Origin of the sequence: Nostoc sp. ChiVER01, assembly GCF_034531155.1 — a bacterium.
GTDB lineage: Bacteria > Cyanobacteriota > Cyanobacteriia > Cyanobacteriales > Nostocaceae > Nostoc.
The window spans coordinates 144327-201997 of record NZ_JAVRBS010000010.1 but is presented as its reverse complement, the minus strand read 5'-3'; the positions used below and the strand labels follow the sequence as shown (position 1 = coordinate 201997).

Annotated in this window: 51 protein-coding genes; 30 read left to right on the top strand and 21 right to left on the bottom strand. The window is 41.2% G+C overall.

Annotated elements, in window-relative coordinates; genetic code table 11:
- Window positions 1-149 precede the first annotated feature (149 nt).
- From RMY00_RS15805 to RMY00_RS36175, 3 genes are all read left to right on the top strand, one after another.
- On the top strand, window positions 150-911 hold the full coding sequence (locus RMY00_RS15805; protein WP_322648435.1) for a Uma2 family endonuclease: 762 nt from the start codon (window positions 150-152) through the stop codon (window positions 909-911).
- A gap of 190 nt (window positions 912-1101) precedes the next feature.
- The gene (locus tag RMY00_RS15800; RefSeq protein ID WP_322648434.1) at window positions 1102-1956 is read left to right on the top strand and encodes a bifunctional class I SAM-dependent methyltransferase/HIT family protein; all 855 of its coding nucleotides are present in this window, start codon (window positions 1102-1104) and stop codon (window positions 1954-1956) included.
- A gap of 174 nt (window positions 1957-2130) precedes the next feature.
- The gene (locus RMY00_RS36175; RefSeq protein WP_416212069.1) at window positions 2131-2259 is read left to right on the top strand and encodes a hypothetical protein; all 129 of its coding nucleotides are present in this window, start codon (window positions 2131-2133) and stop codon (window positions 2257-2259) included.
- 12 nt (window positions 2260-2271) lie between these two features.
- Here RMY00_RS36175 and RMY00_RS15790 read toward each other — a convergent pair whose 3' ends face one another.
- Window positions 2272-2991, bottom strand: a complete 720-nt coding sequence (locus RMY00_RS15790) for a Uma2 family endonuclease (protein WP_322648432.1) — start codon at window positions 2989-2991, stop codon at window positions 2272-2274.
- A 684-nt stretch (window positions 2992-3675) separates the two neighbouring features.
- Between RMY00_RS15790 and serA the strand changes: the two genes are divergently transcribed.
- Together serA and prmA are read left to right on the top strand one after the other, a co-directional pair.
- Entirely contained in the window at window positions 3676-5256 is a 1581-nt protein-coding gene (gene serA / locus RMY00_RS15785) for a phosphoglycerate dehydrogenase (protein WP_322648431.1), read from the top strand.
- A 71-nt stretch (window positions 5257-5327) separates the two neighbouring features.
- On the top strand, window positions 5328-6248 hold the full coding sequence (gene prmA / locus RMY00_RS15780) for a 50S ribosomal protein L11 methyltransferase (RefSeq protein ID WP_322648430.1): 921 nt from the start codon (window positions 5328-5330) through the stop codon (window positions 6246-6248).
- A 567-nt stretch (window positions 6249-6815) separates the two neighbouring features.
- Here the strand turns inward: prmA and RMY00_RS15775 are convergent.
- Both RMY00_RS15775 and RMY00_RS15770 read right to left on the bottom strand, forming a co-directional pair.
- Window positions 6816-10271, bottom strand: coding sequence for a tetratricopeptide repeat protein (locus tag RMY00_RS15775; protein ID WP_322648429.1), 3456 nt, complete (start codon window positions 10269-10271; stop codon window positions 6816-6818).
- 81 nt (window positions 10272-10352) lie between these two features.
- Window positions 10353-10679 (bottom strand): hypothetical protein, encoded by a 327-nt coding sequence (locus RMY00_RS15770; RefSeq protein ID WP_322648428.1) that lies wholly within the window; start codon window positions 10677-10679, stop codon window positions 10353-10355.
- Between the two features lie 327 nt (window positions 10680-11006).
- On the opposite strand from RMY00_RS15770, the gene RMY00_RS15765 reads away from it, so the two are divergent.
- On the top strand, window positions 11007-11729 hold the full coding sequence (locus tag RMY00_RS15765; protein ID WP_322648427.1) for a class I SAM-dependent methyltransferase: 723 nt from the start codon (window positions 11007-11009) through the stop codon (window positions 11727-11729).
- Between the two features lie 8 nt (window positions 11730-11737).
- Here the strand turns inward: RMY00_RS15765 and RMY00_RS15760 are convergent, their stop codons facing one another.
- The 3 genes from RMY00_RS15760 to RMY00_RS15750 all read right to left on the bottom strand — a co-directional run bounded on the left by RMY00_RS15760 (window position 11738) and on the right by RMY00_RS15750 (window position 13974).
- On the bottom strand, window positions 11738-12166 hold the full coding sequence (locus RMY00_RS15760; protein WP_322648426.1) for a DUF202 domain-containing protein: 429 nt from the start codon (window positions 12164-12166) through the stop codon (window positions 11738-11740).
- Between the two features lie 352 nt (window positions 12167-12518).
- On the bottom strand, window positions 12519-13184 hold the full coding sequence (locus RMY00_RS15755; RefSeq protein ID WP_322648425.1) for a hypothetical protein: 666 nt from the start codon (window positions 13182-13184) through the stop codon (window positions 12519-12521).
- 79 nt (window positions 13185-13263) lie between these two features.
- Window positions 13264-13974, bottom strand: coding sequence for a cadmium resistance transporter (locus RMY00_RS15750; protein WP_322648424.1), 711 nt, complete (start codon window positions 13972-13974; stop codon window positions 13264-13266).
- Between the two features lie 295 nt (window positions 13975-14269).
- Between RMY00_RS15750 and RMY00_RS15745 the strand changes: the two genes are divergently transcribed.
- Entirely contained in the window at window positions 14270-15262 is a 993-nt protein-coding gene (locus tag RMY00_RS15745) for a LysR substrate-binding domain-containing protein (protein WP_322648423.1), read from the top strand.
- Window positions 15263-15379: 117 nt separating this feature from the next.
- Here RMY00_RS15745 and RMY00_RS15740 read toward each other — a convergent pair whose 3' ends face one another.
- Together RMY00_RS15740 and RMY00_RS15735 are read right to left on the bottom strand one after the other, a co-directional pair.
- Window positions 15380-15748, bottom strand: coding sequence for a pentapeptide repeat-containing protein (locus RMY00_RS15740; RefSeq protein WP_322648422.1), 369 nt, complete (start codon window positions 15746-15748; stop codon window positions 15380-15382).
- A gap of 472 nt (window positions 15749-16220) precedes the next feature.
- Window positions 16221-16598, bottom strand: coding sequence for a hypothetical protein (locus RMY00_RS15735; RefSeq protein WP_322648421.1), 378 nt, complete (start codon window positions 16596-16598; stop codon window positions 16221-16223).
- A gap of 123 nt (window positions 16599-16721) precedes the next feature.
- Between RMY00_RS15735 and RMY00_RS15730 the strand changes: the two genes are divergently transcribed.
- Entirely contained in the window at window positions 16722-16907 is a 186-nt protein-coding gene (locus RMY00_RS15730; protein WP_292775647.1) for a hypothetical protein, read from the top strand.
- Window positions 16908-17311: 404 nt separating this feature from the next.
- Window positions 17312-18265, top strand: a complete 954-nt coding sequence (locus tag RMY00_RS15725; protein ID WP_322648420.1) for a hypothetical protein — start codon at window positions 17312-17314, stop codon at window positions 18263-18265.
- 140 nt (window positions 18266-18405) lie between these two features.
- Here the strand turns inward: RMY00_RS15725 and RMY00_RS15720 are convergent, their stop codons facing one another.
- Window positions 18406-18720 carry a hypothetical protein gene (locus RMY00_RS15720; RefSeq protein WP_322648419.1) on the bottom strand — a complete coding sequence of 105 codons (315 nt, stop codon included), beginning with the start codon at window positions 18718-18720 and terminating at the stop codon, window positions 18406-18408.
- Between the two features lie 359 nt (window positions 18721-19079).
- Between RMY00_RS15720 and RMY00_RS15715 the strand changes: the two genes are divergently transcribed.
- Both RMY00_RS15715 and RMY00_RS15710 read left to right on the top strand, forming a co-directional pair.
- Entirely contained in the window at window positions 19080-20405 is a 1326-nt protein-coding gene (locus RMY00_RS15715; RefSeq protein WP_322648418.1) for a nitrate/sulfonate/bicarbonate ABC transporter ATP-binding protein, read from the top strand.
- A gap of 67 nt (window positions 20406-20472) precedes the next feature.
- A complete protein-coding gene (locus tag RMY00_RS15710; protein WP_322648417.1) occupies window positions 20473-22212 on the top strand; it encodes an ABC transporter permease in 1740 nt (579 codons plus the stop codon).
- A 106-nt stretch (window positions 22213-22318) separates the two neighbouring features.
- On the opposite strand, the gene RMY00_RS15705 is transcribed toward RMY00_RS15710, so the two are convergent.
- Entirely contained in the window at window positions 22319-22849 is a 531-nt protein-coding gene (locus RMY00_RS15705; RefSeq protein WP_322648416.1) for a hypothetical protein, read from the bottom strand.
- Between the two features lie 217 nt (window positions 22850-23066).
- Between RMY00_RS15705 and RMY00_RS15700 the strand changes: the two genes are divergently transcribed.
- Together RMY00_RS15700 and RMY00_RS15695 are read left to right on the top strand one after the other, a co-directional pair.
- A complete protein-coding gene (locus tag RMY00_RS15700; RefSeq protein WP_322648415.1) occupies window positions 23067-23423 on the top strand; it encodes a hypothetical protein in 357 nt (118 codons plus the stop codon).
- Between the two features lie 9 nt (window positions 23424-23432).
- Window positions 23433-24080, top strand: coding sequence for a protein rep (locus RMY00_RS15695; protein ID WP_322648414.1), 648 nt, complete (start codon window positions 23433-23435; stop codon window positions 24078-24080).
- Between the two features lie 222 nt (window positions 24081-24302).
- Here the strand turns inward: RMY00_RS15695 and RMY00_RS15690 are convergent, their stop codons facing one another.
- From RMY00_RS15690 to pdxA, 3 genes are read right to left on the bottom strand one after another with little or no spacing between them, the layout of a single operon-like run.
- Entirely contained in the window at window positions 24303-24536 is a 234-nt protein-coding gene (locus RMY00_RS15690) for a hypothetical protein (protein WP_322648413.1), read from the bottom strand.
- 32 nt (window positions 24537-24568) lie between these two features.
- Window positions 24569-24775, bottom strand: a complete 207-nt coding sequence (locus RMY00_RS15685; RefSeq protein ID WP_322648412.1) for a hypothetical protein — start codon at window positions 24773-24775, stop codon at window positions 24569-24571.
- 39 nt (window positions 24776-24814) lie between these two features.
- Window positions 24815-25906 carry a 4-hydroxythreonine-4-phosphate dehydrogenase PdxA gene (gene pdxA, locus RMY00_RS15680; RefSeq protein ID WP_322648411.1) on the bottom strand — a complete coding sequence of 364 codons (1092 nt, stop codon included), beginning with the start codon at window positions 25904-25906 and terminating at the stop codon, window positions 24815-24817.
- A gap of 204 nt (window positions 25907-26110) precedes the next feature.
- Between pdxA and RMY00_RS15675 the strand changes: the two genes are divergently transcribed.
- The 6 genes from RMY00_RS15675 (at window position 26111) to RMY00_RS15650 (ending at window position 30951) form a co-directional block, all read left to right on the top strand.
- The gene (locus tag RMY00_RS15675) at window positions 26111-26215 is read left to right on the top strand and encodes a PetM family cytochrome b6-f complex subunit 7 (protein ID WP_118167852.1); all 105 of its coding nucleotides are present in this window, start codon (window positions 26111-26113) and stop codon (window positions 26213-26215) included.
- Window positions 26216-26460: 245 nt separating this feature from the next.
- The gene (locus RMY00_RS15670) at window positions 26461-27459 is read left to right on the top strand and encodes an SDR family oxidoreductase (protein ID WP_322648410.1); all 999 of its coding nucleotides are present in this window, start codon (window positions 26461-26463) and stop codon (window positions 27457-27459) included.
- Between the two features lie 129 nt (window positions 27460-27588).
- On the top strand, window positions 27589-28506 hold the full coding sequence (locus RMY00_RS15665) for an NAD(+) kinase (RefSeq protein WP_322648409.1): 918 nt from the start codon (window positions 27589-27591) through the stop codon (window positions 28504-28506).
- 297 nt (window positions 28507-28803) lie between these two features.
- Complete coding sequence (gene nblR / locus RMY00_RS15660) at window positions 28804-29490, top strand: response regulator transcription factor NblR (RefSeq protein WP_100900721.1); 687 nt, start codon at window positions 28804-28806, stop codon at window positions 29488-29490.
- Window positions 29491-29710: 220 nt separating this feature from the next.
- Window positions 29711-30217: a DUF192 domain-containing protein gene (locus RMY00_RS15655; protein WP_322648408.1), complete on the top strand. Its 507-nt coding sequence runs from the start codon at window positions 29711-29713 to the stop codon at window positions 30215-30217.
- A 506-nt stretch (window positions 30218-30723) separates the two neighbouring features.
- Complete coding sequence (locus RMY00_RS15650; protein WP_100900719.1) at window positions 30724-30951, top strand: DUF2949 domain-containing protein; 228 nt, start codon at window positions 30724-30726, stop codon at window positions 30949-30951.
- A 346-nt stretch (window positions 30952-31297) separates the two neighbouring features.
- Here the strand turns inward: RMY00_RS15650 and RMY00_RS15645 are convergent, their stop codons facing one another.
- The 5 genes from RMY00_RS15645 to RMY00_RS15625 all read right to left on the bottom strand — a co-directional run bounded on the left by RMY00_RS15645 (window position 31298) and on the right by RMY00_RS15625 (window position 40085).
- Window positions 31298-32449 carry an alanine--glyoxylate aminotransferase family protein gene (locus tag RMY00_RS15645; RefSeq protein ID WP_322648407.1) on the bottom strand — a complete coding sequence of 384 codons (1152 nt, stop codon included), beginning with the start codon at window positions 32447-32449 and terminating at the stop codon, window positions 31298-31300.
- 1849 nt (window positions 32450-34298) lie between these two features.
- Window positions 34299-36944, bottom strand: coding sequence for a leucine--tRNA ligase (gene leuS, locus RMY00_RS15640; RefSeq protein ID WP_322648406.1), 2646 nt, complete (start codon window positions 36942-36944; stop codon window positions 34299-34301).
- A 307-nt stretch (window positions 36945-37251) separates the two neighbouring features.
- Window positions 37252-37968: a pirin family protein gene (locus RMY00_RS15635; protein WP_322648405.1), complete on the bottom strand. Its 717-nt coding sequence runs from the start codon at window positions 37966-37968 to the stop codon at window positions 37252-37254.
- A gap of 378 nt (window positions 37969-38346) precedes the next feature.
- The gene (gene dps, locus RMY00_RS15630) at window positions 38347-38919 is read right to left on the bottom strand and encodes a DNA starvation/stationary phase protection protein Dps (protein WP_322648404.1); all 573 of its coding nucleotides are present in this window, start codon (window positions 38917-38919) and stop codon (window positions 38347-38349) included.
- A 116-nt stretch (window positions 38920-39035) separates the two neighbouring features.
- Window positions 39036-40085, bottom strand: coding sequence for an aldo/keto reductase (locus RMY00_RS15625; protein ID WP_322648403.1), 1050 nt, complete (start codon window positions 40083-40085; stop codon window positions 39036-39038).
- Between the two features lie 189 nt (window positions 40086-40274).
- Here RMY00_RS15625 and RMY00_RS15620 point away from each other — a divergent pair, with 189 nt between their 5' ends.
- The 5 genes from RMY00_RS15620 to RMY00_RS15600 all read left to right on the top strand — a co-directional run bounded on the left by RMY00_RS15620 (window position 40275) and on the right by RMY00_RS15600 (window position 48533).
- On the top strand, window positions 40275-40880 hold the full coding sequence (locus tag RMY00_RS15620) for a Uma2 family endonuclease (protein ID WP_322648402.1): 606 nt from the start codon (window positions 40275-40277) through the stop codon (window positions 40878-40880).
- A 136-nt stretch (window positions 40881-41016) separates the two neighbouring features.
- Complete coding sequence (locus RMY00_RS15615; protein WP_322648401.1) at window positions 41017-41418, top strand: thiol-disulfide oxidoreductase DCC family protein; 402 nt, start codon at window positions 41017-41019, stop codon at window positions 41416-41418.
- Between the two features lie 347 nt (window positions 41419-41765).
- Window positions 41766-43613 (top strand): malto-oligosyltrehalose trehalohydrolase, encoded by a 1848-nt coding sequence (treZ, locus tag RMY00_RS15610; RefSeq protein ID WP_322648462.1) that lies wholly within the window; start codon window positions 41766-41768, stop codon window positions 43611-43613.
- Between the two features lie 483 nt (window positions 43614-44096).
- Window positions 44097-46895: a malto-oligosyltrehalose synthase gene (gene treY, locus RMY00_RS15605; protein WP_322648400.1), complete on the top strand. Its 2799-nt coding sequence runs from the start codon at window positions 44097-44099 to the stop codon at window positions 46893-46895.
- A 120-nt stretch (window positions 46896-47015) separates the two neighbouring features.
- Window positions 47016-48533: a trehalase family glycosidase gene (locus RMY00_RS15600; RefSeq protein ID WP_322648399.1), complete on the top strand. Its 1518-nt coding sequence runs from the start codon at window positions 47016-47018 to the stop codon at window positions 48531-48533.
- A 452-nt stretch (window positions 48534-48985) separates the two neighbouring features.
- On the opposite strand, the gene RMY00_RS15595 is transcribed toward RMY00_RS15600, so the two are convergent.
- Window positions 48986-49138 (bottom strand): hypothetical protein, encoded by a 153-nt coding sequence (locus RMY00_RS15595; protein ID WP_322648398.1) that lies wholly within the window; start codon window positions 49136-49138, stop codon window positions 48986-48988.
- 436 nt (window positions 49139-49574) lie between these two features.
- Between RMY00_RS15595 and RMY00_RS15590 the strand changes: the two genes are divergently transcribed.
- The 6 genes from RMY00_RS15590 to RMY00_RS15565 all read left to right on the top strand — a co-directional run bounded on the left by RMY00_RS15590 (window position 49575) and on the right by RMY00_RS15565 (window position 54951).
- Entirely contained in the window at window positions 49575-50990 is a 1416-nt protein-coding gene (locus RMY00_RS15590) for a nicotinate phosphoribosyltransferase (RefSeq protein ID WP_322648397.1), read from the top strand.
- Between the two features lie 4 nt (window positions 50991-50994).
- Window positions 50995-51594: a nicotinate-nucleotide adenylyltransferase gene (locus tag RMY00_RS15585; RefSeq protein ID WP_322648461.1), complete on the top strand. Its 600-nt coding sequence runs from the start codon at window positions 50995-50997 to the stop codon at window positions 51592-51594.
- Window positions 51555-52301 carry an NUDIX hydrolase gene (locus RMY00_RS15580; protein ID WP_012411955.1) on the top strand — a complete coding sequence of 249 codons (747 nt, stop codon included), beginning with the start codon at window positions 51555-51557 and terminating at the stop codon, window positions 52299-52301. The genes RMY00_RS15585 and RMY00_RS15580 overlap by 40 nt, the downstream gene beginning before the upstream one ends.
- Before the next feature lie 98 nt (window positions 52302-52399).
- Window positions 52400-54118 (top strand): NAD+ synthase, encoded by a 1719-nt coding sequence (locus RMY00_RS15575; RefSeq protein ID WP_322648460.1) that lies wholly within the window; start codon window positions 52400-52402, stop codon window positions 54116-54118.
- Between the two features lie 208 nt (window positions 54119-54326).
- Entirely contained in the window at window positions 54327-54542 is a 216-nt protein-coding gene (locus RMY00_RS15570) for a hypothetical protein (RefSeq protein ID WP_322648396.1), read from the top strand.
- Complete coding sequence (locus RMY00_RS15565) at window positions 54535-54951, top strand: retroviral-like aspartic protease (RefSeq protein ID WP_322648395.1); 417 nt, start codon at window positions 54535-54537, stop codon at window positions 54949-54951. The genes RMY00_RS15570 and RMY00_RS15565 overlap by 8 nt, the downstream gene beginning before the upstream one ends.
- Before the next feature lie 92 nt (window positions 54952-55043).
- Here RMY00_RS15565 and RMY00_RS15560 read toward each other — a convergent pair whose 3' ends face one another.
- Window positions 55044-55271 carry a hypothetical protein gene (locus RMY00_RS15560; protein ID WP_322648394.1) on the bottom strand — a complete coding sequence of 76 codons (228 nt, stop codon included), beginning with the start codon at window positions 55269-55271 and terminating at the stop codon, window positions 55044-55046.
- Window positions 55272-55389: 118 nt separating this feature from the next.
- Window positions 55390-57671 (bottom strand): COR domain-containing protein (locus RMY00_RS15555; protein WP_322648393.1); only part of this gene is annotated, 2282 nt, incomplete at its 5' end.

Sequence of the window (57671 nt, the reverse complement as noted above, 5' to 3'; positions counted from 1 at the left end):
GATGAATTTTTATGTTTTTTTAAGGTCAACGATCACTGAAAACTATAGCTAACACAAACATTCTCTTTACCTCTAAGCTTAAAAGCGATGCTAGCTGAAGATTTGTTAAAAATAACTAATAACTGTGCATGGATATTAGGAATAATTTTATGGTTCTACAAGTTAACCCCATCCAAAAAGAACCAATTGTTACTTGGGAAGCACTTCCAGCCGACTTCATTTTACCAGACGATCCAGTGGAAAATATTCAACAACCCGCGATCGCTGCTGCGCTTACCGATGCTTTAGGAAGCACAGGACGCATCCAACCCCAGATGCTGATTGGCTCTAATTTTGGACTTGTAGCCACAGTTAACAAAAAAATCGTTGTCAAAGCACCAGACTGGTTTTACGTTCCTCAAGTGCAGTCTGTGGGAACAAATGTAGTTCGTCGTAGCTATACCCCGAATTTAGAAGGTGCTGCTGTAGCTGTGGTGATGGAATTTCTCTCAGATACAGAAGGTGGAGAACTATCAGTCCGTTCAACTCCACCCTACGGTAAACTCTATTATTACGAAAAGATTCTCCAAGTTCCAACCTACGTAACCTACGACCCTTACGAACCAAGCATAGAACTACGCTGCTTGCAAAATGGACAATATACCTTGCAGCAAGCAGACGCTAATGGACGTTTTTGGATTCCTGAGTTAGAGTTATTCCTCGGAATTTGGCAAGGTGAAAGATTATGCCAAACCATGAACTGGCTGCGCTGGTGGGATAGAGAAGGAAATTTGCTGTTGTGGAGTAGCGAACAAGCTCAACAAGAACGCCAACGTGCCCAACAGGAAAGCCAACGTGCTGAACAAGAACGGCAGCGTGCTGATATATTAGCAGCTAAGTTACGTGAGCTAGGTATTGACCCTGATGCGTAGGCGTAGCCGACACTTCGTCAAGCTACTTCAGCTCCTTTCGACTTTGCTCTTACTTCGACGCCTCCCTTCAGCTACGCTCAGGACAGGCTCAAGGCAAGTCGCTCAGTACAAGTCAGTGACTATCGTAGACATAGCATAACCTGAAGAAATGCTGGGAATAATAATTTTGGGACATTAACACCAAAATTCTATGAAACAGCAAAAAAATCAGTTCAGTCATCTTACTGCGATCGAAAGAAATTATCTATCATTTCCAGCACAGCTTTTATTAAATCAAAACCTTTTACAAGGCAAAATACTAGATTTTGGTTGTGGCTTTGGTAATGATGTTAAAGTATTACGCCAAAAAGGTTTTGATATTACAGGTTATGACCCTTATTATTTTCCAGAATATCCTGATAATAAATTTGATACAATAATTTGCTTTTATGTTTTAAATGTTTTATTTTCTGAAGAACAAACTAATGTCCTTATGGAAATATCCCACTTATTAAAACCAGGAGGTAAAGCTTATTACGCTGTAAGAAGGGATATCAAAAAAGAAGGTTTTAGAGAGCATTATGTTCATAAAAAAGCAACATATCAATGTATTGTCAAACTTCCTTTTATTTCAATTTGTTTAGATGAATATCGAGAATTATATGAGTATGTTCACTATAATTATCAGCGAAATTCATCTAATTATTGTATATTCTGTAATCCCAATAGAACTTTAAAACTATTAACGGAATCAGCGACTGCTTATGCTATATTTGATGGCTATCCTATAAATAAAGGTCATGTTTTAGTTATTCCTAAACGTCATGTAAGCAATTATTTTGAACTACCATTTAAAGAGCAATCTGCTTGCTGGTTTATGGTAAATCAAGTACAAAAAATTCTCACAGCAGAATTTGAGCCTGATGGTTTTAATGTAGGAATGAATATCAATCGAGCCGCAGGTCAAAATATTATGCACGCTAGCATTCATATCATCCCTCGTTACAAAGGTGATACTGTCTCTACTAAAAGTGGAATCAGGAACGTTATTCCTAAAAAACAATAGTTTTTCTGTAATAATTCAGGTTCATAATTCTGTTGTAACTTGACCGTTTTAAAGTAATTATGAAAATTGCTGGAACCTCATGACTTACTCAAACTTATCTTATAATGATTCTTCACCATGTTTTTTCAGTACAATCTCTACATTGTTATCCTGAGTGCCTAGCCTTTCATTTTGATGATGCTAGCGATCGCTGGATACGCTACAGTTGCAGCAATGGAATCAACAGCAATTATCCTCCGAAAAAAAATATTTTGGTCAAAGCTAGAGTATATCTGCTCAGGTAGTGTCTTATACATTTCCTGATATTTACTTCAGTTAAGCCAGATTATCTGGATCTATTCCCAGCGCTCTTAATTGTTCTGTCAATTGTTGCACTCTTTGTTCTGCAACTTTAGCGCGTTGTGCTTCTTGTTGAGCGCGTTGTACTTCTTGTTTTATTTGTTCTGCGGGTGTGAGATACCGTTGTCCTTGCTCATCATACCAATACAACCATTCTCGCGTTACACCGCAATAATTTCCCCTTTCGCAACCAATTCCTAAGCCAATTTCTGGCAGCCAAACGGGGTTTCCCTCTTGCAATTCATACCTACCATTAACTAACTTATGTACTTCTAAATGCGGTTTGCGGCGACGACGAGACGAATAAATCACGTAATAAAGTACACCTAAAGCCTCATATTCAACCAATTTAGTAGTGTATTCCTTGCGATAATTTTGGGAAACTACTTCTAGGACGAAAATCGGTACAACATTTTCATCCCACAGCACATAACTCGGACGCAGTTCTTCATCATAAAATCGCTCTACCCCTAAGCTCAAAAACCCATCTGGAACAATGGCCGGTTTATCGGGGTGATAATAAATACCCATATCTATGCCAAAGAGCCAATCCATACGCTCTGACCAAAGTATCAGCAGGATCGCTTTCAGCAAGCCTGGTATTAATTCTTGTAGTTCATTATCCACAGGCGTTTCATCAGAGTCTGGCAGTTCTTCGGCTGAGGGCAAGTACCTGGGCAAGTTGTACTCTAACATGGCTGGTTTCCCTAAAACTCAAAGGATATTTGGCTCTCTTTGACTCACCAGAATTATAGCGATTTATCCGCAACTATATCATTAGTTTACTAATATATATTAGGTACTCCGCTGATACTAACTAACAGCTTTTAACTACTAGACAATCTTAAATCTGCCAGAATCACGAACAAGAAAATTTATTTGATGCCTAGATTCTAACTGTCACAATCCGATTATCTTAATAATGTAATGTTTTGCTTTGACTAAGGGATACCACTTGTGGTATTGAGAAATAGTCAAGATTCCACGGATATAATAGTTACTAGCTTGTTTGTTGGTAGTGCAGAACATTGCCGAAGCTAAAGTTGCAGCCCAGTCAAGAATGCAGGCATTTCTACTTCAATAAGTAAGTTGCTTAAGATGATAAAATTTTGGTAACTCTTAACTATTAATAAATATATAGGTACTAAGTGCTATTAATGCTTTATATTTAGCGACAGGGTGGTGCAAACTGCCACTCATGTTCCAATACTTAGGAGGCAGTACCGATTGAGAGCAACTTATGCTTCGATACCATTACCACGCAACGTAAGTAAAAGTTAAGTTGATATTAAAACGAATAATTTTTGCTGAATTGTGACAGATAAAGACTAAACTAAAAAGTCTTGTGCAGCAAAACCTGTAGCTTTAAATGAAGTAATCATGTCGAAGGTTCTTGTCTCAGATTCTATTGACCAAGCTGGAATTGACATTCTTTCGCAAGTTGCTACCGTTGATGTCAAACTAGGTCTAAAACCAGCAGAACTGATCGAAATTATTGGTGAGTATGACGCGCTGATGATTCGCTCTAGTACGCGTGTCACCCAAGAAATCATTGAAGCTGGCACTCAGCTAAAAATCATCGGTCGTGCTGGTGTGGGTGTGGATAATGTGGATGTTCCGGCTGCCACTCGCCGAGGAATTGTAGTAGTCAATTCTCCAGAGGGAAACACGATCGCCGCCGCCGAACATGCGCTAGCGATGATTTTGGCTTTGTCTCGCCACATCCCCGATGCTAATGCTTCGGTGAAACGCGGTGCATGGGATCGCAATAGCTTTGTCGGTGCGGAAGTCTACAAAAAAACTCTTGGCGTTGTCGGTTTGGGTAAAATTGGCTCTCATGTTGCGGCTGTAGCTAAGACAATGGGCATGAAACTTCTAGCTTATGACCCTTTTATTTCTACAGACCGAGCTGAACAACTTGGCTGTCAATTAGTTGAGTTAGATTTACTCTTCCAGCAAGCAGACTATATCACCCTACACATCCCCAAAACCCCAGAAACCACCCACTTAATCAATGCCACAACCTTGGCAAAAATGAAACCCACAGCCCGGATTATCAACTGCGCTCGTGGTGGGATCATTGATGAAGTAGCTTTGGCAGCAGCTTTGAAAGCGGGTAAAATCGGGGGTGCAGCTTTGGATGTGTTCGAGTCAGAACCACTGGGTGAATCTGAATTGCGATCGCTAGGCAAAGAAGTTATCCTCACTCCCCACTTAGGAGCCTCTACCGCAGAAGCTCAAGTGAATGTGGCTATTGATGTTGCTGAACAAATTCGGGATGTACTTTTAGGACTACCAGCGCGTTCAGCCGTCAACATTCCCGGACTCGGCCCCGATGTGTTGGAAGAACTCAAACCCTACATGCAACTAGCAGAAACTCTAGGTAATCTAGTAGGACAGCTAGCTGGCGGACGGGTGGAAGTACTCAATATTCGACTGCAAGGCGAACTCGCAACCAACAAAAGTCAGCCTTTGGTGGTAGCTGCCCTAAAAGGTTTACTTTACCAAGCTTTGCGAGAACGAGTAAATTACGTAAATGCCAGCATAGAAGCCAAAGAGCGCGGAATTCGGGTAATTGAAACCCGCGATGCTTCCATTCGAGACTATGCCGGAACGCTTCATCTAGAAGCCACCGGCACTTTAGGTACTCATTCTGTCACCGGCGCTTTGTTGGGAGAACGGGAAATCCATTTAACTGATGTTGACGGTTTCCCGATTAACGTCCCACCCAGTAAATATATGTTGTTTACTCTGCACCGCGATATGCCAGGGATTATCGGCAAACTCGGTTCTCTACTCGGCAGTTTTAATGTGAATATTGCCAGTATGCAAGTAGGTCGTAAAATCGTCCGTGGTGATGCCGTAATGGCTCTGAGTATAGATGACCCTTTACCAGAGGGCATTTTGGATGAGATTATAAAAGTCCCTGGTATTCGGGACGCGTATACAGTAACACTTTAAAAGTCAGGAGCCAGGAGTCAGAAGAAATAATTCCTCCTGACTTCTGAATTCTGACTCCTGAATTCTGAAAGATGGCAAACACCTGGTGGGAACTACAGATTTTATGTGAGCCAGACCTAGAAGATTCGATCTTTTGGCGACTGGAGGATTTTGGCTGTCGTGGAACAGCTAGTGAAAATAAAGGAAATTCATCTTTAGTCAGGGCTTATTTATCGACAATTCAAACGCAGCTGCTAGATTTGGCTGCGCTGTCGCTGTGGCTGCGTCAAGATGCTCTCTGTGTAGGAGTTTCATATCCCTCACTGCAATGGCAGTTAATTGATGAGGAAGATTGGGCGACTAGCTGGAAACAATATTGGCATCCGCAAGAAATAGGCGATCGCTTCCTAATCAACCCCGCTTGGCTACCATTACCAGAAACAACGGAACGGTTAGTGATTCGTCTTGACCCTGGTGTAGCATTTGGTACGGGCAACCATGCCACTACTCAACTATGTTTGGAATCCTTGGAAATGCGGCTAAGTGGAGTTCCTCAGTCGTTTGTGGGTGCTAGTGGCAAACATGAACATCTGGTAATTGCGGATATTGGCTGTGGTTCTGGTATCCTTTCTATTGGGGCGCTGCTACTGGGAGCAGAGAAAGTCTATGCAGTAGATAATGACCCTTTAGCGGTGCAATCAACTATCAGTAATGGTGCGCTCAACGATATTAGTTCAGAACGTTTACTAACTGCACTGGGAAGTGTAGACGTTTTGACAAAACTGCTTGAAAATCCAGTGGATGGTATTGTTTGCAATATTTTGGCTCATGTAATTATTGAATTAATTCCAGAAATGAGTGCGATCGCTAAACCTGAAACTTGGGCGATCTTCAGTGGTATTTTACTAGAACAATCTAAAGGTGTTGCTGATGCTTTAGAACAAAATGGTTGGGTGGTTGCTACCCTGTGGAAACGAAAAGAATGGTGTTGCTTGAATGCACGGCGTTCTTAACTCAGTAGGTAGTACCGCAAGGCGGAAGTCAAAAGTCAAAAGTCAAAAGTCAAAAGTATTATGGAATAAGCTATTTAGGTATTTTAAATGGTTGCTCTATTTACGCCGTGGTGTACTATTATTGCGATCGCAGTCTCCGACAACCAAGCCACAAGTCTCAAAAACTGCTGAACGAGTATCAAAGACTCATTAATGGAGTTCAAAGCCTCTTTAATGAAGCTCAAAGACTCATTAATGGAGTTCAGAACCTCTTTAATGAGTATCAAAGCCTCTTTAATGGAGTTCAAAAGCCTCTTTAATGAAGGTTAAAGGCTCATTAATGGAGTTCAGAGCCTCTTTAATGAAGCTCAAAGACTCATTAATGGAGTTCAGAACCTCTTTAATGAGTATCAAAGCCTCATTAATGGAGTTCAAAGACTCGTGGATAAATCAATTTAATGCAAAATAGGCGATGATCGCTTACAGGAATTCTTCAAAATAGGCGACAGATGCCAACCTGTAAAGCCAAATTCAATTCTCACTTTCTTAATTACGAATTACGAACTTGTACTGAGCGTAGCCGAAGTATTACGAATTACGAATTAAATCTTGCACTCTCGCCACCACTTGCCCTAATCTCTCAGCACGAGGAGATTGGATACGCTGCAATATCTCCAAGGCTGGTTGCAAATAATCTAGTGCTTGATTGTAATCGCCCTGTTGTTTTGCTATATGCCCTAAACACCACAACGTCATTGCCTTGCCTTGGACATAGCCGATTTGTTCATCGAGAGCAAGGGATTGTTGATAAAGGGCGATCGCTCCTTCTATTTCTCCGGTATTGGCTTTGAGCATTCCCAATTGGTGCAACGTCGTCGCCTTGCCTTGGACATAGCCGATTTGTTCATAGATAGCAAGAGATTGTTGATAAAGGGCGATCGCTTCTTCTATTTCTCCGCTATTGGCTTTGAGTATTCCCAAACAGTGCAACGTCGTCGCCTTGCCTTGGACATTGCCGATTTGTTCATAGATAGCAAGAGATTGTTGATAAAGGGCGATCGCTTCTTCTATTTCTCCGCTATTGGCTTTGAGTATTCCCAAACAGTGCAACGTCGTCGCCTTGCCTTGGACATTGCCGATTTGTTCTTTGAGAGCGAGGGATTGTTGATAAAGGGCGATCGCTTCTTCTATTTCTCCGGTATTGGCTTTGAGTATCCCCAATTGGCTTAACGTCGCCGCCTTGCCTTGGACATCGCCGATTTGTTCTTTGAGAGCGAGGGATTGTTGATAAAGGGCGATCGCTTCTTCTATTTCTCCGGTATTGGCTTTGAGTATTCCCATTTCGTGCAACGTCATCGCCTTGCCTTGGACATGGCCGATTTGTTCATTGAGAGCGAGGGATTGTTGATAAAGGGCGATCGCTTCTTCTATTTCTCCGGTATTGGCTTTGAGTATTCCCATTTCGTGCAACGTCATCGCCTTGCCTTGGACATGGCCGATTTGTTCATTGAGAGCGAGGGATTGTTGATAAAGGGCGATCGCTTCTTCTATTTCTCCGGTATTGGCTTTGAGTATTCCCAAACAGTGCTTAATTGCCGCTTGTTCTTGTTTATCTTCTAAAGGACAAAGGTTTAACGCTTGTTGATAATGCTTTAGTGCTTGATCAACCTCACCAACTTGGCTCTCACAATAACCCATCTCCTTGAGAACGCGATAGTCTTCAGTAATTTCTAAGGTTGATTTGCACAGCTGCACCGCTTCCCTAAATCGACTTTGTTGCCACCAGCGATTTGCTAAACTGCTTGCTATGTTAGCTGCTTTTTTTTCTTCCTTACCCAGCAGAGCCAAGCGATGAATTTCTAACCGTTGTTCCTCGATTCCTGTGTTAGCCTCTTCCCACCACAAACGATACAACACCTCAGCCGCTTGCTTATGCAATTCCCCATCTGATCGTATTTGCACAGGTAAAATACGCGGCACTCGTAACGCCTCATCATGGCTCACTTCCAACAGTCCCAACGCCACCGCCCGACTAATATAATGTTCCAAATTGGGGATAGTGTCACAAACTGCGGCTAAAGCTTCTCTCGGCACTGGCAACTCAAACACCAAACCCCGTGACAACATCTCCCGCATGGTTGTATCCATCTGTTCCAGCAACGCCTCTGCCAAAACTTGCTCTCGCAACTCCACCGGATCTGCTGCTAACCGATTCAAAATTGTCGCCACATTAACAGTTGTATTTTGCAGAATCTTATCCAACCATTCCAGCAAGCGGGGATTACCATCCGCTAACTTCTGCGCCTGCGATTTTAACGCCTCATCCACCTGAGATTCTGCACCAAAGGCTGTGAGGCGACTAAACTTTTTTTGCAAATCTGCGCCTTGCAGTGCATCCAACGGCTGTTTATAGAAATGCTGCAACTGGGTAAATTCAAAATCGTAACGGCAGGTAATAATGATGCGGTGGGAAGTGGAATTTTCTCTAATTGCCCAAACTAAAGCTTTCATTACCTCTGCTGCTTCTGATTGCAAGACATAACTCTGATTGCGAGGTTCTAAATTCACTTCAAAGTCATCCAGTATCAACAAAAACGGCTTTGCTTCCTCATACAACTGACGGAAAATTCGCCTCAGCCGGAATTCCAATTCTTCATCGTCACCTTGTAAGCTTTCACGTTGTTCTTTCTTATCCAACTGTTTTGCTAACTGATTCACCAAATTGGATTTATCAATTTTCCCCACCCAGACAACGCGCTCGAAATTCGGCAGTCTGTCACAAAGCCTAGCTGCTAAACTACTTTTACCCAAACCGCCCATCCCATGAATCAACACCCCAACTTCATCGCTTGATTGACTCAGCACCCGCAAACAATTTTGCAATTGACGACGACGACCAACAAAACTCTCTCGCGTCGGGACTTTCACCTTACCCGCAGGATCTAAAAACTGGGTAGAAACAGAAAGCGGTGGTGCTGGTTTCCGTCCACGAGTCCGCAAAGGTGTGACTAATGAACTCGGTAAATTGCCTGCTGCATACAGCCGCAATAAATGCCAATCCCGCGCCTTGTTGTTAATTAATGCTTGATAAGTACAAGCAACAGCTTCAGTGATTTGTTTTCCGGCTGATAATTCCTCATATAATGCGGCTGCTGCGGCTGTAGCATCAGGATCTAAAACCTTTTGACCCCAACCTAAAACCGCTTTTGCACCAGATTTCAGCAATTCTTCAGCCATTGACGGCACAGAACCGCCATTACCAGCTTGCCCAGTGCGACAACCAGAGAGGAAAATGAGTTTAGGCAATCGAAATTGTAATTCTTGGGCGATATCCCCAGCACTAGCATAGAAAGCTTCACCTGTTGCTGTTTCCGTAATAAAGCGGGGTTGCCCATCTTGTAAAGTAGCATGACCCGTCAGGTGTAAAATATCAAAATATTCCCTGTCGTAAGCATCAACTAAATAACCCAACTCCGATAAACAGCCGCTTTCTTCCACTGTCAAAGCTAAAGGTTGCCGCTTTGTCGCCTCCAAAATCCGTGCTTCCTCTCCCTCAAAATCCAGCACAGGTTCGACATTCAACGGCGAAGTTGCCATAAACAAAACTTGCAGCGCCCGGTTTTCTGGTTCCCCGTCAATAGTCAATTTTTTTACCGTACTATCCGACACCCAGCGCACCGGGACAATAGCTGGGACTCGCTGAACCAAAAAATTAACGCCATCATGCAGCACTTCCCAAGGCAGATGGGCGAGTTTTTCTGTTGCGGCGATCGCTAACACAATCCCCTCACGCCGATACTTATCTAGCAAGGGTTGCAGAGTGCGATCGCTCCCATCCAACCAGTTATACAACCGCCGTCCAGTTACTACATAATCTTCTGGCAAATCTGCAACGTAATAATCTCGTTCTGCTAACTGAATCAAGTCGGCAATTTCTGCCAGAAGGAGCGATCGCTTTTGATATTCATTTGGATTATCAATAAAGTAACGTAATTCTACGTAATTCTCTGCAACTGGCTTGAGGTCGAGGTGGAGAGTTTGCACGTTCTGAATTTTGAGACTTCAGTATTTGCCTCAAGTTTACCATTTCCGATTTTGTAACAACAGACGCGATTAATCGCCTCTCTACGATTCTAAAATTTGGCGAATTTCTTCTAGGGTTGCATCCTCTAAAAGGATACGTCTGCCATTACGCCCCACAATCAACACCTTTTCAATTCTTTTACCAGACTGTGCAGCTTTATACTCTTGATACCACTTGCGGATTTGTTCAGCGATCGCAATGCTTCCCCCGACAATACCAACGATGGTAGCAACAGTGGCTACTACTGCTTCTCTTTCGGGTGCTTTTGTATTAACTCTGTAGTCACCTGAGATACCAGGTATTGCCAAAAGCGCCTCTGTTGCTGCGATCGCGTCTTTACCCTCAATCGCCAACTGAATTTCTGCCATAGTGTTTATCTGCAAGTAACTCCAGGCTTATTTTAAACAACATCCCAAGGCAATTTCTCAGTTTCCCTATGCCGTATCTTCTTAAAGCTTCATTATGCTTTACATCAAATCGTAATTTTCGCTCTCAAGACTGAAGCATCAGTAGTGAGAATAGGTAATATCAATTCTGTATGAAAATGCGTGGATAGTGCAAGAAATAAAGAACGAACCGCCTTACATTTAATACCGTCCGTAGCGGTGCTATGGTAATGAGAACATAGAACTTACTGCTTGCACTTTGTCTACACTAAAACTGGATTAAAGTAGTTAAAAAGTAATAAAAACCTAATGTCTAAAAAGCCTGATTCACAGTTACAAAATCTTTTTGCTGCCCATCACTCCAACGACTGGCAAGAAAAATTAGTGCAAGTAGCCTATCGTTTTAACCGGGAGTATCAACGTGAAACCTTTGAACTCCCAGCAGAAGTACAGGCGATGCCGATATTCCGGGAGTGGATTGGAGGTAGTTTCTCAAGTAGAATTGCTTCCCCTTTCTGGGAAGTTGCTAAACCTCAAAAAAACCAGCACTGTATAGATATTGGCTGTGGTATCAGCTTTTTAATCTATCCTTGGCGGGATTGGCAAGCGTTTTTTTATGGGCAAGAAATCAGTAATGTGGCACGGGATACCCTTAATTCGCGTGGGCCACAGTTGAATTCTAAGCTGTTCAAAGGTGTTGAGTTGGGAGCAGCTCATCAGTTAAACTATTCACCAGAGCAATTTGATCTAGCGATCGCCACAGGATTTAGTTGCTATTTTCCACTCGAATACTGGAATGCTGTACTAGCAGAAGTCAAGCGCGTATTAAAGCCAGGTGGACATTTTGTGTTTGACGTTCTCAATCCAGAACAGCCTTTAGCAGAAGATTGGGCAGTTTTGGAAACCTATTTGGGGGCTGAGGTGTTTTTAGAGTCTTTGGCTAAGTGGGAAAAAACGATTAAGGCAGCTGGTGCTAAAATCGTAACGCACAAATCAGGGGAATTATTTGAGTTATACAAAGTACGGTTTTAAAAATACTATTACTCAGGGATAACTGGACTTAATGGATCTAAAGAAGTTGTAAAAACAAAATAGATTACTCCAGCGCCGAGAATCATCACAGCGATACTGAACAGCAACACCCAACGGTCTGTCGGTTCATAAGTATCTTCTTCGATATCACGACGGACTGCGAAATAATGTGCCGTTGATAGCCACACGGTAATCAAACCCACTAGTGAGAAGACTAAACCTAACTTCCAGCCGTTGCCAGGACGGGGTACTAAAGGTACATGGAAGGCACGCAGACGCACAATGACGACACCAAAACCTAAAAGAGCAATCCCTGTCCGCATCCAAGCGAGGTAGGTACGTTCATTTGCCAAGTGATCTCGAATTCGGGACGGATTTAATCGTCCTGGCTTTTTTTTATCTTTATCTTCTTCTGTAGGTTTTGATTTTAACTGCATCAATAACACCCTTATCCCCAAAGCGGCTCTTCTCAAAAAAATGTAAAGGTAATAGTAAATCTCTTTCCAGATGACTTGCACCCAGCACAATATTTGCGCTAATGAAATATATCTGTTATGATTGTACATTTTTCTCAATTTATTTTAATGCAGATATCTAAATAAAACAAGCCTGAGCTAATAATTCGTAATTGATAGTACAAAGCAAGTGTAAGTAATAAGGTGTAATTAATAAAACAGCCAATATCAGAGAGGTTTGCACTAGTGTTTATCTTGCTTCTCCTCTGAATATTGGCTGTTACCCTATTTAATGAATAATCATTCAAAAATAGATAAATTATACAGTTTTATTTCAAGACTGATTGCTAGGCGCATTCGGAACTCGTGTATTTAGGATAGCCTGCGATATATCTGGGATAAACCAATTAGCCGTTTTGCTGTTAAGAACTTTCACAGTCGGAACATTTAAGTCAATCGCACCAGTATCTGGATTTGTCTTAATCACCAACTGAGTTCCATCAAGTATTTTTAGAGCGGCTGGGCCTGTCAATTCTTGACCTTTCCCATTAGGACTAGAAGTGAAATTTGCTACTTTGACATCATTCGCTAGATAGATGCCATCACAATCCCAGTTGTTTTGAGTGGACTGACCATTTGCTAGAAAATACAGGTTATTGTCGTATAGGGCATCTTCTTGTTCGTCTTCATCATTTGGTCTTTTGCCATATACAGCGATGGTATTACCTGTTTGGTTTTCGCATTGACCCCAGTTGATTCCCGTCTCTAAAGCATATTTTTGCAGTGTTAATTCTTCGGTTCTCTTTTGAATTTCTTCTGGTGTAAGACCTTCAACTTGAGTTTGGGCATCTTTTGTCTGAGAGAGTTCTTTCAGAGCTTTAGTAACTTCGATATAGTCAGGGTTTTTGCTAAACTTTGGTCGATCAGCAAAAGAAGGTTGAGCAAGGGCGAGATTCACCAAAACCATCAAGACAATTAGCAGAGATTTCCAGATTTTCATGTTTTGACTCCTGTTGATAGATAAGATATTTTGCAATTTAGAATTCATTTTAGTGAGAAAATTCATGATGCACCTCTTCTTAGATACTTAGTTCTTCTTGTTTTTCACCCGACGGCTGATTATTAAAACCTAAAATTAATGAAAATATATAACTAGAAACTACAGATAAAAGAGTCCAAGTAACATTCTCTGTAACAATAAATATACCGAGTCCAATCAATATACAAGGCACAAAAGTATTGCCATTCTCTGTTAAAAAGTGAGCGATCGCAGGCAAGTAGGTTAATTTGTAAGCGGTATAACACCATACGCCCACCATTGTAAAAAATACACTTAATATTACCAGCAGACTATCTAATTCTGAGTTGGCAAACAGGGGCACGTAGACGCTGATATTATCACTACCATTGGCAAAGGCGATCGCAGCTACATTGCATGTTTGCGGAGAGATAAAACTGGCAAGCACAGAAGGACAAGACGGTTCGGTTTCTTCTTCGGCTTCCTCTGGTGAATCCTCTTCGCGTTTTAGTAAACTACTCATACCAATGATTATTGGCATTAAACCAAGTAGTCTAATCCAGTCTTGCGGTATAATCAGTCCACCGAAGAAACCGGGAAGGCTAGCAACGATCAATGCAGCAAAACCGAGATACTGACCACCAAGGATGTGACGACTGCGGAATGTTTTATTTATTTGTGAAAAAAGCAACGTCAGAATGACAATATCATCGATGTTGGTGGCAGTGAATGCGGTAATCCCTGTGGTAATTGCAGTTACGAAATCGCTCATTTGTGGAAGTCCTTATTTTCATGCTTGGGAATTAGACATTGGGCATTGGGCATAGGGCATAGGGCATTGAGCATGGGGCATTGGTTATTTCCCCTCTGCTCCTCTGCTCCCCCTGCTTCCCCTGCTCCCTCTGCTTTCTCTGCTTCCCCTGCTCTCTACTTGGTCGTTTGAGTCCGTGCCGAAGCTTTGATTTATACTTTAGTCAAACTAACCGATAGAATCAAATGCTTTTGTTTGTCAAAATGATAAATGAAAGTGATTAAAAATTTTACACCAAGTTGTAGGGACATCATAAATGGCAGGAATGACGTTTGAGCAGTTAAAGATTTTTCTGGCTGTGGCGCAGCACTTACACTTTACTCGCGCAGCAGAGGAGCTTTACATTACACAACCGGCCGTCAGTGCAGCAATCCACAACTTAGAGCAAGAATACGGTGTGAAACTGTTCCATCGGATTGGTCGCCATATTGAGATTGCTGAGGCTGGTAAATTATTGCAAGTGGAAGCACAAAAAATTCTCGATCAAGTTTCCTTAACTGAAAGGGGATTGCGGGAATTGAACAATCTGCAACGGGGTGAGTTGAAATTAGGGTCAAGTCTGACAATTGGTAACTATTGGCTACCAAGTAAGATTAGTGAGTTTAAAAGCCAGTATCCCGGTATCCAGATTAACTGTAGCCTTGCCAACACAGAAGAGATTTGTATGGGAACGGCGACAGGACAGTTTGATTTGGGTTTGGTAGAAGGAGATGTGAAGCCAGCGCTTCAGAGTACTCTGGAGTATGAAATAGTGGGGAGCGATCGCTTACAAATTGTAGTAGGTCAAAAACATCCTTGGTTTGAGTGGGGAGAAATTGACTTAAGCCAATTAACTCAAACCCTTTGGGTGATGCGAGAACCAGGTTCTGGAACCCAGCAAAGGTTTGAGGAAGCCCTACAAAATTGGGGAATCAATCTCAGTGAATTGGATGTAATTTTAGTATTTAATAGTGGAGAGATGACAAAAGCAGCGATCGAAGATGGTGTTGGTGCAATTGGAATTTCTGAGTTGATGGTAAAAAAAGAAATACAGCTGGGAACACTCCGGGCAATTCGAGTTATTGATAATAGAGAAGCTAAAGGTGCAATACCTACGGCAGGCTACACCTACGCAGAAATAGTTCGACCTTTTTTCAAACTCAAACATCGCCAGCGTTTTCAAACTGCTCTTTCCAAAGTCTTTGAACAAATGTTGATATCACCTATGTTAGATGGTTCACATCAACATGTATCAAAATCAGTTATTTAAAGGGGTCTGGGGATTAGGTACTAAATCGAAAAATCATAGTGGTTGCTCTTATCCACCACCAATTTTAAAAAGCTTTTTTCCAGTACCCAGTCCCCAATACCTAGTACCGAGTCCCTTTTACACCTTCCGCATATTTTGACTAATGGGGTCAAAACCTCTAGAAAACCGTGTGCTGTCATCGTAGTAAGCGCCAGTCAAATTCGCTCCATACAACTTAGCATAGTTGAGTTTTGCTCCCCGGAGATTTGCTTCATTGAGTTTGACACCGCTCAAATTAGCTCTGGTCAAGTTTGCTTTGGCTAAGTTAGCTCTACTTAAATCTGCTCCCCAGAGTTTAGCTTTAGCTAAGTTCGCTCCACTCAAGTCAGAACCCCATAAATTTATTCCAGGCAAATAGGCTCCAATCAACTTGTTCCTACTCAAATTGACGGCTGGAAAATATCTTTCTCCTGCGGCAAAACGTCGTTTTAATTCCTCAGCATCCATGCTAACCACCTTAAATTAGTACTTTCAGCCTAATATCTTTAATTTTCTAGTATTTACTATTTATTAGTTACTTTGTACTGCATTTTTATATAAATTATTTATCTAGTAATTTTCTAATAATTAAAAATTTATATTTTTATATCTTTTACCTCAGAAAAACCTCAAGTACTATTTTAACTCTAACTCACACCTTACCATACAAGGGTTCTAGCTATTTTTAGCACTATGGCACTTAATAGTACTCGTTTGTAGGCGATTTCTGGCATAGCTAAGTTAAGAGAAAAAATAAAAATAGGTTATATATTGCTATGTATCGGTTATGCTAGATTTCTCTAAGTAATAGTCTGACAACTTTAGAAGATATCTCTTTATTTAGTAGATTAATATTATTTTTTTTCTAAAGTATCGAAATAGAAGTATAAAAAAACTCCCCTCTACAATGAAGGGAGTTAGCTAAAAAAATTAATGGATTTTATTGACTCAGCAACCCAATAGCCATCTCAAGATACATTTTCGCCTTGTGCAAGGCTAGTAGCTTCTCTTGGGTGTACCTATCTGGGTAATTCATTATTCTCCCTTCCATCGTGATTTTGATAAGTGCCGCTTGCTCATCAGTTGGAGCATTCATCTCATCTATAGCGTTACTCAGCGCTTGCATAAAAGCAAAGGTAGGAGGTTTTAATCCCTTCCCTGTTTCAAACTGAGATAACGCCATCTGAGGGAACACCATCAACGATGTAATCCATGAAGTTTTGTACCCTTTATTCCCAGTTGGTTTGATGCCGTAGCATAAGCATAGGTCACGAAGTTCTTTAATGGTCTTTATTTCGAGTTCTGTTCGTGTAAACATAGAGTAACCATTTTCTAAAAGTGGTATCGGTAGGTAACAACTTTCTCAGGGTAAATTGCCTACCGAATTAAAACTGTATTTCGATGCTTGCTCCGAAACAAGCTATATTTACATCTCTCAACAATGCCTAACCGTAAGGGTAATCCTCAAAACTTTGACAATCCACCGAGTAAAGAATTAACTGAAAATGTTACTTTTAGAGCTACCAAGGAAATGAAGGAAGAAATACAGAAACAGGATAATCCAGCACAGTTTTGCAGAGATGCCGTTCAAAAAGCACTGGATGAAAAGAAAGGAAGGCAACAATAATTGGAGCTTTATTTCTGACATTCTGTCTAAACTACAGATAGTTAAAAAACAATATACATAACAAATTTAAGGCTAGGGTTAAAAAATTGACTCTAGCCTTAAATTTATAGCTGTATCTCTAACTGTGTGAGAACCTTAGCGCATTCGTGCCGATTGATTTTCACCGTGCTTCTGTAGACCCTATGATCCACAGCCTACAACGAATTGACTTCTAATTAGTCAGAATTGCTTGACCGATATTAGTAATCGCCTGTTCTTTAGCAAGTTTTTACAGATGTTCTAGTAGTTATACTGTTGCAATATTTTTTACTTAGTAGGTAAAACCAAAGTATAGTTTTAGCACTTTAGATGCAGAAACTATATAATTCATCATTTTCTATAAACAGAATTACAAGGAAAAAATAATGAGTAGTTTTTCTCAAAATCAAGAAAACTGGATAAGTTATGAAAAAGGTTATGAACCATATATAGGAATCATGACGGCTGAGAAATTGGAAAAAGCTTTTGAAAGAACTGAAAAAACTTTTAACCAAGCTCTTATTGAAGAAAATTCTAAAAGATTGCTTGATATTATGAATAGTTTGAAAAAACATAATAAATTTTTCAGATTACCTAGTATTGCATACGTAGAATTTGAAAGAGAAGAAGATAATGATGATGATAACCCTATACGACACAGTTACATCATAGGAGGCAGGCATAGAGTCACTGCGTTACTGAGATTGTTGGAAAAATCCAATAAAGATAAATCTCATTTTAAAGTTCAGGTAGAAATGAGAAAAGTAAATGATTTTTTGGATATTATTGAATTAATTATTGCAGATAATGAAGGAAGAAGTATGTCAAAATTTGAAGAAATTTACTTACGGCAGCTTCAAGCTATTTTACCTTTAATTCAAGATCCTAATATAACTTTTGCTCAATTTATAAATCAAATTTTAAATAATAGTGCAGTCAACAAAAAAGCGAAAGAAAACATCATTTCAGCTTATATAGATTACCAAAAAAATAAGATCGGCTTCAATAGAATTATAAAATTACACGGTAGAAAAACATACACACAGTTAATAATTAAATCGCTGTTAAGTAATCTTTTAAATAGAAGTCCTCAATTAGGGAAATGGGATGGGATAAAGCTAGAACGTGCAATAAAATGGTGTTGGGGAGGTTACAAACAAAGCCCAATTACAAATGTAATTACCAGATCAGATATTATTTGGCGTAGTAAAAACAAGCCATTTATAGCGACATTACGGGAAACTCAGAAATTAGGTAATGGTGATATTTATATAGGTAGATGCTACAAAGAAATAGCAGATTACGCCGTAGAAGAATGGGAGTTTGCTAATAAGCCTTGAGGCAAATAACTGAGAATCGGGCTATTCCAAAATGGTATTTGGACGTTTTGAATACATCTAGTAATTCTCTAATAAGTTTAGGTAGTAAAGTTGTTAGAGATCTCTAGAATATCAGGTTTTTAGCTAGACGCACAAATTTCTCAGCATTCATGAGTCGCGTTTACCTTTTTTAACAATACAGAAGTTATTTGTTCCCATTCCTGGCTTAGTTCTCCTAAAAACTCTGGCTGACCACTGCGCTGATACCAGTAACGGGCATTGTTCAAATCGCCTTCTTCGCGGTGCAGGTAAGCATGAACCCAAGCACTATCGGCATCACTGGCATTTCCAAGTATTTCATGAGCTTTGTTCCAATCACCTTTTTTGTCATACCACATTGCTTGCAGTGCTTTTGGTAGCGTCTGGGGACATGAGCGCTGCTTTTCGATTAATTGCAGAAATTCCTCTGTATTCACGATCGCCACCCAACAAGAATTAAACTTCTATCTCTAAGATACTCTTTAACTTAAGGTATTTTTATTGTAACCGCCATAGTAGAGATTGTTTATTTAATATCTGCAATCATTCCAAATTTACTCGGTTGCACAAAACTAATATAACAATATATTCATTTTAATATTCGGGCAAGGGTTATTTTTTGGCAGCAATTAGTGGAATTATTCTTATTAACTCTTAGAGCTAATTTATTACTACGTAAGCGAGTAGTTAAACTACCGAATTGTTAAAATTGCAAAATAAGCCATTTTTAGCAGCTTTAATTGTAAAATAACCTCAACATGAGATTTTATTTAATTATTCTCTTACAGAAAGAATTATGGCCTTTAAAACAGCAACCGAACATCTGATCGACCTAAAAAATGTCAGCAAATCTTATCAGCAGCCCAATGGTCAGCAGATTGTCATCTTAGAAAATATCAATCTTGAGTTGCGACCGGGGGAGATAGTTGCATTGCTAGGCCCTTCAGGTTCAGGGAAATCTACTTTAATGCGGATTGTTGCTGGCTTAATTCCCGCCAGTCAAGGTGAAGTCATATATCATAATCGTCCCTTAGTTGGATTAAATCCTGGGGTAGCAATTGTTTTTCAAAGTTTTGCTCTTTATCCTTGGTTAACTGTATTAGAGAATGTGGAACTAGGTTTAAAAGCAAAAGGAGAAGCGCCAGATTCTCGACGGCAAAAGGCACTGAAGATGATTGATATTATTGGTTTGGATGGTTTTGAAAATGCCTATCCCAAAGAGCTTTCTGGGGGAATGCGTCAGCGAGTTGGATTTGCTAGAGCTTTAGCTGTAGAACCAGAATTGTTATGTATGGATGAGCCGTTTTCGGCATTGGATGTGCTGACAGCAGAAAACTTACGGTTTGAGTTATTAGATTTGTGGTTAGAACGTCGAATACCGACCCAAGCCATTCTCATCGTCACCCACGGGATTGAGGAAGCGGTAATTATGGCAGATCGAATTATTGTTTTAGGACGCAATCCGGGAAGAATTCGGGCTGACTTACCTGTGACTTTACCCCATTACCGCGATCGCAAACACCCAAATTTTCAAGCCCTAGTAGATCAAGTTTATACAATCATCACCAACCCCGAATTAGAAAAAATTCAGCCTCCAGCTACTACCTCTGTACCAGATGCAACACCACCAGCAAAATATCAGTCTTTACCAGCCGTGCGAATTGGTTCTATTGCCGGTCTTTTGGAAATTTTAGAAGATCGTCAAGAAAAAGATTTATCTCGGCTTACCCAAGAATTGCAACTAGAAGTAGATGATATTTTACCAATTGTGGAAGCTGCAAAATTAATGGATTTTGTAGAACTCGCAGAAGGTGATATTAGCCTAAAGCCAATCGGGCAAGAATTTATTAATGGTAGTATTGACGATCGCAAACAAATTGTGCGATCGCAACTTTTAACTCATATTCGTTTAGTACAGCAAATTTACCGTCTTCTAGAAGCGAAAAATAATCAACGTATTCCAGAAGAACTGATTTTAGATATTTTAGAAAGTCATTTTAGTCCAGAAGAAGCCGAGCGGCAATTAAACAGTGCTGTTGAGTGGGGTCGTTACGCCGAGATATACGGTTACGATGAGCCATCGGGACAAATCTTTTTAGAGCAAGCTGTTGTTAGTCATTAGTCATTGGTTATTAGTCATTTGTGATTTTTGAATTTTGAATTGTTAATCTCCTCTACTCCCTACTTATATGACTCGACCGCTCACTCCTGCTAATAAAACTCTGGGACGTAACAATTGGACTTGGCAAGATGGATTGCTAATTCTAGTGATTTTATCTTTTATTGTGGCAATTATTAGAACTGCTTCACAATTTAGCGGTACTTTTCAACCCGAACTGACGATTTCTACAAACATCAATGCTTTACCAGGATATGCAGCCCAAAGCCTGATCCGTATGGGTCTTGCTTACTTTTTATCTTTAATTTTCACCCTATTGTATGCCTATACCGCTTATCGCTCCCGAATTGCAGAACGGATTTTAATTCCGATGTTGGATATTCTGCAATCGATTCCAGTATTGTCTTTTTTACCAGGTGTGGTGCTGGCTTTGATTGCCCTGTTTCCGGGTCAGAGAATTGGTGTAGAAATAGCAGCAATTTTGCTAATTTTTACTGGCATGACTTGGAATATGACGTTTAGTTTTTACCAATCTCTTCAAAGTATTCCGCAAGAATTACGAGAAGCAACGCGGGTTTATCGGCTTAATCCCTGGCAACGTTTTTGGACGTTGGAGTTACCATCTGGTGTAATTGGTTTGGTATGGAATAGTGTAATGTCGGTGGCTGGAGGTTGGTTTTTTTTAATTGCAATTGAGTCATTTACCTTGGGTAATAAAGATTTTCGCTTGCCTGGATTAGGCTCTTTTTTAGGTACAGCAGCCAATAATGGAGACTTTCTAGCTATACTCTGGGGCTTGGCGCTGCTGATTGGGATTATTGTGGTGACTGATTTTTTTGTGTGGCGACCCCTGATTGCTTGGGCAGAAAGATTCAAGTTAGAGATGCTTGAAACTGAAAATGCACCCCAATCGTGGGTATTAGATATTTTCAGGCGATCGCCTACTTTACGCGCAATTAGCGATCGCGTTTTTCAACCATTACAAACAGTCCTAGACAATAGTTTAATTCGCTCGTTTCCCGTGCGTTCTCTACCTGTAAATACCAAAGGAAACCTAAATTTACCGACTTTTGTAAATTGGGTATTTGTTAGTGGCTTCACCTTAATTGTGCTGTGGGGTACTTGGGAAGCCGTACTGCTGTTACGGACTTTAGGCTGGGATGATTGGCAACAAGTAATGAAAGGCGCTATATTAACGGCCTTGCGAGTGGTAATTGCTTTGATATTATCCCTATTGTGGACAGTACCCGTAGGAGTAGCAATTGGTCGCAATCGACAGTTAGCTCAAGTTTTACAACCATTGGTACAAATCGCTGCTTCTGTACCAGCAACAGCCTTATTTCCAGTACTTTTGCTGGCTTTAACCCGCATCGCTGGTGGTTTGCAGATTGGTGCGATCGCTCTGATGATGTTAGGGACAATGTGGTATATCCTGTTTAATGTCATTGCTGGGGCACAGTCGATTCCCTCAGACCTGATCGAAGCAGCTTGGGTGTATAAACTCTCAACTTTGCAACGTTGGCGAACCTTAATTTTACCTGCAATCTTTCCCTACCTAATTACAGGAATTATTACCGCCGTTGGTGGCGCTTGGAATGCCAGTATCGTTAGTGAGTACGTCACATTTCAAGGGCGAATAATTAGTACTCCTGGATTAGGCGCAACAATTTCTCATGCCACAGCTACAGGCAATTTCTCTCTGTTGTTGGCTTCGACTGTGGTAATGTCTCTTTTGGTAGTACTGACCAATCGTTTGGTTTGGCGACCACTTTATAATCTAGCTCAAGAGAAATATCAATTATTGGTTTAAGAATAAGTAACTAGAACGACGTGAATAATTAAAGGTTTGTAGTTAGCTTGAGCCTCCCTAACTCTCCTTTTTAAGGAGGGAATTAGAGCAATCCTCTTCTTTCCCTTTACTTAGCTGGAATAAGTTCAAACTCGAAAGTACTGATCAAACGGTCATCAATATAAACCTCTATTCTATACTTACCAAGCGGATCGCCAGGAGCGATCGTCCAAAAATTCTCAATCACACCGTTTGGAGCCGACTGTGTGCGCCGTGTCACAGATGTAGTACCATCTGCTGATATTGAGAAGTCTTCACCGTTATCTGTACCCCAAGTTTCTGGAGGTTTTGGTAAATGCAAGACTTCGCGCCATTTCACTTCACCTTGGTAGTCTTTGAGTTTAATCCGCCATCCGTAGGCGTTTCCTTGCTGAAGTGGCACTCTTGTTGTCCGCAAAATGGTAACATTCCCTTTGGAATCAACTCTCTTCAGCCCGAACTCAGTGTTACTAACAGTAATCTGTTTTGTATTCGTTGGCGCAGGAGATGATATAACATTTTCTACCAAAACAGAAGTAGCGTTGATTGGCTTAGAGGCCATGACGCCAAATATTAGCCAAGAAGAAACTAGCACAGCAGTAGTAGCCCAAATTTTCATTAGAATAGTTTTCCTATCAGATTGGTACTTATTCAAGTAATCTGACATGTTTTCCGGGCCAAGGCTATCTATAGTTGGACAAAAACGAAATTGCTTTTAATAATTGATAGATTCAGGAACTCAGGGAAAACTCGAATTTCCTAAATACTTTTACTGAGGCTTGACCGTATAAATTGCGTTAATTTGAGGCGTTGATACAAACTAATTTGGTGATTTCGTGTTTGCTCAAGCCTCAGACAATGACTTTATTGCTTTTAATATATCGTCTCAAGATAAGTTCCAACAAAATCAAAATATACAGAGCTTAACCGAAGTTTCACCTATAGGTAAAATTTGGGACAAGCACAGAAGTAATACTGATAAAGTCCTGCATTATTATGCTAAAGCAGGCGAAGATTATTTTCAGCAGTATGCTTGGCGGATGAGAATATGTTCCGAGTTGCTGAAGTTTCAATTAGTGCCAGAGGAATCGGAAGGTATTCTCAAGTTAAAGCTATCAGATGCACGATTCTGTAGAGTTCGTCATTGTCCGGTTTGTCAGTGGCGGCGCAGACGCAAAGCGGCTTGTCGTTAGACATCGCTCATGTGGAAAGCAAGAGCTTACAAGATTCTCCCACAGGTTGTAACTGATTACCCCAAGTACCGTTGGCTATTTGTTACCTTGACTATAAAAAATTGCCAGATTGAGGAACTCAGAGAAAACTTGGATTTGATAAATAAGGCTTTTAAGCGATTCACTGAATTGAAAGCATGGCCTGCAAAAGGTTGGGTGAAGTCTATCGAAGTAACTAAAGGTAGAGATGGAGTCTCAGCACACCCGCATTTACATATTTTGGCAATGGTGCCGCCTTCGTATTTTAGTCATGGGTATCTTTCTCATGCCAAATGGGTAGCGTTATGGCAGCAGTGCTTACGGATTGATTACCAGCCTCTTGTTCATACTAGCGCGATCGCAAAACATCATAACCCTTCACTACTGATCCCAGAAATTCTCAAGTATCAGGTGAAAGAGTCAGATTTGGTGGGTGATAGAGAATGGTTTTTAGAGTTAACCCGTCAACTGCATAAAAGTAGAGCGGTCGCTGCTGGGGGTATACTCAGGCAGTATATGCGTGAATTAGAGGAGAAAAACCAAGACCTCATTGATGAAAGTGAAGAGACAGATGAGGTAAATGGAGAAAGTTTGTTTTTCCGATGGGAGCGCAAGTTACAAAGATTTAATATAGAGTGACATCAGCGATACAAGAATAGCTTCGCTGATCGAGTTATAAAATCTAAAAATAAAAGGTGTAAAAATAACAATGGCTGATCCAAAGCCTATTCGCACAGTTGTTCGCTTAAGAATATTCTATAATACTCATTAGTCAGAAAAACAAGCTCAACAAGAGGGCTTTTCTTTTATCAACGTTTTTTTGAAATAGATTTTAGAGTTATTGAAACGAATAATTAAATTTTAACTAGGGAGATAAAAAGCTTCTACAACCGCTTTTGGTAATTCAATCAATACGAAATAATTGCTAGGATATAAATAGTCTTCACCTGATTCATCAATAACTCTAATCATTCGGTGCTTAACAGCATCAGAATCAGGAAGAGTCTGGTAAATTTTCCGAATTTCTAAAGAAGCAGGATAATCTTTGTTGTTAATGCAAACAACATATTGAGTTTGCGTGTTCGCTGACTGCATAACGACTCCTATAGAAAGCGTTTTATTTTGATTTATTTCTTACCAATTCCGTGGGCTTCATACCAGTGTAACTCAACTTCATAAATGCTTCCGTCGTCTAAGCTAATGGTTGCAAAGCCTTTAAGTTTCCGCCACCGTCCTGAACCATAAATTTTACGCAAGCGTTCTAGTTCACGAATGGAGTTACCAACAGCAATTATTTCAATATTGGTGATGTCTCCGATAATTTCAAAATTCAAGTAAGCATTACTCCTAGTAAATATTGCAACAAAGAACTTTTAACCACAATCCACCGCCAATCTTCGACTAACCAACTCAGCCGCTAAATGTATTGCTGCTTTCATACTCGTAGCATCAGCAATTCCCTTACCCGCAATATCAAACGCTGTTCCATGATCTGGTGAAGTCCGAACGAAAGGAAGGCCAATAGAAGTATTAACTGCTCGATCAAACGCCATCAGCTTCACAGGAATTAAGCCTTGGTCGTGGTAAAGTGCCAAGTAGCCATCAGCAGGATTTTGTACTAAAGAATTTCCATACCAAGCTTGACCAGGTTTAACCCACATCGTATCTGGCGGTATTGGCCCATCTAGCTGTAATTGTGGTCTATTTTGCCGCTCTTGCTCTAACCAGGGAATTAACCAATCTTGTTCTTCATGTCCAAGTTGTCCCTGTTCGCCACTGTGGGGATTTAAACCTGCGATCGCAATTCTCCCATTTTCTATCCCAAAGTCTTTCTCTAAACACTCCACCAGCAAATCCAATTTCTGTGTCAACAATTGCGGTGTCAATATATCGGCTACTTGACGTAGGGGAATATGTGTGGTGGTTAGTATTGCGCGGAGTGTCCAATTAGTATGGGGCGATCGCGCCACAAATAACATCCCAAAACGCTCAACACCTGATTTTTCTGCCAAAAGTTCTGTTTGTCCTGGATAATTATAACCTGCGGCTTTCCAAGCAGATTTAGCGATCGGGCCTGTGACAATAGCATCAAATTTACCAGCCAGTGTTTGAGCGATCGCACATTCCATATACGCAAAACTAGCCGCACCACTGGCCGCATTACCTATTCCGGCAATAATTTCATCTTGAATTTTTCCATCTAACTGCACATTAATAACTGACAAATTGTCTGGATTTGCCAAAGGTACTAAATTCTCAGTTAAGTTCAGTTTGTAATAAATATGTCCTAACAAAGCCCGGTTTCCCACCACTGTAACGTCATATTTCTTACTAATTTCTGGTTCTGCTAAAGCTTTCAAAATCACCTCCGGCCCAATTCCCGCCGGATCTCCCAACGTCACCGCTAAACGCGGGCGATTTTTTTTGGTAAAATTCACTAGATTATCTAAATTATTTTGATACATAAAATTTATTCATAATTATTATCATCAAATTTCCCCATCCCCGTGTTCTCCCGCTCACAGTAGGGATTGCCCCCCAAACCAGTAGGGATTACTTGCTAAACTAGTTTAAGATTATTTACACAGGTCTAATTCTACAGCAACAATTCAAGAGCTTCTGATAGACCTAGTTTACACACACTAATTTGCATAAGGAGAATCACACCAATGGGCGGCGAACTTTTGAATGCAGCTCTATTGTCCTTCGGTTTAATCTTCGTAGGCTGGGGCTTAGGCGCGTTGTTACTAAAAATTCAAGGCACAGAAGAATAATCCCTACGGTAATTGGCTATTGAGAGGAAAGAGGTTTTCCTCTGCCTTGAAAAGTTCTGTTCGCCCCAATCTGGCGTTCATACTTTTCGCTAACAGGGAAAATTGCTGTCCGTTTACCGGACAGCAATTTTCCCATGAGTCTGCCCATAACAAACGATTTTCTTAGAAAAGATGTAAAGTTTTGTTTGCATAGGTTATTCTGATAACATTCTTTTCATAAAACAATAAAATTTATTACAACCCTCATGACATTATTAATCGTCGGTGCCACTGGCACCTTAGGAAGACAAGTGGCTCGTCGTGCAATCGATGAGGGATATAAAGTACGCTGTCTTGTCCGAAGCAGTAAAAAAGCAGCTTTTCTCAAAGAATGGGGTGCAGAACTCGTACCGGGAAATTTACGTTACCCCGATACCTTAGCGGAAGCTTTAGAAGGAGTAACCCAAGTTATTGATGCATCAACATCTCGTCCTACAGATTCACTGAGTATCAAACAAGTGGACTGGGACGGCAAAGTAGCATTGATTCAAGCAGCAAAAGCAGCAGGTGTAGAGCGTTTTATTTTCTTTTCGATATTAGATGCTGATAAATACCCAGAAGTGCCGTTAATGGAAATTAAGCGGTGTACAGAACTCTTCTTGGCTGAGTCTGGCTTAAATTACACCATCTTGCGCCTAGCTGGGTTTATGCAAGGATTAATCGGTCAGTACGGAATTCCTATTTTGGAATCACAGCCAGTTTGGGTGACTGGTAATTCTTCTCCCATCGCCTATATGGATACTCAGGACATTGCTAAGTTCGCAATCCGTGCATTGAGTGTGCCAGAAACGCAAAACCAAACTTTTCCTGTAGTCGGTACTCGTGCGTGGAGTGCAGAAGAAATTATTAACCTATGCGAACGTTTATCTGGAAAAGATGCCAGAGTAACACGGATGCCAATAACCTTGCTGCGTGCTGTGCGCGGCTTAATGCGGTTCTTTCAGTGGGGATGGAACGTAGCAGACAGGCTAGCATTTACAGAAGTATTAGCTAGTGGTAAAGAGTTAAATGCTTCAATGGATGAAGTATACACAATTTTTGGCTTAGATCCGCAACAAACCACAACCCTAGAAAGCTATCTACAAGAGTACTTCAGTCGAATAATGAAGAAGCTCAAAGAGTTAGACTACCAGAAAAATAAAAATAAAAAGCAGAAACCTAAAAAAACTCCTTTTAAACAGTCTTCAAAAGCCAATAGTCAATAATTATTACAAAACAGACATTAGTCATAAAAGTCTAGACTTTGGATATTTGACTCTAGATTAATGACTACATGACCAAAATGTGTAAGGATTACATAATACAGAGCATCGCCTAAACTTGGATATTTGAGTGTGCCGAAAGCAGGCATTATCTACAATGACGTTAAACCGATAGCCGGCCGTGTCGCTATCGAGTTGAAAGACAAGCTAACCGCAGCTGGTTGGGATGTGTGTGTCACATCGAGTATCGGTGGAATATTGGGCTACTCTAACCCGGAGAGTCCTGTATGCCACACCCCCATTGATGGTCTAACGCCCCCTGGTTTTGACTCGGATATGGAGTTTGCAGTGGTGTTAGGGGGAGACGGGACTGTTTTAGCAGCGTCTCGTCAGGTGGCTCCCTGTGGTATTCCACTGCTAACAGTGAATACCGGCCACATGGGATTTTTAACAGAAACCTTCCTGAATCAATTGCCTCAAGCACTAGAACAGGCAATGACGGGTGAGTATGAAATTGAAGAACGAGCCATGCTCACCGTCAAAGTGTTTCGGGGAGATTCAGTGCTGTGGGAAGCCCTCTGCTTAAATGAAATGGTTCTGCACCGCGAACCTTTGACCTCTATGTGCCATTTTGAAATTGCCATAGGGCGTCATGCGCCAGTAGATATTGCAGCAGATGGTGTAATTGTTTCTACACCTACTGGTTCTACAGCTTACTCATTGAGTGCTGGTGGCCCAGTTGTTACCCCTGGTGTACCTGCTTTACAGCTAGTACCCATTTGTCCCCATTCCTTAGCTTCTAGAGCATTAGTATTTCCAGATACTGAATCGGTCAACATTTACCCAGTTAACATTCCTCGGCTGGTAATGGTGGTGGATGGTAATGGAGGGTGCTATGTACTACCAGAAGATAGAGTATATATGGAGCGATCGCAATATAGTGTTCGATTTATTCGTCTGCAACCGCCTGAGTTTTTCCGAATTTTACGAGAAAAATTAGGTTGGGGTTTACCACATATTGCTAAACCAACTTCGGTAGAATTGCCGTAGAGATTGGGCAGGAGGCAGAAGTTTTTGAATTTTGAATGGATTATCTCCCTCATCCCCCACTCCCCAACTTACTGATTTCCTTCCAGAATTACTGGTGTAAAGATGGTATTTGGATTTAGTTATTAAGATTGCATCCAAGAATTAGATGGCTGACACCTGAACGTGCTAAAAGATTCTTAGCAGCGTGTCAAATCAGGATTGCTCCATCACTAATAACTCGTAATTGCACTTTATAACTGATGTAAAGATTTTCTCTGGAATATCTTTACAATCTCAAATCCAATATCCCAAATTGTTATGACAGTTGCTCCAAGTCCCTGTGTTTTGGTGATTGAAACCGATGAGAGCCTAGCAAATCAGCTTTCTTGCGATTTGCAAGAAGCCGGGTATGAATCAATTTTGGCTCATGATGCGACTAGTGGTTTACAACACTGTCGCGATCGCCAACCTGCTTTAATTGTTTTAGACCGGATGCTAGCAGGAGAATCAGGACTCTCATTGTGCAAAAATCTAAGAAGTACTGGTATGCGATCGCCTGTATTAATTTTAATGGCAAGGGATACAGTTGATGATCGTGTAGCTTGTCTAGAAGCAGGAGCGGATGATTACATCCTCAAACCTTATCGCTCAGAAGACTTTTTAAAGTTGATTCGGCTCTACTTAAAACCTGATGTGGATACCACGGAGCAGTTACGCTTTGGGGATCTGATTTTAGATATAGCAACTCGCCGTGCCATACATAGCGGACGAGCAATTGACTTGACAATGAAAGAATTTGAGCTATTAAAATTCTTAATGGAACATCCCCGTGAGGTATTAACCCGCGAACAAATTTTAGAAAACGTTTGGGGTTACGACTTTCTGGGCGAGTCCAATGTAATTGAAGTGTATATCCGCTACTTGCGCCTAAAAATTGAAGATGAAGGACAAAAGCGCCTCATTCAAACGGTGCGAGGTGTAGGGTACGTTTTGAGAGAATCTTAGTACACTCTCTACGAGACGCTACGCAAATGCTTAGAGCGAGTCAGACGCTCCTACGTCGCTTACGAGCATCGCGGTACGACGAAGCACAAAGCGTCCCTTCAATCCTACCTTGCATAAGGTGTGGGTTACTCCTGCCTCCTGAAAGGACGAATAAAAGCCGTAAGTTTTTTAGCTTAAATTCTGTAAAATTGAAATCTAAATTACAAAATCAAAAATAATTATGATTTATCGACTAAGTTTGCTTTCAATGGTGCTAAGTATTTTACTGATGGGCTGTTCTGTGCCAACAACAGCTAAACCTCCCAGCCCTACGTCTAATTCTCAAACTCCAGCACCAGAGAGTTTAGGTCAAAAACTACCAATTTCTGCTAAAGCTATTGTTCCTAATGGCACAACAATTCAGTTAGAAGTGGCGCAGACACCACAACAGCAAGCAATGGGGTTGATGTATCGACCAGCTTTGCCAGATAACCGGGGGATGTTGTTTGGGTTCCCTTCACCACAACCAGTTAGTTTTTGGATGAAGAATGTACCTGTGGCCTTAGATATGGTATTTTTACAAAACGGAGTCGTTAAATATATTCAGGCTGCTGCACCTCCTTGTGCTAGTGAGCCTTGTCCTACCTATGGGCCCAATACACCAATCAATCAGGTGATTGAACTTCGCTCTGGCAGAGCTGCCGAGTTGAAGTTGAAAGCGGGCGATATTGTCAAAATTGAGCGTTGAGACTTCGGTGCTTTGCGTAGATAAAGATTTGGATAGTTTCTCTGTTCAGAGTCTATACTATCGAAATCTATGTTTTTTCTGTAAAAAATGGCACGTCTTATGGAAAAAATTCATCTGTAACGCTACTATTTAAAAACTGTGGTGATAATGTAAAATTCTACTGTCTCCAACCCGAAATCGCAGTCTTGAGGTTTGGCAAAAATATTCCCTTGGGCGCAAGTGTAAACAGTCGCCAATAAGAGAATATAGGCTATGGAATCTTTGTTACTCCATGTGTAATTAAATAACGCACAAAAGTAAACAAAATGGAGCCAATTTAACTAAGTAAGAATACTGCTTAACAATTGAGCAGATAATTTGTAAGAAAATTTTTATTTTTCAGAGTTTCTATGAGAAGCCTTTGTTAAAGGCAAATCACAAATACTCTGCTAGGGTGTATAGCCGATAACGGCAAAGTGACAGATAAAATACTGGCTAGTGGCTACCAAGCAATGGTGAACTGATATATGACAATACATTCTGCACAAGGAGGTGAGATACAAATGTCACAATCAAAATATTCTCGACTGATTAATTTTTTGCAAGAAGATTTAGCAATTTCCACGGCATCGCTGGCGGTGGCACTTCGGCATCGAGAGCAAGATCCAGGCCCTTTGGCAATGATTCTTTGGCAATATGGTTTGATTACTCTAGAGCAGTTAGACCAAATTTATGATTGGTTGGAAACGGCATAGTCATAATAATTTTGGATTTTGGATTAAAAGTCTCTACTAAAAGGCTGTTATCAGAATCTGAAAAAATACTCTATTTATACCAATTCAGTATCATGCTAAGTTGCCAAAATTAGTCTTGTTTGGTGTTGAATAAGCTATCTGACTGTCTTCAGAGCAATACTATTTAGAGCAACTTGGTATAATTTATGAAAATTGGGACATGTCACACTATACCTTGTGCAAAGGTTGATATATAAGTTTATTAACTTTGGCGGTTTTTACTTATTTATATACAAATTAAAAGAGCAAGTTGATAATTTAACTCGCTCTTTTGATTTGTCCTTTGTCCTTTGCAAATGACCAATGACTATTGTGTAAACACTCTAACTGCTGCTGCTATACCAGATCCAGGGGTGAAATCTTCATAGCCAAGTTCTCTTAGGGTAACTTCTAAGGATGCGATACAGCTAAGAATATCGCGATCGCTCACAAAACCCAAGTGACCAATGCGAAAAATCTTATTACTCAAATGGTCTTGACCACCCGCTAGGGCAATATCAAAACGTTTTTTCATCAATGACCGAATCTTATCCGGTTCAATTCCTTGTGGTGCTACAGCCGTAATTGCCGGGCTAGCGGAACTATCTGCTGCAAACAAGGGTAAATTTAAGCCTTGAATGGCGGCGCGGGTAGCATTTTTTAGCCGTTCATGTCGAGCAAATATTGATTCTAAGCCTTCCTCCTTCATGATTCGCAACGTGGTATGCAGCGCTACAATCAAGTTCACAGGTGGAGTAAATGGAGTTGTATTTTTGGCTGTGGCTTTGCGATATTTGCCTAAGTCCAAATAATATTTCGGTAGCTTTGCCGTTTTGTAAGCTTCCCAAGCTTTGGGGCTGACAGAGACAAAACCCAATCCCGGTGGAATCATATAACCTTTTTGGGAACCGGAGGCGACTATATCCAAGCCCCAAGCATCCACAGGTAGATTGAACGCACCCAAGCTAGTGACGGCATCAACGATAATTAAAGCTTCACCGTGTTCTTTAACATGGCGGTTGATGGTTTCTAAATCATTCAAAACACCCGTCGAGGTTTCGCTGTGGGTAATGATTACGGCTTTAATTTGCTTTTGAGTATCAGCTTGCAGTTTTTCGGCAAATGCTGCGGGGTCTAAGGGTTTTCCCCATTCCACCTTAACTTCTTCTACATTCAAACCGTAGGCTTGACCAACTTCTACCCAGCGTTCGCCAAATTTACCATTAGAACCAACTAAAATGCGATCGCCTGGAGAGAGAAAATTAATTATTCCGGCTTCTACAGCACCCGTACCACTGACATTCAGCGTTAGCACATCACTTTGAGTTTGATGTAGCCACTTGAGGTTTTCCGTTACCTCTGCCAATATATTGCTAAATTCACTGGTGCGGTGTCCAATCGGATGCTTGGCTAATGCCAGTAAGGCAGCTTCTGGCACCGGGGTTGGGCCTGGAATCATCAGCATCAGCTTGTCGTTCATATGTCTATCCTAAAAATCAAATAAAAGTCAAAATTGTGGGAGTTGGTTAAGTCTGATAGCAAATTCTAGATATTCATCTACAAATTCCACTCAGTTCGTCACCAGCCTTGTTGTATATTTTCCAAATTCATAGGAAAAGTATCGTGGGAGTTAATAATCGGTCAGCTTGACCTTTGCAATTTATACGAGACTCCAACTCAAATAAAACCCCTGTTCACAGGCAATCTTACCACACACCTAGACAACAGGTTAAGGCGTTTGCTCGTAGGAGAGCGGCTATTTTAACCAAAGGTGAAACCTCTATCTAGATGAGGCACAGATATAATAAATTCTTAAATCTTACCCATAATCTGCCTCTATTGTTTTTATATAAACACGCGAAATCGTCAGTGAAAAAGCTGTGTTTTGCTTCAATGAATGAAGTAACTGCCTACACTATGCGGAAGCGCTGCATGTTGCCGTTTGATAAGAGATAGAAGATACTTAACCCAAACTTTTCAATCTGCTTAGGTCGAGCATTTGTTCTTCGGTTGCCATCCTCTAAAGAATACTTTTATCCATTGAGGATCTGATAATTTATTTTCCTCCAAATCATTTCGCTGTCAATATTAAAGGCTTATCCTGGCTTACTCAATGGCGATTTTCTACTGATGCTTTCTGGTTCATTTGCAGCCAATTTTGAGATAAGTATGCTGTTACTCGCTGCACATTTAAAACTGTACTTAGTAGTAGGCGATCGCCAATAAACTATAAGTTTTTATACTATACTCACAAAATTGCTACAATCATGCTTAGTCTTGTTAATTACTATTCATGATGAGTCGTTTTTAACTAGTGTTCAGTTCATAAACTGTCACTCATCAGATCCCCGGTATTCTTGCAAAAGAGATATTCTTAATTAGTGCAAGGAGTGATACCATTTCACCACATGTTTGTCACAAGTTATCCTCGCAATGCTCCCTAATAAGGGGGCGTTGCAGATTTCAAATGTTGCATCAAACGAGTGAGTTGGTATAAGCTTTTACGAGGAAACGCTTGAGTGAGCAAAACTCTCAAGCGTTTTTTCGTGTATAAATAAAACAGTTAAACTCTCTGGAAGATCATACAGATGTTTTTAAATACACATATACCAGAGTGATAAATTACTGGTATAACAATTGTTGCAACACATACTTGATGACTTTAGCATTTGTGCATTCCATCAAAACTTTTTAAGCAATTCTGTGGGTTTAAATCCCCTGTTTATAACAAGCCGCAAGTATGTTATGCCAATTCGCAATGACGCTCCTACGGACGCTCGTTCCTCTCTACGAGACGCTGCGCGAACGCTACCACTTCGCTAACGCTAACGCAATTAAGAAACTTAGATGCAGCAAGACTTTCCTGATTTACATCTGTTGCCTCATTTTGGAGAATTGGTATTAGACAGGGTTTAAATCACCATTTCAAAACTTAATTACGTTAGCGCAGCGTTAGCGACGCAGGAGCGTCATTACGAATTATTTTAAGTGACTGGACGTACCACACGAATTAGTTTTCCTTGCAACGGTTCTTCTATTGTCAGAGCTTCATCTATCCGTGCTGCAAACTTTTCCCAATTACGATTGTTTGTGCAAACAATAATACCGAAGTGGTTACAATACTTGTCGGTTAAGGGGAAAAGGGGAAAGAAAAAACCTTTAACCTTTTCCCAGATGTTTGGTCAGGCTATATTTACAATTTTATTGATCGCTAAGTACAATAATTAATTCCTAGCGAATTGTCTGCGCTTCTACCCTGCGCGAAGATGAAGCGCATCCGCGTTGAAATTTCAACCCTCAATTCGCCAAGATTTTAGGCAAAGCTGTACTTAGCTAACTACAAAATTTACCAACTTTCCAGGCACGACAATTACCTTTTTAATCTCCTTACCTTCGATGTAACGTTGGGCAATTTCTGATTCACGGGCATATTTCTCCAACGCTGCTTTATCTGCTTGCGCTGGTACTTGAATCGAGCCGCGAGTTTTGCCCATAATTTGAATTACTAAAGTAATTTCATCAGCTACCAAAGCAGCCGGGTCAAATGACGGCCAAGTTTGAGTGTGAACTGAATTACTTTCACCCAATAAATGCCACAATTCATCAGCAATGTGTGGTGCAAAGGGTGCTAGCAATACCACCAAAGTGCGAATACCTTCTGCGTAAATTGGTGAATTTTTCCCATCGGCATCAGTTAGAGCGTTACTCAACTTCATCAATTCTGATATAGCTGTGTTGAATTGATATTCGTCTTCAACGTCTTCTGTCACTGCTTGAATAGCCGTGTGAATCGCCCGTCGCAATTCTTTTTCTGCCTTAGTTAAATCAGCGAGTTGCACTTGCTTATGGGATACCCCAGCTGCAACATAATCTGTCACCAAACGCCAAACTCGATTTAAAAAGCGGAATTGTCCTTCCACATCGGCTTCATCCCATTCCAGGTCTTTTTCTGGCGGCGCTTTGAACAAAATGAACATCCGCGCTGTATCTATACCGTATTTGGAAATTACATCTTCTGGGGCTACACCGTTACCCTTTGATTTAGACATGGTGGCGTAGAGACGTTGCAGTGGTTCACCTGTCTGAGGGTCGCGGGGGTTAGCAGAATTTACCAGATCAGAAGGAATCCATTTATCTTTACCGCCCTTGTTGGGATTTAGGTAAGTTAAACCCTGTACCATACCTTGAGTTAACAGGCGTTGGAAGGGTTCATCAAAGTTTAACAAACCGCGATCGCGTAGTACCTTAGTAAAGAAGCGCGAATATAACAAATGTAAAATCGCGTGTTCAATTCCACCCACGTACTGATCAACTGGCATCCAGTCGTTAATTTTAGTGGAATCAAAAACCTGTTGTTCATTTTTAGCGTCAGGGAAGCGCAAGAAATACCACGAGGAATCAATAAAAGTATCCATCGTGTCAGTTTCCCGCTTTGCCGGAGTGCCACAAGTTGGACAAGGCACATTTACCCAGCTTTCTAACTGAGTTAAAGGTGAACCGTCACGTCCAGTAAATTCCACTTCTTCTGGCAACTGAACTGGTAAATCTTTATCAGGCACTGGCACTATCCCACAGTTGGGACAGTGGATTACAGGTATCGGTGCGCCCCAGTAACGCTGCCGCGAAATTAACCAATCCCGCAAGCGATATTGCACCCGTACTTTACCAAAACCTTGTTGTTCGGCGTATTCAATTATCGCTTGTTTAGCATCTGTGGAAGTCATACCGGTAAAAGACCTAGAATTAATTAAAATTCCTGGTTCAGTGTATGCCTGGTTATATTCAATTTGGGTAAGTTGTCTGACTTCATTAATCTCTGATGTTGGAGTTAAATCAAAACCTGCAACATCATCTGGGGAAGCGATAACAAAATTAATTGGCAAATCGTAATTTTTGGCAAACTTAAAATCCCGGACATCATGGGCTGGTACACCCATCACTGCCCCAGTACCATACTCATACAGTACATAGTCAGCAATCCAAATCGGCACTTCTTCCCCTGAAAACGGGTTAATTGCCACTCCACCTGTAGAAATACCCCGCTTCGGTTTGTCTTCAGCAGTACGTTCCAACTCACTTTGATTGGAAACCTCTTTAATAAAAGCTTCTACGGCTACAAGTTGTTCTTTTGTAGTGACACGCTTTGTTAAGGGATGTTCTGGTGCTAACACCAGGTAGCTGACACCATAAACGGTATCTGGACGTGTGGTGTACACGGCGATTTTTTCATCTATCCCAATAATGGGAAATTCTAAATAAGCGCCTGTGGATTTGCCAATCCAGTTTGCCTGCATCAATTTGACGCGTTCCGGCCAACCTGTTAACTTATCCAAGTCATTGAGTAATTCTTCGGCATAATCGGTAATCTTGAAAAACCACTGTCGCAATAATTTGCGCTCAACTATTGCGCCACTGCGCCAAGAACGTCCTTCGTTATCGACTTGCTCATTTGCCAATACAGTTTGGTCAATGGGATCCCAATTTACTGCTGCTTCTTTTTGGTAAGCTAACCCCGCTTGCAAAAACTGCAAGAAAATCCATTGTGTCCACTTGTAATAATCGGGTGAACAGGTAGCAAGTTCACATTCCCAGTCAATGGATAAACCAAGACGCTGCAATTGTTGCCGCATCTGGGCCATATTCTGATAAGTCCACTTTGCTGGCGGTACACCACGGTCAATGGCGGCATTTTCTGCTGGCAAGCCAAAGGCATCCCAACCCATTGGATGTATTACTCGATAGCCTTGCATTCTTTTAAGGCGGGCAATCACATCGGTAATCGTATAATTACGGACGTGACCCATGTGTAGGCTGCCCGATGGATAAGGGAACATGGATAAAGCGTAGAATTTTGGCTTGTTGCTAGCTGTCGGTGTTTTATCTAAGCCAAGTTCTACCCATGTTTTTTGCCATTTTTCCTCAATCGCTGCTGGGTTATATCGAGAATCAACATCACGTATTTCCAATGGTTTCATGCCTGTTACACTTTACTTCTACTAATTTTCTAGTATTTGACCCTTACTAGTACATTTGAGCCACTATCTTGAGGGAATTATCTGTATAGCAATTTTTTAATTTAATTTACAAAATCAATTTACTACTTTCTTCTATCCCCTATTCTTATCTATCTTATATCCCTTCCGTTGAGGCAGGCAGGGGGAGCAGGGGACGCAGGGGAAGCAGGGGAAGAGAAAAAGCTTATCTGAACCGTATTGAAATATCCCCCACAACTTTTACGAAGTGGGGGATCTTGTTTCTCAGCAATGACTCAGGATTGCTAGATTACGCTAAATCAAAAAGTAAGATTTCGCCGCCGATGTTGGTGCTAATTTCTAGCTGTTCTTCACCGTTGATTTGCACTCCATCGCCTGCTCTGAGTTCTTCACCATTTAAGTTAACTATACCTTGGGCTATTTGTAACCAGGCATAGCGACCAGGTTTGATTTGATAATTAACAACATCACCTGATTCTAAAACAGATGTGTATAAATCAACATCTTGGTGAATTGTCACAGCACCATCGCGCCCATCTTTAGCAGCAATTAAGCGTAATTTGCCACGCTTTTCTTCTAAAGGAAAAGCTTTTTGTTCATATCTTGGTGTCAACCCTTCTTGGTCGGGAAGAATCCAAATTTGTAACAAGTGTAGTGGTTCAGTTGGCGAAGGATTAAATTCACTGTGGCTGATTCCAGTTCCAGCACTCATAATCTGTGCATCACCAGGACGAATTACTGACCCAGTACCCAAGCTATCTTTATGCTCTACAGCACCTTCTAAGACATAAGTGAGGATTTCCATGTCACGATGGCTGTGGGTGGGGAATCCAGCACCAGGGGCGATGCGATCGTCGTTAATCACTCGCAGAGAACGAAATCCCATGCGGTTGGGATCGTAAAAACTACCGAAGGAAAATGTGTGATAACTATCGAGCCAGCCCATTTTGGCGTGACCACGGGCGTTTCTATCATGAATTAGATGGCTAATTGTATTTTGAGACATATATTTACCTCGTTGTTAATCAGTATTTAGAGACGCAATGAATTGTAGAAAAGACGCGATGAATTGTAGAAGAGACGCAATGAATCGTAGAAGAGACGCAATGAATCGTAGAAGAGACGCGATGAATCGCGTCTGTACAAGAGTTAGGAATTAGAAGGAAATTAGTATACTTTTTCACTAATCGACTAGCTTATTGAAGTTGAAGTATTAATCTTGAGATATCACTTGTCGAAGATATTCTGGAGTTTTTCGACCTACGTTTTGAACTATTTCAATAGTAAAGTATATACATATAAAAGAAAAGTACGCACTTAAAAGTGTCGTACTTACCAAAAAGATACTATTAGATTTACAAAAGACTACTTTTCTCAAAAGTGCTTATTTTACACCAGCAGGGATCTTTTGAGTTGTAGTAGCACCCGCTTTGCCATTCTCTCCCTTAATTTCTGCTACTTGCAGATGAGCTTCTAAGAACCATAGTCGTTTGTCAATGGCGCGGGAAATTTCGGTGTAAAGATCGGCAGTGTCGAGATCGCTTAAGTCATCTGTTTTATCGATCGCTTCCCGCAGATGTTTAGCATAGAGTGCATAACGATCTGACAAGGCTGTTACATGGTCTTTACCATCCAAAATATCTAAGGGATATTCTGGCAAAATTGAATTTCTAGCTGCGGCACGGGCTGTTCCGAAAGCGTATCCGCCTAAAGCTGTGACACGTTCAGCTACCATATCGATGTACTCTTCCAATTCTCCAGCCAGTTCATCAAATAATAAGTGTAACTGGTAAAAGTCAGTACCTTTAACATTCCAGTGCGCTTGCTTTGCTTGGGTTTTCAAATCCGAAGTGGCTGCTAAAGTTTGGTTGAGAAGTACCACGATTTTCACTCGTGCTTCGGCGGGAATATCAATGCGGGTAGGGTACAAACGTGATGTAATGCTGTTGTCGTTCATGATTCTACGTTGTTAATGCCTTTTATATCTAACTCTACAGAATTATTTGGCTTAACGAAACTCTCTGACGACCGATTGAATTAATGCCTGAATATGTTAAAGTTTATGACTATTAGTTAAATACGGTGGTTTTCTATGGTATTGAATGTACCACCGAAAAGGCGATCGCGAATTACATCATTGTGTAAAAAGTCATGGGGAAAACCCAGTTCAATTTGACTAACTTCATTTAATTGTTGCAAATGTTCTGGCGAGAGGATGATATCTAAAGAAGCTAAGTTATCTTGAAACTGCGTTAATTTACGTGCGCCAATGATCGGAATAATCACACCATTTTGAGCGTGTAACCAAGCTAATGCTACTTGTGAAGGTGTGTGTCCGATTTCGGTTGCAACTTCACTGACAACTTGAGCGATCGCTAAATTCTTCTGTGAAATCTCTCCCCCAAAAGTTTCGAGTCGTCCTTTTTCACCGTCTGCTTGAGGAGGCTGATTATATTTACCTGTAAGCACACCACCACCCAAAGGCGACCACGGTGTTACTGCTAAATCCAAGGCTTTAGCCATCGGCAACAAGTCACGTTCTGGGGTTCGTTGAATTAAACTATACTCAATTTGTAGGGCGACAAACTGCGTCCATCCTTGGTATTGGGCAATAGTATTTGCTTGGGAAACGATCCAAGCAGGTGTATCAGAAATACCGATGTAAAGTACTTTACCTTGGCGGACTACATCATCAAGCGATCGCAATACTTCTTCAATAGGTGTTGTGAAATCCCAAGCGTGCAACCAGAATAAATCAATGTAATCAGTATTCAGTCGTTTCAGGCTACCTTCTAAAGACTGGACTAAGTTCTTGCGATGGTTTCCACTGGCGTTAGGGTCGCCTTTTTTGTTATCCATCTGCAAGGGAAAGGAATATTTTGTCGCAACTACAAAGCGTTCCCGTTCTTTAGCAATCAACTCACCGACAATTTTTTCACTGCTACCATCGGTATAACCGTTGGCGGTGTCAATGAAATTTCCCCCTGCTTCTGCATAGCTATCGAAGATTTTACGGCTTTCGTCAACAGATGCACCCCAACCCCAATCTTCACCAAAGGTCATGGTTCCTAAGGAGAGTTCAGAGACTCTTAACCCGCTTTTGCCCAAGAGTTTGTATTTCATGAATATTTTCTCATTAATGAAAAAACTAAGCAAATACCATTCCAAAAGCATGATACAGCAGAATTCAGAAGTCAGAAATTAGGGGGAGTTAAAACTTAAAAGTTGAATCTCTAAGGGTGAAACTTCAAATTTTAACCTCTCTATTCAATGCCTAATGCTTTCGCTACAATAAACTCAAAACAAGACATAATGACCTACACCTCGCCCAAACTATTTACCTTTGAAGAATTTATAGCCGAATATGGTGACAATACACGCTACGAATTAATCGACGGACAACTAAGAGACATGGATCCTACAGGGCCACACGAAGCTATTGCAGGTAGTATTGTTGGTAGAATCTATGTCGAAATTTTTAATTCTAATTTAAACTGGTTAGTTCCAAAAACTTGTTTAATTAAACCGCCTGCGGCTGAAGCTACAGTGCTGCGTCCTGATGTAATTGTTTTAGATAAAGCAGAACTTAGTAAAGAACCGCTTTGGCAAAAAGAACCTATTATTTGTAATGGCAGTACTATTAAGCTTGTTGCTGAAGTTGTGAGTACAAACTGGCAAGATGATTATGCAAGAAAAGTGGAAGAATATGCTTTTCTTAACATCCCAGAATATTGGATTGTAGATTTTCGGGGCTTGGGTAGTTTGCAATTTATTGGCAATCCTAAACAACCCACATTCACTGTTTGTCAGTTAGTTAACGGTGTGTATGAGCAGCGACAATATCGCTTAGGAGATACTATTTCGTCTGAACTATTGCCAAATTTACAACTTAAGCTAGACGACATTATACATATTTAATAAATGAAATTTTGTTTTGGCTGAGGTAGTTCGGATTATTTACTACTGCGTTACTTAAGCAAGAGCGATCGCTACAGTTTTCTAAGCTAGAATACCAAAGTTGTATTTAAACATATCTGACAAGTCAGTTATTTCTATGAATTACTACGTAATCTACGATGGAAATTGTAATCTCTGCGTTACTCTAGTACAATTGCTAGAAACCTTAGACCAAGGAAAGCTGTTTCGCTACAGCCCTATGCAAGATGAGCAAACAATTTTAAAGTGGGGAATTACAGCTCAAGACTGTGAACAAGGGATGATTTTAATTGATGCCAATGAACCTCAGAGACGTTGGCAAGGTAGTAATGCAGCTGAAGAAATTGGGCGATTATTGCCAGCAGGAAGTATATTTGTAGACGCTTATCGAGCCTTACCGGGCATGAAATGGGCAGGCGATCGCTTTTACGAACAAATCCGCGATAATCGCTACACCATATTTGGTAAACGTTCTAATACATATCAATCGGCATACTGTGTGGATGCGAACTGCAATTAAGGCAAGACGCGATGAATCGCCGTCTCTACAATAATCGCGATTTATCGCGGATTTGCGATCTAAAATTTTCATCAAAAAACCTTAACCAAATTGTATTGTCCTGCCTCCTTCACAACTAAATTTGTCATTAGACAGAAATTGTTCTAGTCAAAAATCCGCCTACAGGTGCTAGCTAAAAGCCCGGTAGACCAACCATTATGCTATCTGGCGTGTTTGTAAACATTTTGCAATCAATAGTATTTGCGATAGCCGAAGGCTTAAGCTTTGCTTATCGCCACTGGAAAGGGCGGGTACGCCATCGCGCCACGATTCGGCACAACAAACTGGAACTGATGGGAGGATACTGCGTGAGAATAGGTGCTAACTACTTGGGTGACGGAGAGTGTGAATTTACAGTTTGGTCTCCGCTATTAAATGGTGTCACGGTACAAATTTTGACGCCAGAACAGCAATTAATTCCGCTCAAGCCTCAGTCTGAGGGATACTGGCAAACGAAAGTCAACGATGTATATCCAGGCACGCTTTATCGGTATGTCTTAAATGGGCAAGACGCTTTTGCCGATCCTGCGTCGCAGTATCAACCAGAAGGGGTACATGGGCCGTCGCAAATTGTCGATCAACACTTTGAGTGGACTGATGAAGGGTGGACTGGGGTTCCTGTGGAGTCGATGATTTTCTATGAAGTTCACGTTGGGACTTTCACGCCTGAAGGAACTTTCACCGCCATTATTCCCCGTTTACCGGATTTGAAAGAACTGGGAATTAACGCCATTGAAATTATGCCCATTTCCCAGTTTCCGGGAGATACCCATATTGAAGCTTCTCTTGCATACCGCAACTGGGGTTATGACGGCGTTTACCCTTATGCGGTGCAAAATTCCTACGGTAGCGCAGCCGATCTAAAGCAACTAGTAAATGCTTGCCACCAACACGGAATTGCCGTAGTGCTGGATGTGGTGTATAACCACTTTGGGCCAGAAGGCAACTATATGAGTCAGTTCGCGCCCTACTTTACTAAAACCTATAAAACGCCTTGGGGCGAAGCGCTGAATTTCGACGATGCTCATAGTCAGGGTGTGCGAAATTATTTTATCGAAAATGCGCTTTACTGGTTGCGTGACTTCCACATAGATGCATTGCGGCTGGATGCTATTCAAGCAATTTACGACTTGGGGGCGAAGCATTTTTTATGGGAACTAGCGGAAGCAGTTCATCATTTTTCCCAACAAGGGCAAAAATGGAAACGTCACTTAATTGCTGAAAGTGACTTGAATAATCCGCGAATAATTCGTCCAGTAGAATTGGGTGGATATGGTCTTGATGCCCAGTGGAGTGATGATTTTCACCATTCATTGCACGCACTGTTGACAGGCGATCGCCAAGGATATTATCAAGATTTTGGGCAAGTGGCTCAGTTGGCAAAAGCTTATGAAGATACTTTTGTCTACGATTGGAAATACTCGCCCGATCGCAAACGATTTCATGGCTTATCTTGCCGCGATCGCCCTTTATCACAATTTACAATCTGTATTCAGAATCACGATCAAATCGGCAATCAAATGAAAGGAGAACGCCTCGGCCAGCGAATCTCTTTTGAGGGATTAAAGTTAGCTGCTGCTGCTGTGCTACTGTCGCCCAACTTACCCCTGTTGTTCATGGGAGAAGAATACGGCGAAACAGCACCCTTCATTTACTTTGTCAGTCACTCCGATCCAGATTTAATTCAAGCAGTTCGAGCCGGACGCAAACAAGAATTTGAAGCATTTCACTATGCAGATGATCCCCCAGATCCCGAATCGTCAGAAACTTACCTAAAGTCTAAACTCAATTGGGAATTACGCAATGACGGTAAACACAAAGTTCTCTGGGATTGGTATCGTCAGTTAATTAATTTCCGCAAGACGCATCCAGCACTTTTGAATCAAGACCGCAACTCCATCAAAGCGACTAGCGATGAAGAGAAGCAGTTAGTCATCGTGCGTCGTTGGTGCGAATCAAGTGAACTAATATTTGTGATGAATTTCAATTCTTCTCCAGTGACAGTGACTCTACCGTTTGAGCAAAATGCTAATAAATTGTTAGACTCTGCTGATACCTCATGGTCTGGGCATGGTTCTGAAGCTCCTGAACATTTGTCTGTAGACCAAGAATTCAAATTGCAACCTACTAGTTTAGTACTCTATGAAAAAGGATGAGGGGAAGAGTTAGAACTTAAAGTTTCAGCCTCATCACCTTAATGTTTGAGCAATAAGGCTTAATGTTTGAGCAGTAAGGCTTAAGGTTCGAGCAATAAGGCTTAATGTTTGAGCAATAAGGCTTAATGTTTGAGCAATAAGGCTTAAGGTTCGAGCAGTAAGACTTAATGTTTGAGCAATAAGGCTTAAGGTTCGAGCAATAAGGCTTAAAGTTTGAGCAACAAGGCTTAATGTTTGAGCTAAAAGGTTGTTTTAACAATGGTTGGCTGTGATGTTAGGCACTTATTGATCTCCCCTAACCCCACCCTAACCCTCCCCTTGTAAAGGGGAGGGAAATAGATTTCTTGTTTCCCCCCTTTATAAGGGGGGATTAAGGGGGGTAATACGCCTCTGCTACCGAGAAGAGGACTTTTCAAACATCCTCTATAAAGGTTCAGCGTTTATCCTCAAAACCTCATTCCCCTTACTCCCCACTAAAAAAATATGCGAATTCCTACCGCTACTTATCGAATCCAATTTACACCTCAGTTTGGCTTTGACAACGCCAAAGCGATCGCAGCTTATCTAGCAGATTTAGGTATTTCCGATTTATATGCTTCCCCGATTTTCAAAGCACGATCCGGGAGTACGCACGGCTACGATATAGTAGATGCCACTCAACTTAACCCAGAACTGGGAACTAATGAATCCTTTGATGCATTAGTTAGTGAAATTCAATACCTTGGTATGGGCTGGTTACAAGATATTGTGCCAAACCACATGGCCTATAGCAGCGAAAACGATTACTTGATGGACGTATTGGAACACGGCCCAGATTCTAGCTATACCGACTACTTCGACCTTTCTTGGAACGCTCCCTTTGGCGATCGCCAAGAGCGAATTCTCGCTCCTCTCTTAGGAGATTTTTATGGTACATCCCTAGAAAACGGACACATTCAACTGCAATACGAACAAAATGGTTTAACCGTCAACTATTACAGCTTGAAACTGCCACTGCGGTTAGAATCTTACACAAAATTTATCACCTATAATTTGGGTAAACTCACCCGGACACTCGGACGCAATCATCCTGATTTTATTAAGCTATTGGGAATTCTCTACATTCTCAAAAATGTGCCTTCAGAAGTTGCAGGAAAACAGCGACAAGACCAAATCGCATTTATTAAAGGATTGGTTTGGGAACTCTACACTACAAACGATGCTATCCGCGAGTTTATCGACGAAAATCTCCAAACATTCAACGGAGAACCTGGTAATTCAGAAAGCTTTAACCTCCTAGATGATTTACTGAAGGATCAATTTTACCGTCTCGCCTTCTGGAAAGTTGGCGCGGAGGAAATGAACTACCGCCGTTTCTTTACTGTTAATGAATTGATTTCCGTGAAAGTTGAAGAAGTGCGGGTTTTTAATAATACCCACGGACTGATTCAGAAGCTAGTTGAAGAAGGAAAATTTACTGGTTTACGAATTGACCATATTGATGGACTTTATAACCCAATCCAGTATCTCGAAAGGCTGCGGGAAAAGATGGGAGATGTTTATATCACCGTCGAGAAGATTTTAGAACTAACCGAAGAATTGCCAGAAAACTGGGGAATTGAAGGTACATCAGGATATGACTTTCTCAACTATGTAAATGGCGTATTTTGTCAAGTTGAAAATGAATCATCTTTTGATAAAATTTACCAAAACTTTATCAGTTCTAGAGTAGATTATGCCTCGGTAGTGAAGGATAAAAAACACCTAATTTTAGAAAAGAATTTAGCAGGTGATATTGACAATCTGGCACTTTTGTTAAAGAATGTTTCCAGCAAATATCGCTATGGTAATGATTTTACACTGAATGGATTAAAAAGAGCGATCGCCGAAATTTTGACACTGTTTCCGATTTATCGCACCTACATTACATCCGATGGAATTGAAGAAAGCGATCGCGCTACCATTCAAGAAGTAATTGATCAAGCTAAAGAACAAACGCCCCTATTGCAGAACGAACTGAATTTTATTGAAAAGTTAATGCTGCTAGAGTTTGATAATTCTCTGACTCAAACAGAACGTGAACAGTGGATATATTTTGTCTTGCGGATGCAGCAATACAGTGGGCCGTTAATGGCAAAAGGCGTAGAAGACACCACATTATATGTTTACAATCGGTTGCTATCGCTGAATGAAGTCGGGGGAAATCCTGGTCATTTTGGCATCGACTTAGCCAAATTTCATGCATTTAACAAACAGCATCAAGAAACCTGGCCACACACAATGAACACCACAGCCACCCACGACACCAAACGCGGCGAAGATGTGCGGGCCAGATTGAATGTTCTCTCAGAAATCCCCGATGAATGGGATCAGCAGGTAAATACCTGGAGTGCCATAAATCGAGGACATCGTAGCCATCGCCACGGGTTCGCTATGCCCGATCGCAACGACGAGTATTTTCTCTATCAAACCTTGCTAGGGGCGTTTCCCTTTGCAGAACAGGAACATGCATCCTTCGTGGAACGGGTGAAAGACTATATAATAAAAGCAATTCGAGAAGCGAAAGTGCATACAGCATGGTTGCGGCCAGATAGCGAGTATGAAGAAGCTTGTACCTCCTTTATTGAAAAAGTACTTGATCCTTCTCTCTCCGGGGAATTTCTAGAAGCCTTTCGTCCCTTTCAAGCGCGAATTGCAGAGTATGGTATCTTCAATTCCCTTTCCCAAACTCTACTGAAAATCACCGCTCCCGGCGTACCCGATGTATACCAAGGAACAGAACTTTGGGAACTAAGCCTAGTCGATCCAGATAACCGCCGCCCAGTAGATTTTGAACAGCGACGCACCTACTTAAGCGCCATCCGCGAACAAGTCAAAAATGACGCTTTAGCTTTAATTCAAGAATTGCTGAGTGATAAAACCGACGGCAGAATCAAACTGTTTTTAACGGCTCAATTACTCCAAGCCAGAACAAACTATGTCTTATTATTCCAGGACGGCGACTATCTCCCCTTAGAAGTTCAAGGAACCCACGCCAATCATATAATCGCCTTTGCGCGACGAGAAGGCAATCAAACAGCGATCGCGATCGCCCCTCGCTTTTTAACCAACCTGATCCAGCCAGGAGAAAACCCCTTAGGCGAGTCAGTATGGCAAGATACGCACCTGTTATTACCCCCTGGAACTTCCTCCACCTGGAAAAACGTCATCACTCAACAACCCTTACAAACCACACAAACCCTATCTATCGGATCAGCCCTCGCCCATTTCCCAGTCGCTCTATTAGTTAGTAGTGCCGAATAAAAAAAATCCATCTTACGCAGAGAAAACCCCTAAAATCTCTGCGTACCTCTGCGATTCCCTTGGCGTTCCTCTGCGTTAAAAAAATTCCTCCAACCTCCTCACACCCCGTCAAATTAAATTATGCTCACCTCATCAGCACTTACCACCACGCAGATAGACGCCGTGCGGGCCCATATCAAAAAAACCTGGAGAACCTTAACGCGATCGCACGAACACTTATTACAATCCGCCAAAGATACCAAACTAGACCACAAAACCGATACTCCTTGGCTCGTCTACATTTCCCCTTTAGAAGATTGTCCCAACATTCAGACAGTCTTAGAGCGATCGCTATCTCCCCAGGATATGCAAGAAATTGAAATTCGCACTTTGCCCTCAGAAGTCGAAGCAATTAAGGAGCATGGCTTACTATACCTACCAGGGTCTTATCTCGTCCCAGGTGGTCGATTTAACGAAATGTATGGCTGGGACAGCTACTTTATATTACTGGGACTTTTGCACGATGGAGAATTGGAGCTAGCGCAAAGCCAGGTAGACCAATTATTGTACCAGGTGCAAAATTACGGCACTATCCTCAATGCCAACCGGACTTATATGCTGTCGCGATCGCAACCCCCAGTCCTCAGCATGATGGTTTTGGCACTATTCAAGCACACCCAGGATGAAGAGTGGTTAAGGTCAACCATACCGCTTTTAGAGCAATTTTACTATTACTGGGTAGTACCACCCCATTTTAATCCCGCAACCGGCTTATCGAGATTTTACGCCTTTGGGGAAGGCCCGGCGCCAGAAGTTTTGTTTTCCGAACGCGATGAGCAGGGAAAAACCCACTATGATCGCGTCAAGGAATATTACCAAACCTTTGAGGTTGAAGATTATGATGTCAATCTTTACTACGACCGAGAAAATGACCAACTGACCAATCTATTTTATAAGGGCGATCGCACCATGCGTGAGTCCGGTTTTGATATTACCAACCGATTTGGCCCCTTCAGTGCTGATATCCTCCACTACGCTCCTGTGTGTCTCAACACTTTGCTGTATCAAGTAGAACAAGACATGGCGCAAATTAAGCATATTCTGGGGAACGAACAATTGGAACAAAAATGGCGTAATCGCGCAGATATCCGCCGCGATCGGATTGATAAATTTCTTTGGAATGAAGAACGAGGACTCTATTTCGACTATCACTTCCAGAGTGGAAAACGCCGTTGTTATGAATTTGCTACTACATTTTATCCCTTATGGCTAGGAATTTCTTCTCCAGCCCAAGCCAAGCGTGTGGTGGAAAATCTCTCTTTGTTTGAAGCCCCAGGCGGAATTCTTACCAGTACTCATATTACCGGAAACCAGTGGGATGCTCCCTTTGGTTGGGCACCATTGACGTACATTGCTGTCCAGGGACTTCACCGTTATGGGTTTCATACAGAAGGCGATCGCATTGCCAACAAATTTCTGGCTATGGTAATTCAAGAATTCGAGCGTCACAACACCCTAGTTGAGAAATATGATGTTGAACGCTGTTCTGCCAACGTTTCCGACGAAATTTCCTTTGGATATAGTTCTAACGAAATTGGCTTCGGCTGGACAAATGGAGTCATTCTGGAACTCTTAGCAGGCGGCGGGAAAAAAGTTTAAAAAAAAAGGCGTGAGAAAAACCTCACGCCCTAATCTGACTCACTTTTTAAATGTCTATGACTGATAAAAGAGAAAACAAAATTGATAATTAAGCTTTGAATTTGACTTGTTTCGATTTTTTATCATTATTGGCTTAAGATTGAAGGTCAGCTAATACGGTTCGGTTAAAGGGGAAAGGCGAAGGGGGAAAGGGGAAGAAAAAACCTTTAACCCTTATCCTTTAACCTTTTCCCCAAACCAATTCTTAGTTCAAAATGCTTATCCGAACCGTATTGGAAGGTCAGCATCTTATTTTCATCTTTTCAAAGATATAAAATACCCATAAATAAGTAGTGGGAGCAAAATGCTCCCACTACTTTTAAAACTATGGTTCTCAAAATAGTCGCTTTTAAAATCTGCGTAGTGCCGACATCTTGCCCACTCCTATCAACAGAGATTTTTATATTCAGCACCTAATTATAATCATCTTTACGCTTATCGTAAGGTTCGCCTGTAAAAGGTTGTACGCCTGTAGCAGGATAAGCGTCATCATTAGGCCCAAAAATCCGCATTGCAGCTTCAGAAATATACTTGGTTATGTTCGCAATGATATTGGAAATAGCCATAATATTGGACTCCTTCTTTCGAGTCGCTTTAATTGTGCTACCTATACTCTAATACTGATATTCAAAGCTGGCTCTTGTTCTCAATATATTGAGAATATATGCAATGTTTATTCAGATAACTTCGCAATACTTTAGCTTGTCAGAAAAACAAACTTTTCCCTTTGATTCTAATTTTAACATAGTTGTTTCTCCAACCCCAGTTAGGGCAACGAAGCAAAACAAAGAATATTGTTTCCTTTTATTAACCACCTTATTTGATTAACATTATTGCTAACTAATACTATTAAAAAATATTAAATATTTTATAAAGCTAGTATAAATTGCCATCAATCTACTGTTATACGGCAATCTCAGAAAATATACTTGCTGATAGTTGACATTATTTATGGTAAATATTACCATAAATAACAGAAGCATCTTGTAAGGAAGCTCTTGCATGACAACTTTGCCAGATTTGGACTATGTATATAAACAGCAAAGCCAGCAGAACCAGGAACTAAACCTCTCTGCGGATGACTACAGCTTATTGACCGACCTTTACCAGTTAACAATGGCAGCTTGTTACACAGGTGAAGGTATAGAACAACGACGGGCAAGCTTTGAGTTGACTGTTAGGCGATTGCCAGAGGGTTTTGGTTATTTAATTGCAATGGGACTGACGCAGGCATTGGAATATTTAGCTAAATTCCGGTTTAGTTTGGCGCAAATTGCGGCATTACAGGCAACAGGAATTTTTGCTCAAGCAGGCGATCGCTTTTGGTCACTTTTAGCTGACGGAAAGTTTACAGGTGATGTTTGGGCAGTACCAGAAGGAACAGCTGTGTTTGCCAATCAGCCACTATTGCGAGTGGAAGCACCACTTTGGCAAGCACAATTAGTAGAAACTTACCTGCTGAATACGATTAATTACCAGACTTTGATTGCTACAAAAGCAGCAAGGTTAAGGGATATAGCGGGAGAATCAGCAACACTTTTAGAATTTGGTACAAGACGAGCATTTAGTCCTCAAGGGTCTTTGTGGGCGGCGCGGGCGGCGTTGGCAGGTGGTTTAGATGCCACTTCTAATGTGTTAGCAGCGCTACAACTAGGACAAAAGCCTAGTGGTACTATGGCACACGCCCTGGTGATGGCGTTGTCAGCAATAGAAGGCACTGAAGAACAAGCTTTCAGTGCATTTCATAGATATTTTCCGGGTGCGCCATTGCTGATTGATACTTACGATACCATTGCTGCTGCCGGGCGCTTGGCCGAAAAAGTAAATTCCGGGGAAATGCAATTAACAGGAGTGAGATTGGACTCAGGAGATTTAGTTACCTTATCAAAACAGGTGCGATCGCTCCTTCCCGGTGTACCAATTTTTGTCAGTGGCGACTTGGATGAGTGGGAAATTGCCAAATTAAAAGCTGCTGGGGCCCAAATTGATGGTTACGGATTGGGAACGCGACTAGTTACAGGTTCGCCTGTAAATGGAGTTTACAAACTTGTAGACATTGATGGTATCCCAGTGATGAAGCAGTCTAGTGGTAAAGTTACTTATCCAGGGCGCAAGCAGATTTTTCGCTCGTATACGGGAGGTAAGGTAAAAGCAGACAGGTTGGGACTCTTAGGTGAAATTGCTTTGGAAGAAGAACCTTTGTTGCAGTTGGTAGTGCAAGAAGGTGAACGGATACAGCCGTTGGAATCGTTGGCAACAATTCGTCAGCGTACCGCCGCATCAGTTGCTAGTTTGCCACAACAGACACGCCGTTTGGATCATCCTGTCTCGGTGCAAGTGGAAATTTCTGCCGCGCTGCAAGAGTTGACAGAAGAAACTAAGAAACGAACCGCCAAGGACGCCAAGGACGCAAAGTAAGATGATGAGAGTTGCTTTGTTTGGAACTAGTGCCGATCCACCAACTGCTGGACATCAAGAAATTCTCAGTTGGCTGTCTGAGCGTTATGATTGGGTAGCTGTTTGGGCAGCAGATAATCCATTTAAGTCTCATCAAACACCCTTAGAACATCGGGCGGCAATGCTGCAACTGTTGATTGCGAATATAGACGCACCACGGCACAATATTGCTTTGGAACAAAAATTGAGTAGCTTTAGAACACTGGAAACAGTAGAAAAAGCCAAGCTTACTTGGGGTGAAGACGCACAATTAACGTTGATTATTGGTTCAGATTTACTGAGTCAGCTACCACGTTGGTATCGTATTGAAGATTTGTTACAGCAAGTGCAACTACTGATTGTACCGCGACCGGGATATGCAATAGATGAATCTAGTTCAGAGGTAGTGCAAAAGCTGGGAGGCAAGATTGCGATCGCTAGTCTGACCGGTCTAGATGTTTCCTCGACAGCGTACCGCGAACATGGAGATTCTCAAGCCCTCACAGCCCCTGTAGTTGCCTATATTAATCGAGAGCATTTGTACGAATGCCAGGACGTTCACAAAAAAAGATACCAACTCCGTTAAACCAACAACCTTTGGCCGATTTCAAGGTTGGTGTTGATAATGTAATTTTTTCTGTAGATACTGTACAAAATCGGCTGTTAGTTCTACTAGTAATGCGACAGCAAGAACCATTTCTAAATCATTGGAGTCTTCCCGGTACCTTAGTACGTCCAGGAGAGTCTTTAGAAGATGCCGCCTATCGCATTATGGCAGAGAAAATTAAGGTCAACAATCTCTATTTAGAACAACTGTATACATTTGGCGGGCCGAACCGCGATCCACGGGAAGCAACTGATAGTTATGGTGTGCGTTATCTATCAGTTAGTTACTTTGCCCTAGTGCGATTTGAAGAAGCCGAATTAATTGCCGATCGCATGACTGGCATAGCTTGGTATCCGGTAAAACAAGTGCCGCAATTAGCTTTTGACCATAATGAAATTTTGGCTTATGGACACAGGCGATTGCGAAATAAATTAGAGTATAGCCCCGTGGCTTTTGAAGTCTTGCCAGAAATGTTCACCTTGAATGATTTATATCAGTTATACGCCACAGTTTTAGGTGATAATTTCTCCGATTATTCTAATTTTAGAGCGCGTCTACTCAAGTTAGGTTTTTTGTGCGATACCGGAATTAAGGTATCACGAGGTGCTGGTCGTCCAGCTAGTTTGTATAAGTTTGATGCTGAAGCTTTTGCTCCCTTAAAAGATAAGCCTTTGGTATTTATTTAACGAGTCTCTACCTAAAGTCCAGAGTTAAAAGTTTTAAGTTCAGAGTAACTTATGACTCTTAACAAATGACAAATGACCAATGACTAATGACAAATAATATGAAAATTGCGATCGCTCAAATTAATCCAACAATTGGTGATTTGCTTGTAAATGCCCAAAAAATCCTAGAGGCGGCACAACTAGCAGCATCTAGCGGGGCGCGTTTATTGCTAACACCAGAACTTTCTTTGTGTGGCTATCCACCAAGAGATTTACTATTAAATCCTAGTTTTGTGGAAGCGATGGGCATCACTTTACAAAATTTGGTGCAGGATTTACCACCAAATTTAGCTGTTTTGGTAGGAACTGTTGAACAGAATATCAAAGCACATATTAGTGGTGGTAAAACCTTATTTAACAGCATGGCTTTGCTAGAAGATGGCAAAGTTAAGCAAGTTTTCCACAAACGGCTTTTGCCTACTTACGATGTATTTGACGAACGTCGCTATTTTGAACCAGGTTTAGAAGCCAATTATTTCACTTTAGATGATATCCATATTGGCGTAACTATTTGCGAAGATTTATGGAATGACGAGGAATTCTGGGGCAAACGTAGTTATGCAGTAAATCCGATTGCTGACTTAGCAATTTTAGGTGTAGATTTAATTGTAAATTTGTCTGCTTCCCCCTACACTGCCGGTAAGCAGCAGTTTAGAGAAACAATGCTCAGGCATAGTGCAATACGTTTTCAACAACCAATGATTTATGCTAATCAGGTTGGCGGAAATGATGACTTAATTTTTGATGGGCGGAGTTTTGCCTTGAATCGTCAAGGTGAAGTGATGTGCCGCGCCCGTGGGTTTGATACTGATTTAGTAGTAGTTGAATTTGATGAAGCGCAACGGGATTTTCAATTAGGTTCTGTAGCACCTGTCTATGAATCGGAAGATGAAGAAATTTGGCAAGCGTTGGTTTTAGGAGTGCGAGATTATGCTCGTAAGTGTCGCTTTTCTAAAGTAGTATTGGGTTTAAGCGGCGGGATTGACTCTGCAATAGTAGCTGCGATCGCAACTGCGGCACTTGGTAAAGAAAATGTCCTTGGTGTTCTCATGCCTTCCCCTTACAGTTCTGAGCATTCTATCAGTGATGCTGTGGCATTAGCCGAAAATTTGGGGATTAAGACTCATCTTTTACCAATTGGCGAGTTAATGCAAGGCTTTGATCAAACTTTAGATGATTTGTTTGCAGGTACTGAGTTTGGACTGGCAGAAGAGAATATCCAATCTCGGATTCGCGGTAATTTATTAATGGCGATCGCTAATAAATTTGGCTATCTTCTTTTATCTACCGGTAACAAATCAGAAATGGCTGTTGGTTACTGTACTCTCTACGGCGATATGAATGGCGGGTTAGCGGTAATTGCAGATGTTCCTAAAACCCGTGTGTATTCACTTTGTCAATGGTTAAATCGCAATCATGAAATCATCCCGCAAAATGTCTTGACTAAACCACCCAGCGCCGAACTTAAACCAGGCCAAGTTGATCAAGACTCTCTACCGCCTTACGAAATTTTGGACGATATTTTGCAACGCCTAATTCATAATCACCAATCAGCAGTGCAAATAGTTGCAGCCGGTCACGATCCGGTAATTGTAGACAGAGTAATCCAAATGGTAGCGCGGGCTGAATTTAAACGGCGACAAGCACCCCCCGGTTTAAAAATCACCGATCGCGCTTTTGGAACTGGTTGGCGAATGCCAATTGCTAGTAACTGGGTTGGTGTCAAAAAGGCTTACCAGACTAAAATTACAGCTACACCCAATCTTAGTTTGTTGTGATGGACAAGATGCTCATCCGCAAATCAAGTAATTAGTTATCAAACCTCTCCCTGTCTTGAATTTTTATCAAAGTCTGTCCGTCTCCGCATCGGAGAAGGACAGGTTTTGCGTAGTAAAATCTTTTTTACGCCAACGCCACAAACTTTGTAACCACCTTATAGTAGTTGTAAAAATATAAAAAGTATTTACTCGTTATCTTCAACTTGATATGAGCGTAGCAGATTTATTTCCGACCTTGCACAACCTATCTCGTGCAGATAAACTCAAGGTCATGCAGTTTTTAGTTCAAGAACTGGCGACTGAAGAAGCATTGTCGTTACAGCCTGGAGTCACTTATCATGTGTGGTCTCCCTATAATTCCCATGAAGCTGCTAATAAACTAGCCGCACTGTTAGAAGAAGACAGACAGGTAAACGATGCTTAATTCACAAAGATTTCCCTTTGTTGAAAGTCGTGATGTGTTCGGGGATATCGATGCAGTGCCAATATTACCTCTGACGTTAAGCTACAAAAATTCTGTCGTCAACGTTTCTGGTTTATTGGATACTGGAGCTAGTATTAATGTTTTACCTTACAGCATAGGTATTCAGTTATGGGTAGTTTGGGAAGAACTAACAACCTCAGTGCAACTGGCTGGAAACCTAGCACCAGTTGAGGCAAAAGGGTTAGTTGTATCTGCTCAAATAACCAGTTTTGAACCAGTGCGATTGGTGTTTGCTTGGAGTCTCACGGATAATGTGCCGTTACTTTTAGGACGCATGAATTTTTTCTTGGAATTTGATGTCTGTTTCTATCGTTCGCAGATGGCGTTTGAACTGTCTTCTAAGTCGTAAGATTGAACCAATCATACGATCTTGATCGCTCCACCTCTGAAGTTGAAGCTTGCACCTTGGAACATGAGTTGTCGAGTTAAAAGAGCGATCGCTTAACCTTTAACCCTCGTAATTGCACCTTTTATCCTCGCAGTTGCGTCTTTTATCCTCGAAGTTGCACCTTTTATCCTCGCCGTTGCGTCTTTTATCCTCGTCGTTGCACCTTTTATCCTCGCCGTTGCACCTTTTATCCTCGAAGTTGCATCTTTTATCCTCGCCGTTGCGTCTTTTATCCTCGAAGTTGCGCCTTTTATCCTCGAAGTTGCACCTTTTATCCTCATTATTCTGCTTCTGCACTTAAAGCTAGCATCTCAGAACACAAATTATCGAGTTAAAAGGGTGTAGGCATAGCCTGTTGGAGACATTGCTCTATCTCAAAGCGTCACTAATAGTCTAGTTTTACTCATCTAAACGCTGTGCGATCGCGTTCACCAATCTCTCAAATTCTGATTCGCTGTGAATATCTTCAGTCTTAGTATTCATGTCTCTGAGCAGGTCGGTAAGTTTGGCGATCGTGCTACGTATCTCTCTGTATTGGTCAATATCTTCTCGAAATCCTTGCAAATTATCTGCATCTACTTTTTTCAACGCTGCGTTTAACTCTTTGATTTTCTCTTCCCAGTATTCAATATATTTAATTCTTTCAATAGGGTTAAAAATATTGGCATCTGCTAAAATAATAGGAAAGATTTGCTGATATAAATTCCCATTTTTAGAAATTTCAACCAGTTCATACATACAATTTTCGGACTTTAAATACTGGTCGCTGATTACTAAAATTACGCATGTACCACGGCTCAAACGCTGCATGAATTCTTTAAATCTTTCTTTATAGCCAATTGCATTGGTATCACGAATAATTTTGATGTCTTTGGCTTGAAATGCTTGCTCTATTTTCTCTACAAGTGGCTTACTTTGTTGATCTCGCCAAGTGTAGGAGATAAATACTTCTTTTTGATTGCTATCTTTTAGGTGATGTTTTAATGGTTCCTCTCTTTGTTGCTCCAGTTCGCTTTGTAACTGTGTAACTTGGGGGTTGAGTTCCTTATCTGGTCTATCGGATTGGAACATGACATCATCAATTAACCTGCGGACATCTACCATTTGACGGGTTTTCCTGCATTGAATCAGGTAAGCACTATTATCTAGGAACTCACGCAGTTCGTTCAGAGGATAACTATAAGGAGTTTGGCTTCCTTCACATTTTTCGCAGTTACAAGGAACTAGTATTTCATATTGCAAACGTTCGTAAGAGTTGTGGATTTTTTCGAGTTCATGGGTAATGACTGCCATCAATTCTTTTGTACGGTTTCCGGCTACACGGATTTTAATTTCCCGTTGATTGTAGTTTTCAATGATTTCAGCACGAGTTTGGTCTTTGTTAAGAACAACACCATTTTTCCAAACGAGTTTTTGCTGTTCAATCCAAGGGTGCGTCTCGACAATAAAGCGGGTGAGGATGCCTTTGGGCATGAATGTATAGGTGTAGCGCAGGATAAGGTTGTTGCGATCGTCCCAGTTAAAATCAGGTTTGTTGGCAGAGAGTAATTGAGGTGCAATATAAGTGCTGGAACGACTAGGTATTTTGTAGCACAGTTTAAATTTCATCATTAGCTGCAACAGTTCTGGTCGCATATAGGCATATTTTTCTTCATGCCAAATACTTGCTAAATCATCACGGTCAAATTGACCCAGGTTTTCAATGACTTGTGGATTATCTAATACTTTGTAAACGGCATCTGTACCCCAAGTTGGCTTGAGAATAACGGTTTTTCTTAACAAGTCATCGTCTTGAAAGTGTAAGCATACACCTAAATCATGCAGATAGCCACTGAGTTGGAATTTGTCCTCCTCTTTAGTAAAACCATGTTGCTGACAGATTTTCAAATATTCATCCAAACTAATATATTCATCGAGGTTATCTTCTAAAGCTTCCCGCACTTTGACCCAGGTTTTAGGAAGTTTTATACCTACATGAGGTAGGCTACTAATAAAGTGCTGAACTTTATCCAATATTTGTGTTAGACCGCGATTAGTGGCAAGGTTTGTAGAAAGTGTTTCTTTAAAATTGATGAATTCCTTTCGTAAATTGTTCTCATTTATTTCCCATTTGCGCTCCTGCTTTTCATTTTTGATAATGAGTAAAGGACTATCATCGCTCAACAATTTCACCACATTTAGCCAGTAGAAAAAATCTGTGTCTTGTTTGCGAAGATCAGCAACTACGGCATAAAGAGAGCGTTTAGTGAGAAAAAATTGGTGAGTAGTATGATAAATCTCTTGGCCGCCAAAGTCCCAAATGTTGACCTGAAATTCTTTCCCCTTGAACGGGAACTTCCATTGAATAATATCAATCCCTTCAGTAGAACTTTCATTCTTCTGTAGCTCATAGTTTGGGTTTTGAATTTTTTTAGCTAGCGTAGTTTTACCTGCACCAGCTTCTCCCACAATGAGTAACTTGGCTTCGTAGAGGAGATCGGTTTTTTGTTCTAGCTGCTGCCTGCAAAAGTCAAGAATTGCTTTAAACCCATTCGTGATAATTTCTGGTGGAGGTGATTCTAAAGGATTCCTGTCCAGGTTGAGGGTTTGCAGGTTGGTGAGTTGGCCAATTTCCGGTGGCAGACTACTCAGTTGATTACTGCGGAGGTCGAGCGTTCGCAGGTTGGTGAGTTGGCCAATTT

What these genes read in the sequence shown, in the direction of transcription:
- RMY00_RS15650 (WP_100900719.1), top strand. Translation starts at nt 30,724, where the DNA reads ATGACAATACATTCTGCACAAGGAGGTGAGATACAAATGTCACAATCA.
- nblR (WP_100900721.1), top strand. Translation starts at nt 28,804, where the DNA reads ATGACAGTTGCTCCAAGTCCCTGTGTTTTGGTGATTGAAACCGATGAG.
- RMY00_RS15565 (WP_322648395.1), top strand. Translation starts at nt 54,535, where the DNA reads ATGCTTAATTCACAAAGATTTCCCTTTGTTGAAAGTCGTGATGTGTTC.
- prmA (WP_322648430.1), top strand. Translation starts at nt 5,328, where the DNA reads ATGGCAAACACCTGGTGGGAACTACAGATTTTATGTGAGCCAGACCTA.
- RMY00_RS15730 (WP_292775647.1), top strand. Translation starts at nt 16,722, where the DNA reads ATGCCTAACCGTAAGGGTAATCCTCAAAACTTTGACAATCCACCGAGT.
- RMY00_RS15750 (WP_322648424.1), bottom strand. Translation starts at nt 13,974, where the DNA reads ATGAGCGATTTCGTAACTGCAATTACCACAGGGATTACCGCATTCACT.
- RMY00_RS15625 (WP_322648403.1), bottom strand. Translation starts at nt 40,085, where the DNA reads ATGAAATACAAACTCTTGGGCAAAAGCGGGTTAAGAGTCTCTGAACTC.
- RMY00_RS15670 (WP_322648410.1), top strand. Translation starts at nt 26,461, where the DNA reads ATGACATTATTAATCGTCGGTGCCACTGGCACCTTAGGAAGACAAGTG.
- RMY00_RS15715 (WP_322648418.1), top strand. Translation starts at nt 19,080, where the DNA reads ATGGCCTTTAAAACAGCAACCGAACATCTGATCGACCTAAAAAATGTC.
- RMY00_RS15760 (WP_322648426.1), bottom strand. Translation starts at nt 12,166, where the DNA reads ATGCAGTTAAAATCAAAACCTACAGAAGAAGATAAAGATAAAAAAAAG.
- RMY00_RS15710 (WP_322648417.1), top strand. Translation starts at nt 20,473, where the DNA reads ATGACTCGACCGCTCACTCCTGCTAATAAAACTCTGGGACGTAACAAT.
- RMY00_RS15790 (WP_322648432.1), bottom strand. Translation starts at nt 2,991, where the DNA reads ATGTTAGAGTACAACTTGCCCAGGTACTTGCCCTCAGCCGAAGAACTG.
- RMY00_RS36175 (WP_416212069.1), top strand. Translation starts at nt 2,131, where the DNA reads ATGATGCTAGCGATCGCTGGATACGCTACAGTTGCAGCAATGGAATCA.
- RMY00_RS15580 (WP_012411955.1), top strand. Translation starts at nt 51,555, where the DNA reads ATGCCAGGACGTTCACAAAAAAAGATACCAACTCCGTTAAACCAACAA.
- pdxA (WP_322648411.1), bottom strand. Translation starts at nt 25,906, where the DNA reads ATGTATCAAAATAATTTAGATAATCTAGTGAATTTTACCAAAAAAAAT.
- RMY00_RS15725 (WP_322648420.1), top strand. Translation starts at nt 17,312, where the DNA reads ATGAGTAGTTTTTCTCAAAATCAAGAAAACTGGATAAGTTATGAAAAA.
- RMY00_RS15570 (WP_322648396.1), top strand. Translation starts at nt 54,327, where the DNA reads ATGAGCGTAGCAGATTTATTTCCGACCTTGCACAACCTATCTCGTGCA.
- dps (WP_322648404.1), bottom strand. Translation starts at nt 38,919, where the DNA reads ATGAACGACAACAGCATTACATCACGTTTGTACCCTACCCGCATTGAT.
- RMY00_RS15645 (WP_322648407.1), bottom strand. Translation starts at nt 32,449, where the DNA reads ATGAACGACAAGCTGATGCTGATGATTCCAGGCCCAACCCCGGTGCCA.
- RMY00_RS15615 (WP_322648401.1), top strand. Translation starts at nt 41,017, where the DNA reads ATGAATTACTACGTAATCTACGATGGAAATTGTAATCTCTGCGTTACT.
- leuS (WP_322648406.1), bottom strand. Translation starts at nt 36,944, where the DNA reads ATGAAACCATTGGAAATACGTGATGTTGATTCTCGATATAACCCAGCA.
- RMY00_RS15765 (WP_322648427.1), top strand. Translation starts at nt 11,007, where the DNA reads ATGTCTAAAAAGCCTGATTCACAGTTACAAAATCTTTTTGCTGCCCAT.
- RMY00_RS15690 (WP_322648413.1), bottom strand. Translation starts at nt 24,536, where the DNA reads ATGCAGTCAGCGAACACGCAAACTCAATATGTTGTTTGCATTAACAAC.
- RMY00_RS15770 (WP_322648428.1), bottom strand. Translation starts at nt 10,679, where the DNA reads ATGGCAGAAATTCAGTTGGCGATTGAGGGTAAAGACGCGATCGCAGCA.
- serA (WP_322648431.1), top strand. Translation starts at nt 3,676, where the DNA reads ATGTCGAAGGTTCTTGTCTCAGATTCTATTGACCAAGCTGGAATTGAC.
- treY (WP_322648400.1), top strand. Translation starts at nt 44,097, where the DNA reads ATGCGAATTCCTACCGCTACTTATCGAATCCAATTTACACCTCAGTTT.
- RMY00_RS15560 (WP_322648394.1), bottom strand. Translation starts at nt 55,271, where the DNA reads ATGAGGATAAAAGGTGCAACTTCGAGGATAAAAGGCGCAACTTCGAGG.
- RMY00_RS15755 (WP_322648425.1), bottom strand. Translation starts at nt 13,184, where the DNA reads ATGAAAATCTGGAAATCTCTGCTAATTGTCTTGATGGTTTTGGTGAAT.
- RMY00_RS15620 (WP_322648402.1), top strand. Translation starts at nt 40,275, where the DNA reads ATGACCTACACCTCGCCCAAACTATTTACCTTTGAAGAATTTATAGCC.
- RMY00_RS15740 (WP_322648422.1), bottom strand. Translation starts at nt 15,748, where the DNA reads ATGGATGCTGAGGAATTAAAACGACGTTTTGCCGCAGGAGAAAGATAT.
- RMY00_RS15675 (WP_118167852.1), top strand. Translation starts at nt 26,111, where the DNA reads ATGGGCGGCGAACTTTTGAATGCAGCTCTATTGTCCTTCGGTTTAATC.
- RMY00_RS15745 (WP_322648423.1), top strand. Translation starts at nt 14,270, where the DNA reads ATGGCAGGAATGACGTTTGAGCAGTTAAAGATTTTTCTGGCTGTGGCG.
- RMY00_RS15655 (WP_322648408.1), top strand. Translation starts at nt 29,711, where the DNA reads ATGATTTATCGACTAAGTTTGCTTTCAATGGTGCTAAGTATTTTACTG.
- RMY00_RS15805 (WP_322648435.1), top strand. Translation starts at nt 150, where the DNA reads ATGGTTCTACAAGTTAACCCCATCCAAAAAGAACCAATTGTTACTTGG.
- RMY00_RS15585 (WP_322648461.1), top strand. Translation starts at nt 50,995, where the DNA reads ATGAGAGTTGCTTTGTTTGGAACTAGTGCCGATCCACCAACTGCTGGA.
- RMY00_RS15595 (WP_322648398.1), bottom strand. Translation starts at nt 49,138, where the DNA reads ATGGCTATTTCCAATATCATTGCGAACATAACCAAGTATATTTCTGAA.
- RMY00_RS15705 (WP_322648416.1), bottom strand. Translation starts at nt 22,849, where the DNA reads ATGAAAATTTGGGCTACTACTGCTGTGCTAGTTTCTTCTTGGCTAATA.
- RMY00_RS15600 (WP_322648399.1), top strand. Translation starts at nt 47,016, where the DNA reads ATGCTCACCTCATCAGCACTTACCACCACGCAGATAGACGCCGTGCGG.
- RMY00_RS15800 (WP_322648434.1), top strand. Translation starts at nt 1,102, where the DNA reads ATGAAACAGCAAAAAAATCAGTTCAGTCATCTTACTGCGATCGAAAGA.
- RMY00_RS15735 (WP_322648421.1), bottom strand. Translation starts at nt 16,598, where the DNA reads ATGTTTACACGAACAGAACTCGAAATAAAGACCATTAAAGAACTTCGT.
- RMY00_RS15590 (WP_322648397.1), top strand. Translation starts at nt 49,575, where the DNA reads ATGACAACTTTGCCAGATTTGGACTATGTATATAAACAGCAAAGCCAG.
- RMY00_RS15695 (WP_322648414.1), top strand. Translation starts at nt 23,433, where the DNA reads ATGTGGAAAGCAAGAGCTTACAAGATTCTCCCACAGGTTGTAACTGAT.
- RMY00_RS15635 (WP_322648405.1), bottom strand. Translation starts at nt 37,968, where the DNA reads ATGTCTCAAAATACAATTAGCCATCTAATTCATGATAGAAACGCCCGT.
- RMY00_RS15575 (WP_322648460.1), top strand. Translation starts at nt 52,400, where the DNA reads ATGAAAATTGCGATCGCTCAAATTAATCCAACAATTGGTGATTTGCTT.